The following is a 55092-nucleotide window of genomic DNA, read 5'->3' on the forward strand; positions in this document are numbered from 1 at the left end:
AGCCTATGGCCTGCAACAGCACGCCCGCAGCATCATCGGCCGGATGAAAGGCGCAACGCTCGGGCGCCTGCTCACCGGCTATCTCCTCCTCCGCCAAGCGATGTCGGCGGTCGGCCTGACCTCGGTCGCGGGTCACGCCCAGACCGTCCGCCCGCTCGTCGCCCCGATGGCCGAAGCCGCCGCCGAGGCAAAGAATGACGCCCTCACCGACGACCAGCGCGAAGAGGTCAAGGCCTTCGCCGCCGCCACCGACAACATCGGCCTCTTTTTCGGCGAAGACATCTTCCTCGCCATCGGCTCGATCCTGCTGATGAAGGGCGTCCTCGACGGCTATGGTTATCAGATCGAGCCGCTGCACTTCTCGCTGTGGGCCATCCCGACCGCGCTCGCCGCCTTCCTGATCCACGGCTTCCGCCTCCGTCGTCTCGACCGGCGCATGGCGGCAAAGGTCGAGGCCGCGGCATGATCACCCTCGGCTTCGTCTATGTCCTCGCTGGCCTCACCTTCGCGCTGTTCGCAGTGCTCGGCGCGATGGACCGCAGCAATCCCAAACGCTTCGGCAACGCCGCCTTCTGGGGCCTGCTCGCGCTGTCGATGCTTGCGGGCGACTATCTCGGCGACTTCGGCAACGGCCTGCTAGTCCTCGCGCTCGTCGCCATCGCGGGCACCGGCCAGATCGGCCGCGCCCCCGGCGGCGAGGTTCCCGCCGAGGTGCAAGCCGAGCGCGCCGCGAAACACGGCCCCTTCCTGCTCCTCGTCGCGCTGATCATTCCTGCGGTCGCGATCCTCGGCACATTCTTTTTCAAATGGGTTCCCGGAATTGCCGACCCCAAGCAGGCGACCTTGATCGCGCTCGCCATCGGTATCCTGGTCGCGCTTTCTATAGGCATACTGCACCTCAAGCCGACGCTGTTGCTTCCCGCGCAACAGGGCCGTCGCCTGCTCGACACGGTGGGGTGGGCGGCGATCCTGCCCCAGATGCTCGCCTGTCTCGGCGCGATTTTCGCACTCGCGGGAGTTGGCGAAGTCATAGGTCAGCTCATCAACAGCGTTATTCCCGCGGGCAATATATTCGCAGCCGTCGCCGCTTTCGGGTTCGGCATGGCGTTTTTCACGATATTGACCGGCAACGCCTTCGCCGCCTTCCCGGTGATGCTCGCCGCGGTCGGCATGCCGCTGCTGATCAAGCAATATGGCGGCGACCCCGCGGTCGTCGCGGCGATCGGCATGCTCGCGGGTTTCTGCGGCACGCTGATGACCCCGATGGCGGCGAACTTCAATCTGGTGCCCGCCGCGCTGCTCGAACTCAAGAACCCCTATGGCGTGATCAAGGCGCAGATCGGCACCGCGGTGCCGTTGCTCGCGGTAAACATCGTCTTCATCTGGCTTTTCGCCTTTTAACGCTCAACCAAATTCCGTTCATGTCGAGCGAAGTCGAGATACCGTTAAGGTACGCGCAACCGATGGGTGTCTCGACTTCGCTCGACACGAACGGTTAGAGAGGTTGCATGGAATTGACCCCCGACCACGCCGCCCGCTTCGCGACCGCCACCCTGTCGCACCTCGGCCGCGAATATCCCTACAAGATGGATCTCGTCCTCAACGGCCCCGAGGACGCCAAACCGCCGCGCGAGCATCATCCGATCTTTCACGGCAGCTTCGACTGGCACAGCTGCGTCCACGGTTGGTGGCAGATTCTCCGCCTCGCGCGCCGTTTCCCCGACTTACCAGTCGCCGCCGACATCCGCGGCCGCGCCGACGCCATGCTCGTACCCGACAAGGTCGCGGGCGAGCTGGCCTTCCTCGATCGTCCTTATGCCGCCGCCTTCGAGCGCCCCTACGGCTGGGCCTGGCTGCTCGCGCTCCACGCCGAGGCCGAGCAACACGACGCGCCATGGGCGGCCGCGCTCGAACCGCTCGCCGCCGCCTTCGCCGCACGCTTCCACGCCTTCCTGCCCAAGCTCACCTACCCGCTGCGCGTCGGCACGCATTTCAACATCAGCTTCGCGCTGCTCTTGGCGCGGCACTGGGCCGAAACCCGCGACCCCGCGCTCGTGACCCTCATCGACACCCGCGCCCGCGACTGGTTCGGCAAAGATCGCGACTGTCAGGCGTGGGAGCCCGGCGGTGACGAATTCCTCTCCTCGGCGCTCAGCGAAGCGCATCTCATGACCGCCGTCCTCGGCGCAGATTTCCCCGCCTGGTTCGGCGCCTTCCTGCCCCGCGCAGCACAGGAACAGCCCGCCACCCTCTTCACCCCCGCCACCGTGTCCGACCGCAGCGACGGCAAGATCGCGCATCTCGACGGGCTCAACCTCAGCCGCGCGTGGAACTGGCGCGCCATCGCCGCCACGCTTGGCCCCGCCCACCCCGTCACGCCCGTCGCCGAAGCTGCCGCCCAGCGCCACCTCGCCGCCGCCCTGCCGCACGTCACCGGCGACTATATGGGCGAGCATTGGCTCGCCAGCTTCGCGCTGCTCGCGCTCGACGGCCTTTAGGCCGTCGTTCGGGAAAGAAGCGGGCGGCCTCGCCGATTGACAAGCCCAGCCCTCGCGGCGACAGACGCGGCAGAGGGGAGAAGCTTAGGTGACCGCAAAAATGCTGCGCCCGACATCGTTCGACGTCGCCGAGCGTGCGGGCGTGTCGCAATCGACCGTCTCGCGCGCGCTCCGGGGTAGCCCCGGGGTCAACGCCGAAACCCGCGCCCGCGTCTCGGCCGCCGCGCGTGAGCTTGGCTATGTCGTCGACCGCCACGCCTCGTCGCTTCGCCTGAAAAGCAGCGAGACGATCGCGCTCGTTACCATCTGCCGCCCCGGCGAAGACCGCAGCGCGATCAATCCCTTTTACTTTGCCCTGCTCGGCAGCATCGCCGCCGCGACCTCGGCGCGCGGGTTCAACCTGCTCGTCTCGTTTCAGGAGAGCGAAGCCAATTTCCGCGCCGATTTCGTCGCCAGCGGCCTCGCCGACGCGATGATCGTCATCGGCACCACCAGCAACCGCGCCGCATGGGACTATTTCGCCGCGGCGCAAGCGTCGGGGCTCGACTTCGTGTGCTGGGGCAGTCCGGGCAGCCCGTTCCACTGGATGCGCAGCGAAAATGACGAGGGCGGCCAGCTCGCCGCAGCGCATTTCGTCCAGACCGGCCGCCGCCGCATCGCCTTTGTCGGCCCGCAGCAATCGCCGCAGCGCCAGTTCGACGAACGCCGCGACGGCTTCACCGCGACGCTGGCCGCGCACGGCCTGACCACGATTATCGCCGAGCCCCCCGCCGCCGCCGACCGCCACGCGCAGGGGGTTGCCGCCGTGCACGCACTGCTCGCCGATCACCCCGACACCGATGCGATCTTCGCCGCCAGCGACATGCTCGCGCTCGGTGTGCTGCAAGGACTCAAGGACGCCGGTCGCCGCGTACCGCAGGACGTCGCGCTGATCGGCTTCGACGGCATCCGCGCCGGGACCATGGCCGACCCCGCGCTGACGACACTCGAACCCGATCTCGACGCCGCCGGAGAAGCACTCGTCGCGATGGCGCTCGAGGATGACGAACGCACCCGCAGCGGCACGCGCATCCCGGTGCATCTGGTGGTGCGCGGAACCGCCTGACGGGTCGTGCTGTTTAGGCTATTGTGACCTAACGCACAGAAAAGTAAGAATTCGTTATCCACAGCGCTGCTACCTTCGGGGGCAGAGAGGCGAGCATTTTGTCGGGTCAGTTTTTTATCCAGTTGCTCAATCCGGGCATCGGCCTGTTGTTTGCGGTCGCCTTTTTCCTGCTGTGGCTGAACCGCCGCGACCGCTATGTCGCCTATGCCGTGGGCGCCTATACCGCCTCGGCGATCGCCTTCCTGATCCTCGATGTCGGCCCGGCGCTGCCCTATGAGCTGCATCGCATCCCCGCCAATATCGGTTTTCTAGCCACCGGCGCCCTATTCGCGGCGGCGATTATCCAGCGTTATGGCTTGCCCGTGCCTTGGCGCGCGATGGCGGTGACGAGCACGATTTCGATGGCCTTTTTCCTGTGGTTCCTGCTCGGTCAGCCAAGCATCGGCGGCCGCATATTGTCGATCAGCATCGGCGCCGGCATCATCGCCGCAATGGTTGTCCGCGCGCTATGGCCGCTCAAGAAACGCTATGTGATCGACCGCGTATTGTTCTGGGTTGCGGCGCTGTCTGCGCTCAACCTGATCGTCCGGCCGATCGTCCTGTTGTCGCTTGGCGGCGGTTTCGACAATTATGATGGCTTCCAGCAGTCGGTGTATTGGACCACGGTACAATTCACGCAGGCGATGGTGTCGATCCTCGCCGCGATCAGCCTGATGGTGGCCATCGCCATCGACCAGATCAGCGAACTGCGCCGCCAGGTCGACGACGACAATCTGTCGGGGCTGCTTAACCGCCGCGGGTTCGAGGCAAAGGCCGGATCGGCGCTGCGCCGCTGCCTCGACGATGACCGGCCCGTCGCGCTGGTCATCGCCGACCTCGATCATTTCAAACGCGTCAACGACAGCTATGGCCATGCCGTCGGCGACGCGATCATCGCGGCGTTCGGAGCGCATGTCCGCGCCATCGGTCCCGCCGAAATGGTCGCGGGCCGGATCGGCGGCGAAGAGTTTGCGCTGCTTGTCCCCGGCGCGGGGATCGATGCGGCAAGGCGGCTTGGCGAAGCGATTCGGACCGGGCTGCATGCCGCATGCGGCGACCGCATCCCGGCGGCGCTCGTCCCCACTGCCAGCCTTGGGCTCACCATCGGCGCCCCCGGCACCGGGTTGTCAGCGCTGATGCACGAGGCCGACCAAGCGCTCTACGAAGCCAAACGGACCGGCCGCGACCGCGTCCGCGCCTTCACCCCCAAATCAGTCCGCCTGGTGGCGAACTGACGCAACACCCTTGATCGCGGCTGTGATCACGGCCACTGCAGTAACGGGGCAGGATCGATATTTTGAGCGCGATTTCAACGATAAGGAAAGGACGCCGACCGTGCGGACAATGATTTTGGCGACAATGATGATGACGGTGGCAATGGGTCCGCAGGTCCATGCCAAGGATGCCGCCGCGACTGACCTCAACATCTATGTCGGCAAATATCCGTTCGACGCGGTGAACGGCCACCGCTTCCTCGACCATCCCGCGGTCAAGGCCGCGCTCGTCGCCGCTGTACCCGATGCGAAACAGCGCGCCACGATCGCCTTTGCCGAAAACAGCCTGGGCCTGCCGATCGTCCGCGTCGCGGGCGGGCGGATCCTGATCTGGGGCGGCGAATGGCGCGCCGAAGACCGCTACAACTGGGCGGTGGTGATCGCGCCCGATGGATCAAAGCCCGAGGTCTGCATCTATGATGGGGTCGGATATGGTCAGGATTTCCAGTCGTCGTCGTGGTTCGTCACCCGGCGAGCCGTCGGTGATGAAACAAGGAACTTGCCCGTCCGCGGCCGAGGATTATCCGCCCGCCGAAATCGCCGCGGGGTAAGCGCCGCGTCGGCCTAGCCGCGGATCAGCCGCTCGATAATCGCCTGATGCCGCGGCTTGCCGCTCGCCGCATCGACCGCGGCGACGAAATTGCCGTCGATCCGCATCGCGACATAACCATGGACGACGCTGCTCAGCGCGATGAGCAGCGTCGTCGCATCGTCGCCTTTGCGATCGGGTAGCGCCAGCACATCCTCTTCGACGCTCGCGTACAACCCGTCGACCACCGCGGCGAGGGTGCCGTCGTGCGGATCGAGCATATCCATCCGCCACATCATCCGATACCGGTTCGGGTGCGCCAGCGCATATGCAACATAGGCATTGGCAAAGGCAATGATGCGCGCTGCGGGTGCCGCCGATGCCGCACCCCGCGCCGCTGCGGCGGCGCCGAGCAGATCGCCGAAACATTGAATGGCCAGCGCGGTCAGCAATGCCCGCCGGTCGGCAAAATGATTGGCCGGGGCGGCATGCGATACCCCCGACGCGCGCGCCACGGCGCGGATCGTCACCGCCTCGACGCCATCGCCGTCGAGCAGATCCAGCGCTGTGACGATCAGTAGCTGGCGTAGCGCGCCATGATGTTGGCCTCGTTTCATATGGCATCATTGATAGCGTCAATCGCGCGATGCAAGCCGGATGATGGCGATGGCGGGATGCGCCAGCATCAGCGCAATTGTTACCTCGGGTCATATCATTGATCGCTGTGATCATCGACCACTGTGTGTTGTCGGCATAACACTGTGTCCAGGCAAGCCGAAGCGGGGGTCGCCGCCTGCTTTGATACTTCTGTCACCCCGATTGACCGCAGCATCGCCCGCCACCCGATTTGCGCTCACTGTCAGATTTAATTGACAGTGTCAATTAAGCACCGTTATATTGACATCGTCAATTGGAGTCGCCCTATGCGCCGTATTATTCTTACGCTGGCCCTGATCCCCTTCGGGGTGCTCACCCCGATCCTTGAAATGGGGATGACGCACGTCATCAACCCCGATTGGCCGGGTCACGCCCGGCTGCACGAGGTGTGGCAGCTCCTGACCAACAGTTCGCTGGCAATGCTCTGCCTGTGGCTGATCTGGTGCGGCCGCCAGCTGCGGCTTCCCGCGCTGATCGCCTTCGTCATCTCGCTCGGCTTTCTCGTCGCCTATGCCCTCAGCCCGCTCTACGGCGGCACGATGCGGCACAGCGACGGCAGCGAGATAGCGGTCGGCGGGGTCAATGTGGCGGTGGCCATGATGGTCGTCACCACCATCGCGATCGGCGCCGTGCTCGCCTCGACCTTTCGCACCCCCCGCGCCAGCCAAAATTCATAGACAGCCCGGCGCGGCCGCGCGGTTCACATCGTCAGCACGTTGCCTTTCAAAAGGTGGCCTGGAACTGCCGGGCAATCCGGCGATGCCAAAGTCACTGCGTCGCCGTCGATCGCCGCGAAACCATACAACGATTCTCCGACCCGGTGCCGCGCGACAGCTGATGCCATCCTGGACGGATCGCCGGCCTTGGCGGCACGCCCTGAGCCCGGTTGACGCGCCGCTGCGAAAGGTACAAACCCCCGCCGTCTGACAAAAAAGGGGCGGCTTTTCATGCGCAAACTGGCTATTTTGGGCGCAAGCCTGTTCGTGTTTTCGGTTCAGCCGAGCCTTGCGCAAGACGCCCCCGCGCCCGCCGAAACGCCCGCTGCGGCACCCGCCACCGCATCCGCGCCGACGTCGGCATCGGCGGTCGGCAGCGCGCGCACCGCGCCCGAACGCCGCCTGACCGGCGCCGACCTGTTCGACCTCGCCATCGCATCCGATCCGCAGATCAGCCCCGACGGGCGCCACATCGCTTATGTCCGCCGCGCCAACGACATCATGACCGACAAGGCGGTGAGCAGCATCTGGCTGATCGACACCCAGACCGGCGAAGAAACCCCGGTTGCGGGCCGCGGCGAGCGGCGCCTTTTCGCCGCGCTGGTCGCCCGACGGCAAACGCCTCGCCTTTGCCTCGACCGAAGGCGGCAGCGCGCAGCTCTGGGTGCGCTGGATGAACGGCGGCGAAGCCGTCCGCCTGACCGGCTTGCCGACCAGCCCGTCCAGCCTCGCCTGGTCCCCCGACGGCCGCTCGATCGCTTATACGATGCTGGTCAAGGACGACGGACCGAAATTCGGCAGCGCCCCCGCCAACAAACCCGAAGGCGCGAAATGGGCCGACCCGCTCGAAATCCGCGACCTCCTCACCTACCGTGCCGATGGCGAGGGTTATCTCGAGCCAGGTTTCGAAAAGATCTTCCTTGTGCCCGCAACCGGCGGCTCGCCGCGCCAGCTGACGTTCGGCCCCTATCACGACGGCGGACCGCTCAGCTGGTCGCGCGATGGCCGCACGCTTTATTTCAGCGCCAACCGCAAGCCCGATTGGGAAAGCGATCCGGTCGAGAGCGAGATTTACGCGCTCGACGTGACGGGCGGCGCGGTCACCGCGCTCACCGACCGCAATGGCCCCGATGCCAACCCGATCGTCTCGCCCGACGGCAGCAAGATCGCCTATGTCGGCTTCGACGACGCGCGGCGCGCCTATGAGAATAACCATCTCTATGTGATGAACCGCGACGGCTCGGGTCGCCGCAACCTGACGCAGAATTGGGATTATGGCGTCGACGCGGTCCAGTGGGGCGACGCCGGCCGCGCTCTTTATGTCCAGTACGACGATCATGGCGAAACCCGGATCGCCCGCATCGGCCTCGACGGATCGGTCCGCGACGTCGCCAAGGGACTTTCGGGTGGCGGGCTCGATCGGCCTTACACCGGCGGCAGCTTCACCGTATCCGACGGCGGCGCGATTGCCTTCACCGGCGGCACCGCGACCCGCCCCGCCGAAGTCCAGCTCGCGCGCGGCGGCAGCACTCGCATCCTCACCGACCTCAACCGGTCCTTGCGTGAAGTGAAATCGCTCGGCGAAGTCCGCAAGATCACCGTCGCCTCCAGCCACGACGGCAAGACGATCGAGGGCTGGCTGACCCTGCCCCCCGGCTATGTCGAGGGTCAGCGCGTGCCGCTCATCCTCGAAATCCATGGCGGCCCCTTCACCGCCTATGGTCCCCATTTTTCGACCGACAATCAACTCTATGCCGCGGGAGGCTATGCCGTGCTCTCGGCGAACCCCCGCGGGTCGACCAGCTATGGCGAAGCGTTCGCGAACGAGATCGACAAAGCTTATCCGGGTAATGACTATTTCGACCTGATCAGCATCGTCGACCGTGCGATTGCGCTCGGCGTCGCCGACCCCGACACCTTGTTCGTCACCGGCGGCTCGGGCGGCGGGGTGCTCACTAGCTGGATCGTCGGCAAGACCAACCGCTTCAAGGCCGCGGTCGCGCAAAAGCCGGTGATCAACTGGACGACGCAGGCGCTCACCGCCGACGGCCCCGGCTTTTTCGGCCCCTATTGGCTCGGCGCCGAGCCATGGGAAAAGCCCGAACTTTACTGGTCGCTCTCGCCGCTCTCGCTCGTCGGCAACGTCGAAACCCCCACAATGCTCATCGTCGGCGCCGAGGATTACCGCACCCCGGTCAGCGAATCCGAACAATATTACACCGCGCTTCGCCTGCGCGGCGTCCCCACCGCGCTGATCAAGGTCCCCGGCGCCAGCCACGGCAGCATCGCCGCGCGCCCCTCGCAATCGGCGGCAAAGGCCGCGGCAATCCTCGCCTGGTTCGCCAAATATCGTCAGGGCTGGATCCGCCCCGCCGCGGCGCCGACACCCTGACCGCAGCTGATCGGACCGCGGCTGTGATCGCGATCACCGCCGCGGCGGCGTCAACGCGATAGCGCTATCCCGTTCTGTCTGAACTGGAAAAAACCCATGCGTCGCCCATTCTGTCTTGCCCTGCTCCCGCTGCTCCTGCTCGGCCCCGCCACCGCCGACGCGCGGCTGCTGCCGCTGCATGGCCAGCCGCTCGCTCCTGCCGCGCCGTACCGCGAAACCTGGCGCTACACCTGCAATACCGAACAACAATTGGGGGGCGGCACGATCACCCTCACTCGCCTGTTCACCGACGAAGGCAATCCGGACGGCGGCGATTTCATGCGCTGGAATCCCAAGGGTTATGATCCGCAGAAACCGCAGCGGCCGCTCGACCTTGAGCTGTCCTACATCTGGGAGCCCGCGCGCCAGCCCGCGATCGAGGTGCGCGAGATCGAGGTCAAGCTGCGCGTCGGCACCGACACCGACTTGCCCGAAGTCGCGCTGCTCCAGATCCAGCGCCCGTTTCCGGTCCAGCCGCACGGCATCATCGGCAGCACCGCGCTGTCGACCCAGGTCTTTCCCTATGGGAGCTATGACCTGAAAAACGGCCATGGCGAACTGCCGCTCGGCGACCTGCTCGCCTATGCAGAGGGGTATGACACGCTCGGCTGGAAACTGATCCGGCCGTCGGAGCGGCTGGGCGGTAGCCAGAATCTGGCGCAAGGCACGATCGACATCGCCGCGCTGCGCGAAGCCGTCGCGGCGCTGCCCGCCCTGCGCCGCGCGCTCGCCGCCAAAACCTCGGACCCAAAGGCGCGCTGCACGCGCGTCCTGTGGCCCGACATAACCCGCTATTGATGGCCCGCTTATGACACCCAGCATCATCATCGCCGACGATCACCCGGTGTTCCGCGGCGGGCTGGCGCAGCTCGTCGGCGGCGCCTTCCCCGGCATGGCGCTGCACGAGGCGGGTTCGGTGGCCGAGATGCTCCGCGTCGCCGACCGTCACGAAGCGCCGTGGCTGTTCACCATCGACCTGCTGTTTCCCGGCATGGACCCCGCCGAAACGCTGCCGATGATGCGGCATCGTTTCCCGCGCTCGTCGATTGCGGTCGTCTCGATGCTCGACGACGATGCCACGATCGAGCGGGTGATGGATTGCGGCGCCGATGCCTATATCGCCAAATCGGTGCGTGCCGATCGCATGGTCGCGGGGCTGCGCGCGCTTCACAATGGCGAATTCGTCGTGCTGAAACCCGACCAGCCGTCGATGCAGGCGATGCCGACGCCCCCCGCCGCGCACCCGGCGCTGACCGAACGCCAGGTCGAAGTGCTGACGATGCTCGCGCAAAAGCAGTCGAACAAACAAATCGCGCGCAGCCTGGCGCTGTCGCACTTCACCATCCGCAACCATGTGTCGCAACTGCTGCGCACGATGGGCGCGGCAACGCGGACCGAGCTGGCCGAAAAAGCGCGCCACGCCGGCCTCATCGCCTAGGATCCCGCGCCGTCCGATCTGCCCTATCGCCGCGCCGAACCGCGATATCGGCAACCCAAGGCGGCGGGAACCCTTGTCTCCGGTGAAGCGTAAAAGCGGGGACGACAAGCGATGGAGGCAATATTGATGGATATTCGGCAGGTTACGCTCATGGCTGCGACCGCAATCGCGCTGTCGGGCTGCAACGTCAGCGAAAAGCCCACGATGCCCGATGACAGCGCCGCCTCGCCGGGCGTCACCCGCGAGCCTGTCGCAGCGGCCGAGGACGCGCCGGTCGCAAAAATGCCTGCTCAGGTCGCGATCCAGAGCCAACCCGGACCAGAAGGATCGCAGATCGATCTGTTAAAACTCGCGGTGACAGGCGACATCCTGACTGCAACCTTCCGCTGCTCCAGCTCCGAACAGTTCAACAGCATGTCCTTCCCGATCCCCAAGATCAGCATGATCGACGACGCCACGGCGCAACAGATCAGCATCCTCAAGGACAATGCCGGCGCCTGGCTTGCCTCCAACGTCAGTCCGTCGGGCTATATGGGTTTCGATTGCGGCACCAAGCCCGGGGTTTTCTGGGCCAAATTCCCCGCTCCGCCGGCGACCAGCAAGACGGTGTCGATCAACATCCCCGGCGTCGCCCCGTTCGACGGCGTGCCGATCACGCGATGACGCGGGGGCTGGCCCTGTTGGCGGGCGCCGCGATGCTCACAGCCTGTTCGCCCGGTGATGCCGCGCGGGACCAGGTCGCCGCACAAGACGAAAGCGGCGCAGAGACGGCGACCGCCGCCGCATCCTCGGCCGCCCTGCCCACCGGCACCCGCACCGTCGGCGACGGCATGACCGCACAGGTCAGCGACCTCAAGGGCGACGTCAGCGGTCTCGATGTCCGCATCACCGACCTGGGTACGGTCATCGACCTGCCCGCCGACGCGTTGTTCGAATTCGACAAGGCCGACCTGACCCCCGCCGCAGCGGGCGAGCTGGCCAAGGTCGCCGAACTGATCCGCCCCGCGCCCCCCGGCGCGGTCCAGGTCATCGGCCATACCGACGCCAAGGGCGACGACGCCTATAACCAGCGCCTGTCCGAAGCGCGCGCCAAAACGGTGGCCGACTGGTTCGGACAGCAGGTCGGGGTGCGCCACCGCCAATTCACCATATCGGGCAAAGGCGAAACCGCGCCCGTCGCCCCCAACGAGACCGCCGACGGCAAGGACAATCCCGCCGGCCGCACCAAAAACCGCCGCGTCGAAGTCGTCATCCCGCGCTAGCCGCGGCCCGCGCTGGCGGAAAAAGCGCGCCACGCGGGCCGCATCGCCTGGCGCCAGCCAGCGCCTACCCCGCGCGCCATCAGTCCACCGGCAGATCGTCGCCCGCAAACTCGGCCTCAAGCGCCGCATCCTTCGCGCGGAACGCGGCGAGGCGTTCCAGCGCCGCGCCGCTCGCCCGCGCGCCGCAGCGCATGCATTCGCCGGTCGCCGCCTCCTCCTCGCGCTCCTGGATGCGCGCGGCCGCCCGTACCGCATCCAGCTTGGTGCGCAGCCGTTGCCGCGCGCTGCCCGGATAGAAATATTTGACCGCGTCGATATCGAACCGCCAGCCCTGCCGATATTCTTCGGTCGTAATCGTCGTCTCGGCGTCGATGCGCGCCGTTTCCGCCGCGGCCTCCGCCGCCGCGCCTTCGACCAGCTCGCCGCGCTTGATCAGCAGCGCGAGCAGCGCATCTGACGGCACGATCCGCCGCTCGACCTCACGCCCATCGCGGAACACCACCATCTCGCGCCCCTCGACCGCGCGTTGATACGCCACCGCCTCCAGCCCGCGCAACGCCTTGGCCAGCGCCTCGACGCACGCCCGGTCAAAGGCTGCGAACAATTTGCGCGATCGATTGACCGACGTCCGGCTGACCCCCGCCACCCGCGCCGCATCGCTGACGCACCCGGTCTTTGCCAGCACCGCCAGAAACACCCGCGTTCGCGCCGCGGTAAACCCGTCCTCGCGCACCCGTAGCCCCGGCATGAAGGGATTCACTTTGCTCCGCCCCTCCGCTTTAGGGCAGGGGCGGCGAGCCCCGGACCTGATCCGGGGCGTAGCGGGGTGGGCATCCGCGTCGCGACGCAATACCGCCTTCTCCCCAACCGTCCCGAACGCTTCCTGCTCCACCAAACGCCCCATAACTCCATCTCCCGAATCACTTTGGAATGAATAAAGACGATTTAGAACCTATTTGGTTATGTAGGAAAGCAGAAAATTGCCCCGCGCCGTCCCTGCCGCCGCGTTAACCGCGTCTGCCAATATCCTGTTGCGGTTCAGAGACTTAAGACCGCGGCCGGGACCGACGCGCAAGACACAGGGGGGACAACCATGACCAGAAGCAATCTGCGCACCGACCAGCGCGGCGCCACCGCGATCGAATATGGCCTGATCGCCGCGCTGATCGCGCTCGCCTGCCTCATCGCCTTCCAGACGCTCGGCCTCAACCTCGCCAACATCTTCACGACGATAAACGATGCGCTGAATTAGAGGCGCCGCGCGCACTGCTCCCTCAAAGAAATCGTCATCCCGGACCTGATCCGGGATCCATGCGGCGATGGTGGAGTGGACGCCGGGTCGAGCCCGGCGTGACGAGAGAGAATAAAGCCGCGCTACTTCTTCACCACCCGCGCCACGACCTTGATCTCGACCACCGCCGTCGGCTCGTAAAGCCGAGACACGCCGATCGCGGTCCACGCCGGAAAGGGCGCCTTCACATGGCGGTTCTTGACCGCGGCAAAGCCGTCGATGTGCGCGGCCAGGTCGGTGTGAAAGGTGGTGATGTCAACCACATCGTCCCAGCCCGCGCCCGCGCGCGCCAGCGTCGCGGCGATCTGCGCAAAGGCGCGCTCATATCCCGGCGCCAGATCGCTCTCCCCCTTCGCCGGCCCCGCGACCACCCCCGACAGGTAGATGGTGTCGCCCGCAATCACCGCTGTCGCATAGCCGACCGCCTCCTGAAACGCCCGCGCCTCGGGATTTTCGGGCATCAGGACGTTGGCGGGATCGCGGGCGGTGGCGGTAGAGGGCAAAAGCCCTGCAGCCAAGATGGTGATGACGCGCGCCGCTCGTTTAATCAGCATAACGCCCCCCTCTTCCCGATCACAGGGGAGGAACGTGACAGCTGGCGGAGAGAGTAGCAAGCCTACTCTGTGCGGCAGGAAAATCGGCAGATTAGGGGTTGCTCTACCTGTCAACGTAATTCCTAAATCCAAGAAGGAAAGGCTCGGAAGGTTCGATCCCGATCGCCATTTTTCGAATGAATTGTACCTTTGCACCTTGTCACAACGGCCAGTATCGACGAACGATGAATGCCGACCCGAAATTTGGAACATCCGTGGGCCGCCAAGCTGGGGCCGTTAACGACATGCATTTAGGAAAAGCCATGCACGGCTTGACGCTCGAAAGCCCCCCAAATGAAGCTTTCTCGCTAGTCGCCTCGACTGCAGAGGACGATTACACGCGGGCGGTAGGCATCGCCCATCGCCGAGAGTACGGGCAATTTTTTACGCCACCCAAGCTCGCACAGCTAATGGCCGATTGGGTGATGGGGATCAATCCATTGACGGTGCTGGATCCCGCTTTCGGCACCGGGATACTGACGGCCGCCTGCATGGAAAAAGACACGAACGCCTCATTTCTCGGCTACGAAAAGGATCCAGTAATCCTTCAACATGCGCGACAATGCGGACGACAGCTGTCCTTGAAACAGGAGGATTTTCTATCGGCCGAAATCGAATGCCATTTCGACGCCGTTGTCATGAATCCACCCTATATCCGGCATCGCGAGATAACAGGATATGAAGAGGAGCGCGCGATGATCGGCGCGATGTCGGGCATTTCGATTCCGAAATCAGCCAATCTCTACATTTATTTCGCAGTGAAATCGCTAGCCCTTCTTGAACCCGGAGGGCGAGCTGCGATTCTGATCCCGGGAGAATGGATGAGCGCCAATTTTTCGGGTTCCTTCAAGAGGTTTCTATTGGAAAGTCGCTTGTTGAAGCAGGCAATTTTGTTTTCAAATTGTTCGAACGTTTTCGATGACGCGCTTACAACGGCCAGCGTACTTCTATGCGAAAAGTGATGGAAAGCCACATCGTGACCGGGTGGCATTTGCAGGGTGTAGATTTCGCGACAGCTCCTGCTACCTTGGCCGAGCTCGCGTCACGCTTCATCAGCATGCCTCTTCAGTCCAGCACGCTAATCCGCGCGGGAAAATGGGAGCCCCTTTTTCGCGGCCATGTCGCGCACGAGCGGAACGGGTGGGTGACATTATCGACGCTTGCGAAAACACGGCGCGGAATTGCGACAGGGGCTAATGATTTTTTCTTGATCAATGCCAGCGAAGCCAAGGCGCGAAACATCCGGCCCGTCATGCTGCTTCCCTGCGTCGGCCGCGCCGCCAATGTTTCCGGGCACGTTTTTTCTCGTTCCGACTACGACGCGCTGGTTCAAGCCGACGCCAAATGCCTTTTGCTAAACATAGTCGGCGCGCCGACCGAGGCAGAGGTGGCCTATTTAGCATTGGGCGAACGCCAGGGCCTTCGCGACCGCTATCTTTTGGCCAATCGCCAACCCTGGTATTCGATGGAGCAGCGAAATCCGGCTCCCATCTGGGCGGCCGTTTTCGGTCGTGGGGACTTGGGCTTTGTGTACAACGAGGCCGGGGTGCGCAGCCTGACCAATTTCCACTGCGTTTATCCCGACAGCGAAGACCCGCTCATGGCCCGGGCGTTGACTGCAGCGCTGAACTCCACACCGGTACAAGAAGGCGCGCGCGCGCACATTCGTGGATACGGCGGTGGCTTGATGAAATTCGAGCCGAACGACCTCAAATCCATATCGGTTCCGAACCTTGCCGTTGCACGCCAACAAACCGTCAGAAGGCTAAGCGAACTTTTGAACCAGCTCGATGAGCACAAAAGACTGCCCGCGAATTCGGAGATTCGATGCCAGATCGATGAGCTTGTAATCACTGCTGGTGAGGAAGCGGCGGCGCGTCCGACAAAGCTATTGTAACAGCTGCTCAACCAACTGGATATCGACCTCGACATTCCCACCTGTCGGCCTCGCGAAAATGTCATGGCGTCCGTTCAATGTGACATTGTGGACAACGTCGAATTCGGCGGGAATCGTGACTGAACCGATTTTCTTACCCATGCTGATGGGTATCATGATCGTCGTCTTTGCCGACCGCTTGTGCTTTTCGACGCGAAGCTTTTCACCAGACCCGATATATCGCAATATTTCGATGAAACTTAAACCGTGAATCTCATCAAAAAACACCTGCACATAGGCTTGCGGCTTATTGTTTAGGCGATTCCACAGATATACCTTCACCAAATCTTCCACTTTTACGGTGATATTTGGCTCCAAGCTTGAAGGCTTTTTCCCCGCTTTGAGTCGCTCATTCTGATATTTTCGATATTGATCAGCATTCAATCGGCTTGATCTGATCTCCAGGCCGCCCAAGCTTTTCGCTACCAAGGATTTTGAATTTTCGACAGTCAACTCGGTGGAATCGAGGTCAGCCTTCACATCCGCTGGCAGAATCAGCAAATCTGACCGTTTCCCTTCGATACAGGTTTGCTTGATGCCCGCGATATAGGCGTCCCTAAATCCTTCGTCCTCAGCAAATAATTTGCTGTTTGCGCCATAGTGAACCGCCCTTATCCCGCCGCCTTGGCGATTTATGGCGTCACACACGGAATTTTCGGCCCAATCGCCCAGCGCTTGCTCCGCCTGAAATTTGGAGTCGCTTTGAGATGGCGGATAAAATCGCTCTGGGATTTCCAAGACATCATTGAAGTTCAGATATTTTTGTTCGACTCCCAATTTTTTGAGGACCGGGATAATCGCAGCGGCGGCCTCTTGGAGTTGCCCTAGGTAACTCGTCATGCCGCTACCAAGCTCGCAACCGTTGTTTTTAAACCGATTGCAAGCTTTTCGAGTGAAGATATGGTGAGATTCTTCTCAGCTCTTTCAACGGCGCCGACATAGGTGCGATGGAGACCGGCTCTCTCGGCGAGTTCTTCTTGCGATATGCCGAGTGTGTGTCGGCGTAATCGAACATTACGCGCTATTATTTCCAATGTGGTCTGCGTCATGGCCCATATCGAACGCAGGCAACGCCAAAGCGCTACATCCTAAAGGTAGCAATCCTCTACTTTTGGTAGGCACCGGAGCGGAGAACGCGACCGGGTCGCGAAGTGCAACGCCGCACCAACCACCCACCCCCACCCCCTTGCATTTCCCCACCCCCCGCGTAAGGCGTCCCCAACAAAAACCGCGCGCGCGACTCCTGCTGGCCCCGCTCTCCCGCCACGCCAGCGGACGGTCTTCCCCCGCCGCGCCAACAGGGGACTGCTGCAAGATGACGACCACCGGACACGACACCCTCGGCACCCGCTCGACGCTCGACGTCGGCGGCAAAAGCTACGCCTATTATTCGCTCGACAAGGCCGCAGCAAAGCTGGGCGATGTGTCGCGGCTGCCGTTCAGCATGAAGGTGCTGCTCGAAAACCTGCTGCGCTTCGAAGATGGCGGCTTCACCGTGTCGACCGATGACGTGAAAGCGATCGTCGACTGGCAGAAGGACCCGCATTCGAACCAGGAAATCCAGTATCGCCCCGCGCGCGTGCTGCTCCAGGATTTTACCGGGGTTCCCTGCGTCGTCGACCTCGCCGCGATGCGCGATGCGATCGCCAAGCTCGGCGGTGACACGACCAAGATCAACCCGCTCGTCCCGGTCCACCTCGTCATCGATCACTCGGTCATGGTCGACGAATTCGGCCATCCGAAGGCGTTCGAGCAGAATGTCGAGATCGAATATTATCGCAATGGCGAACGCTATGACTTCCTGAAATGGGGGTCGAAGAGCCTCGACAATTTCAAGGCGGTCCCCCCGGGCACCGGCATCTGTCACCAGGTCAATCTGGAGCATATCGCGCAGGCGGTGTGGTCGAGCCAGGACGCCGACGGCAATCTGGTCGCCTATCCCGACACCTGCGTCGGCACCGACAGCCACACGACGATGATCAACGGGCTCGGCGTGCTCGGCTGGGGCGTCGGCGGGATCGAGGCCGAGGCCGCGATGCTGGGCCAGCCGGTGTCGATGCTGATCCCCGAAGTCGTCGGCTTCAAGCTGACCGGCGCGCTGAAGGAAGGCGTTACCGCGACCGACCTGGTTCTCACCGCGACGCAGATGCTGCGCGCCAAGGGCGTCGTCGGGCGCTTCGTCGAATATTTCGGTCCCGGCCTGTCGTCGCTGTCGCTCGCCGACCGCGCGACGCTGGCCAATATGGCGCCGGAATATGGCGCGACCTGCGGCTTCTTCGGCATCGACGAAAAGACGCTCGATTACATGCGCCTGACCGGCCGCACCGCCGAAAATGTCGCGCTGGTCGAGGCCTATGCCAAGGCGCAGGGGCTGTGGCTGTCCGCCGACATGGCCGACCCGATCTTCACCGACACGCTCGAACTCGACATGGGGACGGTCGTTCCCAGCCTCGCGGGGCCGAAGCGTCCGCAGGACAAGGTCATCCTCACCGAAGTCGACGATGTGTTCAACGCCGACCTCGCCTCGGTGTACAAGCATGACGGCATCAAGCGCGTTCCGGTGGCGGGCGCTGCCCATGACATCGGCGACGGCGACGTCGTGATCGCCGCGATCACCAGCTGCACCAACACCTCGAACCCCGGGGTGATGGTCGCCGCGGGTCTGGTCGCGCGCAAGGCGAATGCGTTGGGCCTCAAGCCCAAGCCGTGGGTCAAGACCTCGCTCGCGCCGGGATCGCAGGTCGTCACCGACTATTTCGACCGCGCCGGGCTGACCGCCGATCTCGACGCGATCGGCTTCAACCTCGTCGGCTATGGCTGCACCACCTGTATCGGCAATTCGGGGCCGCTCGCGGGGCCGATTTCGGAGGCGATCAACAGCAACGACATCGTCGCCGCGTCGGTCATTTCGGGCAACCGCAACTTCGAAGGCCGCGTGTCGCCCGACGTGCGCGCCAACTTCCTCGCCTCGCCGCCGCTGGTTGTTGCCTATGCTTTGAAGGGTACGGTGACCGAAGATTTCACCACCACGCCCATTGGCCAGGACCAGTCGGGCAATGACGTCTTCCTCGCCGACATCTGGCCGACCAACCAGGAAGTCGCCGACACGATGGCGGCGTGCATCGACCGCGATATGTTCGAGGCGCGCTACGAGCATGTCTATCGCGGCGACGAACATTGGCAGAAGATCGAGGTCGAGGGCAGCGACACCTATCAGTGGCGCGCCGGGTCGACCTATGTCGCCAACCCGCCGTACTTCGAGGGCATGAGCATGACCCCGGCGCCAGTGTCCGACATCATCGACGCAAAGCCGCTCGCGATCCTGGGTGACAGCATCACGACCGACCACATCTCTCCGGCTGGCAGCATCAAGGCGGACAGCCCGGCCGGAAAATGGCTTATGGAACATCAGGTTAACAAGGCCGACTTCAACAGCTACGGCGCCCGCCGCGGCCACCACGACGTGATGATGCGCGGCACCTTCGCCAACATCCGCATCAAAAACGAGATGGTCCCCGGCATCGAAGGCGGCATGTCGCGCTATGGCGCCGAAGTCATGCCGATCTACGACGCCGCGATGCGCCACAAGGCCGACGGCACGCCCTTGGTGGTCATCGCGGGCAAGGAATATGGCACCGGCTCGTCGCGCGACTGGGCGGCAAAGGGCACCAACCTGCTCGGGGTTCGCACCGTGATCGTCGAGAGTTTCGAGCGTATCCACCGCTCGAACCTCGTCGGCATGGGCGTCCTGCCGCTCCAGTTCATGGACGGCGACACGCGCGAAACACTCGGCCTGACCGGCGACGACACCTTTACGATCACCGGCGTCGCGGACTTGAAACCGCGGCAGACGGTAACCGTCAACGTCACTCGCCCCGACGGCTCGACCTTCAGCTTCGATACGCTGTGCCGCATCGATACCGCGAACGAGGTCGAATATTATATGAACGGCGGCATCCTGCACTACGTCCTGCGCAAGCTCGCGGCGTAAGCCGACAAGCATGGGCAAGTTGCTGATCCTTGTCATCGGTTTGGTTCTCGGCCTGTTCCTCGCCCGCTATTTGCGTGGGCAAAGGACAGGCCGCGAACGCACCGCGCCGCCGCCGCGGCCAATGGTGCGCGTCGGCGACGAGCGGATCGACGATGAGAAAATCCGCGCCCTGATCCGCCAGGATCGCAAGATCGACGCGATCAAGCTGGTCCGCGACCGCACCGGCTTCAGCCTGGCCGAAGCCAAGGATGCGGTCGAGGCACTCGAACAGACGATGCGCTGAATCACCTGTCCCCCACCGGGGTGCAGGCCACCCTGAGGGACACGCCATGGACGCTTTCCGCATCGCGATCGAGGTTATCGGCTGGCTCGCCGCCGCGCTCATCCTCGCCAGCTACGTCCTCCTCTCGCTCGGCCGGATCGAACCGCGCAACTATCTCTATCAATGGATGAACGTGATCGGCGCCAGCGGCTTTGTGCTCAACTCGGGCTATAATGGCGCACTACCCTCCGCAGGACTGAATGTCGTGTGGGCTTTGATGGGCGTCTTCACCCTGTGGAGCGTGTGGCGCGCACGCAAGGCGGCGGCCGCCACCGTTCCCTAGGGTTTCGTCGCCGCATCCCAGGCCGCAACCTTGGCCTTCGTCTCGGTGAGCATCGTATCGAGCGCCGCGCGATCATGTACGGTCCCCCGCATGATCACCGTGTCGATCGCCCGCGTCGCCGCAATATCGTCCAATGGATTGCGCGTCAGCAGCACGAGATCCGCGGCCATGCCGGGCTTGATCGCGCCATAACGACCCAGCCAGCCGAACCACGCCGGCCCCGCGCGCGTCGCCGATGCCAGCGCCTGCGCCGGGGTCAGCCCCTTTTCCACGAATAGCGCGATTTCGTCGTGCAGGCCAAAGCCCGGATAGTTGAAGCTGTTGAGGAAGCCCGCGTCGGTCCCCGCGATGATCGGCACGCCGGCCTCGGCCAGCATCGGCAGGATGGTGGCGATATCCTCGATCTGCTTGTGCCGCACCGCGATGCCCACCGCATCGGCCTTCGCCGCGCGTTCGACCCGCCATTCGTATGTCTTGCGCAGCTTCGGCCCGATATAGGACAGCCCCGCGTCTTTCGAATGATCATCGCGATCAAGGTAGGCGATGATACGACTGCCGTTCAGCGTCGGGGTGACGAACACCCCCTGCCGCGCAAAGCGGCGATAGGCGGCCATCGCCGTATCACGATCAAAACCCGTATCGAGCCGGCGGTTCGCTTCGGCGCGGTCGATGCGGCCCGCGGCGAAATCGGCGGCGATGGCTGCTTCGTCCTTCGCGCCGGCATTATAGGCATAGTCGAGATGCTCGATCGAACTGATACCCGCGTCGACCGCCTGCTCGGTCGTTAACGCCATGGGGATATGGCCCGACGTACGCAGACCCAACGCCCTGGCTTGGCGCAGCGCATAAAGGAACAGTTCGGGTTTCAGGGTGCTGTCGGTGATTTTCACAAAATCGACCTTGTCGCGTTGTTGCAAGCGCGTGAGCGCCGCGTCGACATCGGCCTCACTGCCGACCTCGATCGTGCCTTTCCACAGCGGCGCGATTCCTTCGATCTTCGCGCCCGAGGTCAGAAGGCGCGGGCCGAACAGCCCGCCGTTCGCAATCTCGCCGCGCCATGCCAGAACCTGGTCGGGCAGATCTCCCGACGCATCGCGGATTGTCGTGATCCCGTTCGCGACATAAAGAGGCAACAGCGCCTTATTCTCTTCGATCAGGTCGGGGCCACCGCCGAAATGAACGTGCATGTCCCATAGGCCGGGAATCAGAAATTTGCCCTTACCGTCGATCTGCCGCGCGGCACGCCAATCGCGCGCGATCGCCGCGTCGGCGCCGACCGCGACAATATCCTCCCCGCCCAGCACCACGGCCTGCTCCGGCGCGGTCGTTGCTGCCTCGACATCGACCAACGTCACGTGGCGAAAGATGATATCGGCCTGTTTCGGCGCGGCCGACACCGGCGGCGAAACAGCGAGCAAGGTTAACGTGATCGCGGCAAGCAGGCGTTTCATGGCGAGGATTCCTTCCAGACAGGGAAGCCCCTTAACGCCGCACAGGCCGACACAACAAGACGGGAGGAAGATGGTGGGCGATGACGGGCTCGAACCGCCGACATTCTCGGTGTAAACGAGACGCTCTACCAACTGAGCTAATCGCCCCCGTTCAGGGAAGCGCGCCCCTGCCACAAGCCGCGCCTTCTGGCAAGCTCATGCCTACTCCTCCAGCGCCTCGAAATAGCGCGCCAGCGCGTCGCACGCGCCTTCGGCCAGCACGATGAAGATGCGGCGACCGTCGTGTGGGTCGGCGTCGCGCACAAATAACCCGGCGTCGGTCATCGTCTTGATCCAGCGCAGTGCGGTCGTTGCCGGAACTGCCGCCGCGATGCACAGGCTCGACACCGACACCGGCTGGCGTTCCAGCCGCGCGGCATACAGGTCGAGCAGCATGTCCCATGCCGGATCGGCGAACAGGTCGGCCGGGAAATATTGTTCGCGCATCCGTCGCTGGCGCAGCATCCGCCGCACCGCTTTGGCGCGTTGCCGGTCGACCATGCGCTCTTCGGGCACGAAGCTGCGGGGGATGGCGGCGTAGTCGCGCGGCGGCGAGCGGACTTGCTCCGGGTAGTCGGCGAAATCATCGCCTCGCCCCGCAAAGCCGGTCGGCGTGCCGCTCAGGCCGCGCTGACCCGCGAGGTCGCCCAGCAAGCGCGAAATACGCGCGACTTCCTCTTGCAGTTGATCGATCCGCTCCATCGCATCGCCCCGCGCGATATCGTGGACCGTCATATGCGGCGTGCGCCGCGCCGCGGCCAGCGCGACAAGCCGGTCAGCCGCATCGGCATCGACCAGATATTCGGTGCGCAGCGCTTCGGGGATCGCCGCTGCAACGCGATCAAGCCCCGCGAGCGTGGTTTCGCAGATCAGCCCGCATTCCCGCTCGGCCGCTGCGGAGCAAAGATCGGCAAGTATCTCGCTTTCGATGGTTTCCGCGTCGGCCAGCCAGATCATGTCGACGCCGATCATCTGCCGCACATGCCCTGCAGCGCGCTTTGCCGGAACGGTCGCGACGAGACGCACGCCCTCTACAAGCGACAAATCGGGAATCGCCGTTGGCGATCCGACGATCAACAGTCGCGCGGGTATCGCGGCGCGGCCCGAAGTCACCGGCCAGCCCGTCGGCAGCGACATTCCCGATACATCCAACCGCGTTTGTGTCCTTTGGTCCATCATGCTGCCATCCCCGTTTCCACCGCTCCACCTTGGCGTGACTATGTCGTCATTTCGGCTATATTCACCTTTTGTTCGTTCCCATTTGCCGCCAGATCGGACCCAAGCTATCGTCATTGCCTGAGTCGGCGTATGCCGGCCCGATTGGAACAAGTCCATTTTGGACATGGTTTGTTCTTTTCGTCAATATTTTTTCAACGCTTGCCAAGGCGGACGACGCGAGTCAGGCGAAGCATCATGGCCCGAAATCCCCCCTCGCTCACCCGGCTCCGCAGGCGTCGCCGCGTCCGGTCGCTCGCGGCGCTGTTGCTGCTGATCGGGCTGGCACTGGCGGCATGGGTGTGGCTGCCAACACCGGCCGTCACCGTACCGCTCGTCCATGTGATTGACGGCGACAGCCTGACGGTGCAACGGGACGGCGCGTCGTTGACGATCCGCTTGACCGGAATCGATGCGGTCGAATATCGGCAGGATTGCGCACGCAGCGATGCGAGCCGCTGGCCGTGCGGCCGCGACGCGCGCACGATGCTCGAAAAAATCGCGGGGCGCGGGCCGCTCCATTGCGAAGTGGCGGCAAAGGATCGGTACGACCGCACGCTCGCCGCCTGCCGCACCCTGCCCTTTCCCGACGGTCTGGACCTTGGCGCCGAAATGGTCCGTCAAGGCGGCGCGGTGGCGACGGACGATTCCTACATGGTCGAGGAAGCCGAGGCGCAGACAAAGCGGCGTGGAATCTGGCAGGGCGACTTTATCCAGCCCGCCGATTGGCGCGCGGCGCACGAGCGCCCGGCAACCGCGCTGGCGCCGCCCGACGGATAGCGAAAACGCACCCGCTATGCCTCGCCGCGATTTCCGGCTAGGGCGAGCGTCATGAACAGCCTGTTTCCCGTCATGATCGGCGGCGCGGTCGGCGCCGGTGCCCGCCATCTGGTGGGTCAAGCGATGCTTGCGCGGCTCGGCCCCGGTTTCCCGTGGTGGACGCTGTCGATCAATGTCGTCGGCGGTCTTTTGATGGGGCTGCTGATCGGATCGCTCGCGCGGAGCAGCGATGGCGGCGAAACGACGCGGCTGTTCGTCGGCGTCGGGGTTCTCGGCGGTTTCACCACTTTCTCCTCTTTCAGTATGGAATTCTGGATGCTTTTCGAACGCGGCCAAAACGCTCAGGCGGCCGCCTATGTCATCGCCTCGGTCACTGGTGCGATCATCGCCTGCGGACTAGGCTTGTTTGTCATGCGACAGGTGTCAGCATGAGCGACACCAGGGCGACTCTTGATGGCGCGACCATCGCCGAGGAAGACGACGGCATCCGGCTCGATCGCTGGTTCAAGCGTCACCGCGAAGGGACTCCGCATGCGCTGCTCGCGCGCTGGGCGCGGTCAGGGGCGCTGACGCTCGACGGGAAAAAGGCCGACGTCTCCGACCGGATCGCGACCGGTCAGATATTGGTCATGCCGACGCCACCGGTCGAGGCCGCGGCACGCCCGGCACGCAAGGGCCGCCCGCTAACCGACGCCGATGTCGAATTGGCGACAGGCATGATGATCCACCGCGACGCGAGCGCCCTGGTGCTAAACAAGCCGCCCGGGCTCGCGACGCAAGGCGGGACCAAGACCGACGCGCATGTCGACGGGCTGCTCGATGCGCTCAAATTCGACGGGCCGACGCGACCCAAACTCGTCCACCGGCTCGATAAGGACACGTCGGGCGCTCTGCTGATTGCACGCACGCCAAAGGCGGCGGCCTTTTTTGCCAAAAGCTTTTCAAACCGCAGCGCACGCAAAACCTATTGGGCGTTGATCGTCGGGGTACCCGACATCCAGCAGGGCGAGATCGACCTGCCGCTGGCAAAGCAGCCGGGGTCGGGCGGCGAGAAGATGCACGTCCATGACGACGGTCTGCCCTCGAAAACCCGCTATCGCGTGATCGAACGCGCCGGAAACAGCGCCGCTTGGGTCGAGTTGCAACCGCTGACCGGACGCACGCATCAGTTGCGCGTCCACATGGCTGCGATCGGCCATCCGATCGTCGGCGACGGCAAATATGGCGGCAAGGGCGCGTTTCTCACCGGAACGATTAGCCGCAAGATGCATCTGCACAGCCGGCGACTGCGCATCGACCACCCCGACGGCGGGACGATCGACGTGCAGGCCGAACTGCCCGACCATTTCGCCGCCAGCATCGACGATCTGGGTTTCGATATGCTGCTCGGCGATGTCGGGATCGATGCAGGCGAAAAGGGGCCGCCGCCGAAATCGGCGCTGAAGGCCCAAGCCAAGGCGCATAGCAAGCAGATCCGCAAAGCACGGCGCGGCGAACGGCGCGGCCGCACCGCCGACAGCAAGCCGACCGACTTTGCCGGAAAATCGGCAAAGGAAAAGGCAAAAGCGGGCAAGCCAGGTAAGCCCGCGCCAAAGAAGCCGGCGGGCAAAAAGCCGAGCGCCAAGAAGCATCCGGCGCGGACCGCCAAGCCCGGCTGATGCATCCCGATCCCGCCTTTCGGCCCAAGACCGTGGACCTTGCGGCGCTGCTGGTGCGTGAGGTCGGCTTTGCCGCGATTTTTGCGAGCACCCCTGACGGACCGCGGGTCGCGCATGCGCCGGTGGTGCTGGGCGCCGACGACCGCACACTGCAATTCCACCTCGCCCGCGGCAACGGACTGACCCGGCACCTCGATGGCGCGACGGCTCTGGCGGTTGTTCAGGGACCCGACGCCTATGTCAGCGCCGGCTGGTACAATGAGGCTGATCAGGTCCCGACCTGGAACTATGTCGCGGTCGAGATGGAGGGCATCGTCCGCAAGCTCGACCGCGAGGCGCTGGTGGCGCAACTCGACAATTTGTCGGCGCATCACGAGGGCCGCATCGGCGCCAATCCACCGTGGACGCGCTACAAGATGAACCCCACGATCTTTGGCCGGATGGCCGACGCGATTATCGGCTTTGAAATGACGATCAGCGCGTGGCGCCCCACAGTGAAACTGTCGCAGAACAAATCGGATGACGAGCGCGGACGGGTGATCGATAGGCTGCAGGCGCAGGGCCATGGCGCGCTTGCCCATTTGATGGACCAGTTGGCTGGCCGAGGAGAGAAACCATGATGAGCCCCGCCGATGAGGCGCTTGCCAAGAAACGCTATTTTGCGATCAATCTGATGCGAATCGTCGGCGCCTTTTTCGTTATGGTTGGCTTTGTGCTCGTCGCGGGCCGCTGGGCGATCATGGGCCAGCCAACCGACCGCTATATCGGCGTCGCCGTGGTGCTGATCGGCGCGTTCGATTTTGCGGTGTTCCCGACGCTGCTCGCGCGGCGTTGGCGGAGCCCAAAGGAGCTGTGAAGCGATTCTGGAAAGCGGCGAGCGTCGTCGAAGCCGACGGCGGCTGGGGCATCGCGCTCGACGGACGGCCGTTGCGCACGCCGTATCGCGCGGTGTTGGCCTTGCCAAACGCCGCGCTGGGTGAGGCGGTCGCCGCCGAGTGGGAGGCGCAAGCGGCTGACGTCGATCCGGTGAGCATGCCGTTGACCGGGCTGGCCAATGCTGCGACCGACCTGGCGACCCCCGATCCCGCATCGTTCATTGAACCCGTCGCCGCCTATGCAGCGACCGACCTTTTCTGTTATCGCGACGACCGCGACGCGCTGTTGCAGGCCGAACAGGTTGCGGCGTGGAACCCGCTGCTCGCCTGGGCCGAAGAACGATTCGCGGTCGAGTTTGCGATTACGCAGGGCATCTTGCCGATCGACCAGCCGCCGGAGACGGTCGCGGCGCTGCGCGCGGCGGTGATGGCGCTCGATCCGTGGCGGATGACCGCCCTGACCCCCCTTGTCACGATCGGCGGGTCGCTCGTCGCGGGCCTTGCATGCATCGAGGAGGTGTTTGACGCAGCGGCCTTATGGCAAGCGGTGAGCCTCGACGAACTATATCAGGAACGCCGCTGGGGCGCCGATGCTTTGGCGCAGGCACAGCGTGCCGCGCATAAGCGCGACTGGGACAATGCCATGCGGTTTCTGGAGTTATTGGATTAACCGTCGCCCCCGCGAATGCGGGGGTAACGGACATCAATCGACGAAATTCGGCTTGCGCTTCTGCATCCCCGCCATCACCGCCTCCATCTGGTTCGGGGTGCGGATGACCTTCACCTGCTCGTCGCTTTCGGCCTGCAATATTTCGGCATCGCTCGCGTCGGCCAGCATGTTGCACAGCCGCTTGGCGCCGCGGATCGCGTGCGGATTCTTGTCGGCGATCACTTCGGCCAGCTCCATCGCCTTTGCCAGCGGATCGTCCGAAATATGGGTCGCGAAACCCAGCAGTTTGGCCTCCGACCCGTTGAACTCGCGGTTCGTGTAGATCATCTCGCGGAGCACATCGTCGGCGACCTGCGTCCGCCACAACGCCATTCCGGCGACGTCCGGCACCAGACCCCAGCGCATCTCCATGATCGCAATGCGCGTGTCTGGATGGACGATGCGGATGTCGGCGGCGGCCATGATCTGGCTGCCCGCGCCAAATGCCACGCCGTGCACCGCGGCGATCACCGGCACCGGAATCTCACGCCAGCCCCATGCGGCATATTGCGGATTGTTCGCGATGCCGTTCGTTCGTTCAGCCAGAGTGCCGCCCGCGCTGCTCGCGCCCGGCGCCCGGTCGTCGCTGAGGCTCGACAGGTCCAGCCCCGCGCAAAAAGCGCGCCCTTCGCCCGACAGGACGACGACGCGCAGGCCGGACATATTCTTGAGCGTATCGATCGCCTCAATCAGCGCCGCCCACATATCGGCGTCGAGCGCGTTCATCTTGTCGGCGCGGATCAGGCGAACGTCGGCGATGCCGCCTTCGAGCATCGTGATCGAAATCCGGTCTTTCATGGGAGAGTCCTTGCAAGCGCCGCCTCGACGAGCGGCAGTTGATCGTTACCAAAATACATATCGTCGCCATCGACGAAAATCGACGGCGATCCGTAACCGCCGCGCGCGATCACCTCTTCGGTGTTGGCGCGCAGCCGCGCTTTCACTGCATCAGTCGTCGACGCAGCGCGGATTGCGGCGCCAGCGAGCCCCGCGCTGTTGGCAACAGCCTCCAGCACGTCGGGGTCGTCAAGATTTTCCTGCGCACCGAAATAGCTTTCGAACGCCGCGTGCGCGAACGCAATCAGCGCCGACTGGTCATCCTCAAGCGCAACCGCAAACCGCATCGCGTTGACGCTCTTCGCCGGGTGCCATCGCGACGGAAAATTCATCTCGACGCCCGCGAGTTGGGCCCAATCCTTCAGCACCTTCCAGCTATGGAGGAGCTTACGATTGTCAGCCTGTTCGCGCGTGACATAGACACTTTGGTTCACCGCATTGAAGATGCCTCCGACCAGGACGGGCCGGAAGATCGCCCTTGCCCCGGTGCGCTCGACGATCGCATGGACGTTGGTGAAGGCGAGGTACGTCCAGGGAGACGACAGGTCGAAAAAGAACGCAAGGGCGCGCGGCATTACCCCTTCGCCTTGTCCCAATATTGATCGCGCAGCAGGCGCTTATAAAGCTTGCCGGTATCGTGACGCGGCAGCGCTTCCATGAAATCGATACGACGCGGAATTTTTACCCCCGACAGTTTTTCGCGGCAATAGGCGATCAGATCGTCGCGCAGCGCGTCGCCCACGTCGGCCATGTTCGCGGGCTGGATCACCGCGATGACTTCTTCGCCAAAATCGTCGTGCGGGCCGCCAACGACCGCGACATCGGCAACCGCGGGGTGGGTAACGAGGTGGTTTTCGATTTCCTGCGGATAGACGTTCACCCCGCCGGTGATGATCATGAAGCTTTTGCGGTCGGTGAGGTAGAGGAAGCCCTCTTCATCGACCTTACCCACATCGCCAAGGGTCGACCAACCCTTGCTATTGCGGCTGGACGCGGTTTTTTCGTTATCTCCATGATATTCGAAGACATTTTCGCTTTCGAAAAAGACGGCGCCTTCTTCATTCGGACCAAGCTCGGTCTCATTGTCCTCGTCCATGACATGCACCGCACCCAGGATCGGGCGACCGACGCTGCCCTTGTGGGTCAGCCAGTCAGGGCTGGAGATAAAGGTCATGCCATTCCCCTCCGATCCCGCATAATATTCGAACAGGACCGGTCCCCACCACTCGATCATCGCCTGCTTGACCGGGATCGGACATGGCGCCGCCGCATGGATCGCGACCTTGAGCGACGTGGTATCGTAACGAGTGCGCGCATCGGCGGGCAGTTTGAGCATGCGAACGAAATGGGTCGGCACCCACTGGCTGGCGTTGACGCGATATTTTTCGATAAATGATAGCGCCGCCTCGGGATCGAATTTCTTCATCAGCACGACGGTGCCACCAAGCCGGTGGATGGTCATCGACCAGCGCAGCGGCGCGGCGTGATAGAGCGGCGCGGGAGACAAATAGATGCTGTCGGCATTGATCTGAAAAACTGCCGAGGCGAGCATGACCAGGCTGTTGCCCGCGTCGATGGCAGTATCCTCGGGCAAAGGCACGCGCACGCCCTTGGGACGTCCCGTGGTTCCGGACGAATAGAGCATGTCCACCCCGGCGCGCTCGTCGGCGACCGGCGTCGCGGGCATCGATGCAACGGCATCTTCCCAGCTTGCATAGCCAGCGATGTCGCCGCCCATCGCGAAGCGTTTGATCCGGGTCGTGAGCTGCTGCGCGGCGCCAGCGAGGCTCGCCGAAACAACGAGAATCTGCGCACCCGAATTTTCGAGGATATAGTCGGTTTCGTCCTGCGTCAGCCGTGACGAAATGCAGACGTAGCGCAGGCCGGCGCGCTGGGCGCCCCATGTCAGCCCATAATAATGCGGGGTGTTCTCGAGCATAAAGGCGACGACATCCTCATGCCCTAGCCCGTGCGCGCGAAACAGCTGCGCGGCGCGATTCGATGCGGCGTCGAGCTCGCCATAGCTGATCGCCTCGCCGGTTTCGGCGACGATGATCGCCGGTTTTGCGGGATTGCTGCGGGCGTGAACGGAAGGGTGCATCGGGCCATCATCTCCGGGAATCGTTGGTTTGTTATGTCGAAGATCAGTAGCAAGCTGAAACTTTTGGTCAAGCAAGGGGAGGGAAACGCGCCCCTTCGGGCGTCAAACACACACGATCGGGCCGCGACCGCAGCGCATAGCCCTGCCCCTTCACCGTTCGCAGCATCGGCCAGTCAAAGCCGTGGTCAACTTTCGCACGCAGCCGCGACATATGCACTTCGACCCGATTGGTGCCAGGATCGAAATCGATCCGCCAAACCGCCCGGAGCAGCGCCGCGCGCGAGATGGGCCGGTCAGGAACGCGAGCGAGGTTGGTAAGCAGATCGAATTCGCGCAGTGGCAGTCGGATCAGCCGCCCCGCGCGCTCGACCCGCCGGTCGATCAGGTCGATGCGCAGCTCACCCTCGCCCAATTGCCCGACAGCAATGCGGCTGCGCCGGAGCAGGCTGGCGACGCGCGCGGTTACCTCGGGCAAATTCCCGGTCCACCCGACGGCGTCGTCGGCGCCGGCGCCCAGCGCCATCAACCGGTCATCCAGCGATTCGCGGTCTGACACGATGAGCAGCGGCCGCCTGCCGGCGATCGATCGCGACAGCCGCACGAACTCGCACGGCTCCTGCCAATCGAGAAACGGGTTGATGAGCAGCAGGTCGAAACAGGAATCGATCCAGGGCCGCAGGTCGCTAGCCTGCGGCAGCAGGATATGTGCTGCACAGCCGGTGGCCTCGATCGCCTCGCGCAGTTCCGCCGCCCGCGCCGCGAGCGGATGGTAAATGGCAACAAGCAATTTCCTGTCGTCTATCCCGGCCAGGCCCGATGATGCCATCCGCACACCCCCGTTGTCGTCGCAGCATGCTGTCGCGCCACCGCGCCACCGGCATTGCACCACCTTTTAGCTGTGCTAACCGATAGCCATGACCAGTATCGAAATGCTTGACGGCGACTTCGCCACCCTGCCCGACCTTGTCCGTGCGCATGCCGCGGAACGTCCTGAAGCCGTAGCGGCTGCCGATGCATTGCGGCGGCTGAGCTGGTCCGAACTGGACCAATTGACCGATCGAATCGCGGCGCGGCTGCAACAGGACGGATTCGCCAAGGGCGACCGCACCGCCATCGCCGGGCTGAACAGCGTCGAGCAGATGGCGGTGATCCTGGGCACGCTGCGTGCCGGCGGGGTTGCCGGCCTGATCACCAACAGCGCGACCGGCGAACAGATGCGGGCAATGATCGCCGACACCGGCGCGCGCCACCTGTTCCTCGACAGCGCTGCGAAAACAAGCCTGGCGGGGCAGGTCATTACCGCGAGCGATCTGATCGCGATGGATGGCAGCGACGCCGGCACCCCGCTTGATGCCTGGCTGTCGCTGGCGGGCGCGAAACCGGCGCGCGTCGATATCCAGCCCGAAGATGGCTTCAACATCATCTACTCATCGGGAACCACCGGCACACCCAAGGGCATCGTCCACAGCCATAAGATGCGGTGGCAGCATATCATCCGCGGCGCGCCCGCTTATGGCGCCGCGGCGGTGACGATCCTGTCGACGCCGCTTTATTCGAACACGACAATGGCCAGTTTCCTGCCCACCCTGGGATCGGGCGGGCAGGTCGTGCTGATGAAGAAATTCGACGCGCGCGGGTTTCTGGAGCTCGCGGCGCGTGAGCGCGCGACCAACTGTATGCTAGTGCCGGTGCAATATCGCCGTATCATGGCGCTGGAGGATTTCGACGCGTTCGACCTCAGGAGCTTCATCATGAAATATTGCACCTCGGCGCCGTTTGCCGCGCCGCTCAAGGCCGATGTGGTGGCACGCTGGCCGGGCGGGCTGGTCGAGATTTACGGGCTGACCGAGGGCGGCGCGACCTTCCTGCTCGAAGCGCATAAATATCCTGACAAGCTGCACACGGTCGGGCTGTGCGCGCCGGGACATGTCGCGAAGGTGATCGACGAGGACGGCCAGGAATTGCCGCAGGGATCGGTCGGCGAAATCGTCGGCCGCAGCCCGGCGATGATGACCGGATACAACAACCGTCCCGATGCAACCAAGGCGATGCATTGGTATGATGCAGAGGGGAACCTCTTCTATCGCCACGGCGACATCGGCCGGATCGACGACGACGGGTTCCTGACCTTGATGGACCGCGCCAAGGACATGATCATTTCGGGCGGATTCAATATCTATCCGAGCGATCTGGAAGGCATTTTACTGGCTGACGGCCGCGTCGTCGAGGCGGCGGTGGTCGGCATGCCGAGCGAGGAATGGGGCGAGACGCCGGTGGCGTTCGTGGTGCTGAAAGATGGTGCCGATCCGGAAAGCGTGCGGACCGATTGCAATGCAAAGGTCGGCAAAACGCAGCGGCTGAGCGCGGTTAATGTCGTGGCTGAACTGCCGCGCAGCCCGATCGGCAAGGTGTTGAAGCGCGAATTACGGGACGCTTATGCGGGGAAATAGCAGGGCCGTCAGCTAACGACCAGTTGCGGCCCGACACGTTCGTCATCCCGGACTTGCGCCAGGATCCATCTGCCCTCGCAGCTTAGCGCGGTACAAGGGGTCATGGACCCCGGATCAAGTCCGGGGTGACGAAGACATGAGGGCAGTTTTCCAGCCCAAAGCGGACGTTCCAACCGCTTTTTGCAATTAAGTCAGCCCAACCCCGCGGCATCCACCACCGCCAATGCGCTTTGCAACCGCACATCGCCCTCGCCCTCGACCCAAGCCCATTTCAGCTTTCGCCGGTCGAGCTCGCCGAGCGCGACGTCCATGAATTGGCGGCGCGCGAGATCGCTGCCGAACAGGCGGGTGCCGTCCTCCTGCCACGGCAAGTCCATCGCAGGGACGAGATAGAGGTCGGCGACATCGTCCCATAGGTCGATTTCGGGCAGGCGGCGGCCGAGCAGCATGATCGCCCACGCCTGCGTCATCAACGGATCGGTGTCGGAGATCAGCCAGTCGGGGTGCTGGTCCAGCGCCAGCTTCGTCGCGGCGACATGGCCGTCGAAGATCGCGAGCAGGTCGACCTCGTCGAGATCGGTGCCGTTCGCCTCGGCATAAGTGCGGCCATATTCAGGAACGACCAGTGCCCCAAGCCGCAGCGCAAGCCGCGCCGCGAGGGTCGATTTGCCGGTGCTTTCGGCGCCGTGCAGGCAGATATGGCGTGTCATGCCGGGACCTTGCCCATCGCAGCGGCGCGGCGCCACTGGAGCAGCCCATCGATCGACAGGCCGAGCAGTACGACATAGACCGCGCTGGTCGCATAGAGGCCGCGCCACGCGAACAGCGGCACCGCAATCAGGTCGACGACGATCCACAGATACCAGCTTTCGACCCGCCGTCGCGCGAGTAGCCATTGCGCGGTGATGCTGAGCATCGCGATCGCGCCGTCGATCCATGGCGCCACCGCGTCGGTGTAGCGGTCCATCGCAAAGCTCCACGCGATCCACGCGACGATCGTCGCTGCGGCCCAGCCCTGACGCGCCGGCGCCGTCATCCAGCCAACCGGTATCCCGCTATCGTCCTTTGCGCGCATCCAGCTGGCCCAGCCATAAAGATTGAGCGCAAAGAAAAAGCCCTGCAGGACCATGTCGCTGTAAAGCCGCGCGTCGTAGAAAACGACGGCGTAGAGACTGACCGCGACGAGCGCGAAGGGATAGTTCCACACGCTGCGCAGCGCGACGAGCGCGACGTTGATGAGGACCAGCGCCGCGGCCAGCCACTCGATCTGGCTCATGGGGCGATGTCCAGCCGCGCCACATCCACGCGCGGGCGCGTCCACAGGCCGTCGCGGCTGATCCGGTGCTGCGGCGGGCGGCGCAGCACCGACCAGCCGGCGCGCGCGATCCAGCCGAGTTTGGCGAGCCGCGTCGTGCGGGCGCGGTGGTCCCAGGCGTGGTCACCGCGAGCGCGCACCTCGCGCGCGATGTCGCCATAGATGCCGGCGGCGGCGAGCACCGCCCAGCGGCTCCGTGGGCTCAGTTTGCGGGCACCCCAGCGCGCCGACGCTTCATATTCTGCCGCCATTTCGGCGAGCCATTTGGCCATCACGGTTAATCGCCCGCGAAAGGCGGGGTGCATGTGCTGGCCCGGCGGGATGTCGAGTTCGACCATCCACGCCATCGGCAGGTAACAGCGGTCGGCGGCGGCATCCTCCGCCACATCGCGCGCGATATTCGCGAGCTGGAACGCGATGCCGAGGTCGCAGGCGCGGTCGAGCGTCGCTTCATCGTCGGGGTCGACCCCCATCACTAGCGCCATCGCGACCCCGACCGCGCCGGCGACATGATAGCAATAGCGCAGCAGGTCGGCCTCGCTGCGCGGGCGCCAGTCGTCGGCGTCGAGCGCGAAGCCGGCGATAATGTCGTCGATGACGGCGCGCGGGATCGCGACGTCGGTGAGCAGATAACCGAGCGCATCGAACGCCATGTCGCCGGTCGGCTGCCGTGCAAAAGCGGCGTCGGTGAGCGTGCGGATGCGGGCGAGCGCGGCCTGCGCATCATGATCCTGCGACATCGCGCCGCCATGATCCTGACCGTCGGTCAGATCGTCGGCGGCGCGGCACCAGGCATAGAGCAGCCACACCCGCTCGCGCGTTTCACGATCGAACAGCTGGCTGGCGAGCGCGAAGCTTTTCGATCCGCGAGCGATGCTGTCGTGCGCGAAACCGTGGAGGGCGTTCGCATCATAGACCCCCGCCGCATTCATTAAAGATCGTCGGCCTTCATCGCGAAGATCGGGGCATGGGGTTCATAGGCCGCCATTTTGTCGAGCAACGGTTCGAGGCTGGCATCGACGACCATGATCCCGGCGTGCGCCGGACGGATGAAACCGACGTCGATCATGTGCGCGTTGAACGCGATCAGATCGTTATAGAAGCCCGCGGCGTTGAGCAGCCCGACCGGCTTGGCATGATAGCCAAGCTGCGCCCAGCTGATCGCTTCCCACAATTCGTCCATCGTGCCGACGCCGCCGGGGATGGTGAGGAAGCCGTCGGACAGGTCGGTGAACATCTTTTTGCGTTCGTGCATGCCCGCGACGACATGCAATTCGGTACAGCCCTGATGCGCGACCTCGCTACCGACCAGCGCGTCAGGGATGACCCCGATCACCTCGCCACCCGCAGCAAGCGCACTGTCGGCGACCGCGCCCATCAGGCCGAGGCGGCCACCGCCATAAACGACGCCGATGCCGCGCTGGGCGAGCGTGTGCCCAACGTGACGCGCGGTTTCGATATAGATCGGATCGGCGGGGGTCGCGGACCCGCAATAGACGGCAAGGCGTTTCATCATGCTTCCAACATCAGTTTCGCGGTCGCCTTCGCGCTGCCGACGACCCCCGGGATACCCGCGCCCGGATGCGTCCCGGCGCCGACGAAGTAAAGATTGGAAATCACATCGTCGCGGTTATGGGCGCGGAACCACGCCGATTGCCACAGCACGGGTTCCAGGCTGAACGCGCTGCCCAGATGCGCCGACAGGTCGCGGCCGAAATCGGCGGGGGTGTAATGGAAGCTGGTCGCAAGATTGGCTTTGAGCCCCGGCAGCACCCGCGCCTCGACCTCGTCCAGGATCGCGTCAGCGAATTGCTGACCGAACGCGCCGTCCCAATCGACCTTCGCCTTGCCCAAATGCGCGACCGGGGCGAGGACGTAGAAGGTCGAATAGCCATCTGGCGCCATCGCCTTATCGGTCGCGGTCGGGTGGTGGAGGTACAACGAGAAATCGTCAGGCACGACGCCATTCTTGTAGATGTCGTCGAGCAGCCCCTTGTAGCGCGGCCCAAACAAGATGCTGTGATGCGCGATGTCGGGATAGTCGCCCTTCACCCCGAAATGGACGACGAACAGCGACGGCGACCAGCGTTTACGCTTCAACGATTTCGCCGCCTTGCGACCGCGCGGATGATCGCTCAGCAGCGCGGCATAATTGTGCATCATGTCGCCGTTCGACGCGATCATGTCGGCGGCGCCGCGCCAGCCGCTTACGGTCTGCACCGCGGTCGCGCGGTCGCCCTGCGTCTCGATCTTCGTCACCGGATCAGCGAGGCGGATCGTCCCGCCCAGCCGTTCGAATAGCGCCACCATCCCCGCGACCAGCCGGTTGGTGCCGCCGCGCGCGAACCACACCCCGCCCTCTTTTTCGATCGTGTGGATCAACGCATAGATCGAACTGGTGTTCATCGGATTGCCGCCGACGAGCAGCGTGTGGAACGACAGCGCCTGCCGCAGCCGCTCGTCCTGCACATAGGAGGACACGATCGAATAGACGCTGCGCCACGCCTGATATTTCATCAGCGCCGGCGCCGCCTTGATCATCGAGGCGAAGTCGAGGAAGGCCGCCGAGCCAAGCTTGATATAGCCCTCCTCGTAAACCCCCTTCGAATAGGTCAGGAATTTCTCGTATCCCGCGACATCGGCGGGGTTGAGCTTGGCGATCTCGGCATTCAGCGCCGCTTCGTCGTTCGAATAATCGAAATTGGTGCCGTCGGGCCAGTTGAGCCGGTAAAAGGGCATCACCGGGTCGAGCGTCACGTCGGCGGCCATATCCTGCCCGCTGAGCGCCCATAATTCCTGAAGGCAAGGCGGATCGGTGATCACCGTCGGTCCGGCGTCGAAGGTGAACCCCTGCCGCTGCCAGTGATAGCCGCGCCCGCCCGCCTTGTCGCGCGCCTCGACAATCGTCGTCGCGACCCCCGCCGATTGCAGCCGGATGGCGAGCGCGAGGCCGCCGAAGCCGGCGCCGATAACGATAGCGGTACGGGTCATTTCCAGTCCAGTTTCGAAAGCGCCGCAATCGCGCGGCGTACAGATACGGGCGGTTTGCCCGACAGGATGCGCAGTTTGTCGGCGGTGTTCGACCGACCGGCATAGAAACGCGCGATCAGGCCGGACGGCAGGCCATAGAAACGCTGAAAGATACGATATCGTTCGCCCGGATCGGCGGCGCGGAACAGCATCGCGCCGAGCATGCGGTAGAAACGCTGGCGGCGCCACGACGCCGCGGCGCGCGCGCGCAGCCGCACGCCAAGCTCGCCGCGGTCGATCAGCGCAGGAAGCGCCGCCGCCGTCCGCACTGCGTCGGGCAGTGAATAGCCGGTCATGGCGTGAAACACCCCGGCGCGCACCCCGATCCGGGCCACCCGGTCGGCCGGCGGCCACAGACGGTCGAAATCGCCCGCGACAACGACCGGCAGCACGCCAGTTTCCTCGCGCGTCACTGCGGTGATGTTCCATTGGCGGCGCGCGGCAAAAGTGGCGATCCGGTCGCGCACCACCGCAACGTCGAGTTCGGCGCTGTCGCTGTAATAGGTGTCCTCCACAAAGACGGTCTGGGCATCGAGCGGCAGCAGATAGACAAAACGATAGCCGTCCAATTGCTCGACCGTCGCATCCATTACTACCGGCCGGTCGACCCCATGGCCGCCCTCAACGGTCAGCGCCTGGCCGACGAATTTCTGCCACCCGCAATCGAGCATCGTCAGCTTGCCGGCCCCGCGCGCGTCGATGACATGCTTCGCCGACAATCGCCCGCCACGGCCCAGCAGGACATGGTCGGGTGCGACATGTTTGGCCTTGTCGGCGATGATCCGTCCCGGCGGCAGCGCCGCGGCCACCGTTTCGGCGAGCGCCTCGCCGGTGATGCTTTTATACCCCATCCGCACCCGCCGTTCGCGCGCCGGGAAAGCGACGTCATAGCTGTCCCAATGGTGGCGAACGAGCGGCGCGACCAGCCAGCGGTCGCCGCGCGCGATGTCGCTGTCGAAAAAGGACCAGATATGATTGCCGCCGATCGCGTCGGGCTCAATCAGCCGCACATCGAGCGCGGGCCGCTTTGCCGCGAGCGCCAATACCGCGAGCCCGCCAGCCAGCCCGCCACCGACGATGGCGATGTCGCAAGTATCGGGTTCGGGCGCGGTCATGCGTCCGCCCTAGCCGCAGCGCGCGCGGGCGGCTAGGGCGGACGCATGACCGCGATCATTTTCTCTGCGCTGGCCATGACGCTGATCGTCGGGGTCCGTTACCTGATCAGCAGCGGCGGCTTTGCGCTGGCAACGCGGATCAAGCATCCCGGGCTCTATCGCGGGCTGGAGCCTCAAATGCGGCGCGAAATCGGCTGGAGCTTGGCGAGCGCCGCCATTTACGGGATTCCGGCGGGCGTGGTGGCGTGGGGATGGCAGGCCCATGGGTGGACGCGCATCTATACGGATCTCGACGCCTTGCCGCTGTGGTACCTGCCGATCAGCCTTTTCGTCTATCTGCTCGCCCACGACACATGGTTTTACTGGACCCACCGCTGGATGCACCGGCCGCGCCTGTTCCGCATCGCGCACGCGGTGCACCATGAAAGCCGACCGCCGACTGCTTGGGCGGCGATGAGTTTCCACCCCGTGGAGGCGATCACCGGCGCTATCGTCATCCCGGCGCTGGTGTTTCTGGTCCCGATTCATGTCGCGGTGTTGGGCCTGGTGCTGACGATCATGACGGTCATGGGGGTCGGCAATCACATGGGCTGGGAAATGTTCCCGCGCGCTCTTGTTCATGGACCAGTCGGGCGGTGGCTGATAACCGCGACGCATCACGAGCAGCATCACGCCGCGTATCGGGGGAATTATGGGCTTTATTTCCGTTTCTGGGACAAGGCATGCGGCACCGATCTGGGGCTTGGCAGCTTTGATACTGCTCACCGCCGCCGCCGCGAGCATACCACCGACGGTTGAGGTCAGCGTCACCGGGCTGCGCAATACAAAGGGGCAAATACTCGTCTGCCTGACCACCAATCCCAAGGCGTTTCCCGATTGCAGCAAGGACAAGGCGTCGGTGCGGATGGCGGTGAAGGCCGCGAACGCCAGCGCATTCACGATCGTTGCGCCCGCCAATGGCACCTATGCGATCGCAGTCGTCCACGACGAAAACAGCAACCACAAGATGGATATGGCGCTGTTCATGCCCAAAGAAGGCTTCGGCTTTTCGCGCAATCCGACGATCACCGTCGGCGCGCCGAGTTTCAAATCGGCGAGCTTTGCCGTTAGCGGCGACACGCGGCAGGCAATCAAGATGAAATATATGCTGTAAGGCGGCTCGCTGCCTTTCGGTCGGCGCCCTATTCGCCCGCCATAGTCACGCAGGCGGCAATCCGGGATTTCGCCACAGGTTCCGGCAGCGCATTGAATACCTCGGGGCGGAAACCATTAAAGGCCTCGCCGAGTTGGGCGTCGGCCGCAGCTCCGTTCTCATTTTCGGTCTTGAACCGTTGCTCAACCCGGGTCGCCATGGCCTCGAAATCCCCGCTGTCCGGCGCCGGCTTCAGCGTCGCGGTCGCCAGCTGGATCAGAATTGCATAGCATGTCCCCGCATCGGGCGGCGATATAGGGGCCAGCCCGGCAACCGTCCGCTCGCCGCTGGGGTCGATGCTGTCGTATAGCGGCTGGCATGCGGCGATCCCGTCGTCGAATGCGGCCTTCCATTCAGCATCGCTGCTGGACTGATGATCCCAGAGGAAGCCGTTGGAATCCGCCTGATAGACCGCGCTCACTTCGGCATTGGTATAGACGCGCTCGGCCATGATCGCCTGCGTCAGGCGGACGCCAAGCGTTTCGGCCTTTCGCGGGGTCAGGCCATAGGTTTCGCCGCCGGTGCCGTCGTCAGCCTGTTTCATCACCATGGCGGCAAGCGCGACGCAGCGTATTTCGCGTTGGCGCACCGCAGGCATGGCGCTGAGCCACGAGGGCGCCTGCATCGACAGGCTGTCGGCCCCTGCCTGCGCCGCGTCATAAGTTTCCATCTCGGGAGTTTGCGCGATCGCTGCGGACAAAAGCCCGAACGCCGCCCATAAGGTCCATCCCATGCCGATCCTCCCCGCGCTGTCGCCCGGCCGCGATGCTGGGCAATTGCCGGGCGCAAGGCAAGCGCCATTGTGGGCGCGCGAGCGCGGCGCTAAAGCAACGCGCGTGACCGCGCTATCCCCCCGCATCGCCGCTTTCGCCGACCGCTGGCCAAAGCTTGTCGCCCTGTTTCTGGGTGCCGTTTCGGCGACGGGCTTTGCGCCGCTGCATATCTGGCCGCTGACACTTCTTGCGCTCGCGGGATGGATGGCGCTCGTAGCGCGCAGTCCCAAAGGCTGGCGCGCGCTCGGGGTCGGCTGGGCGTTCGGGGTCGGGCATTTTGTCGTCGGGCTGAACTGGATTGCGACCGCCTTTACCTATCAGGCGGCGATGCCCGCGTGGCTGGGGTGGGTCGCGGTGCTGCTGCTGGCGCTGTATCTGTCGGTGTATCCAGCGTTGGCGGCTTGGGGGGCGTGGGCAATTGGCAAATTCGTCGTCCCCGCCAAAACATCCGTCGTCCCCGCGACGGCAGGGACCGCTGGCGGTTTACACAGCGACGACGGCGCCATTCCGACAACGGCCTCTGCCTTCGCAGGGGTGACGCTGTCCTTCATCCTCGCCTTTGCCGCGCTGTGGACGCTCACCGAATGGCTGCGCAGCTGGGTCTTCACCGGCTTTGCGTGGAATCCGCTGAGCGCCTTCCTTGTCCCGATACATCTGGCCGGTCCCACCGCGTTGATCGGCACCTACGGCGTTTCTGCGCTTGCCCTGTTGTGGATTGGCTGGGGATTGCTGCTCGTGCCGAAATGGGCCGCGATGTTCCGCGGCGGGGTTCGCGACGGCACGATCCTGTCCGCGATCATGCTGGGTCCGGTTTTGCTGTTCGGATTTCCCGTCCTGTTCATGAGCATGCAAAGCTGGGGCGAAGCCGATTATCTGGCGTCGAGAGACCCCGCCATTCCCATCACCGTCGTCCAGCCCAATGTCGGGCAGGCGGACAAATGGGTGGGCGCCAAGGCCGATGCGAATTTCGCCAAGCTCGCGCGGCTGACCGCGGCGAAGGACGATACCCCGCGCCTGATCCTGTGGCCCGAGGCAGCGGTCCCCGACTATCTCGAGGCCGGTTACCCCCCGCCCTACTATGACCGATCGCCCGCCGCGGCGCGCGCGCGGCTGATCGCTTTGATGAACCCCGACGATTTGATGTTGCTCGGCGCGTTGAAGCTGGAGCTCGACAAGACGGGCGAGGTCACTGGCGCGCGAAACGCGGTGATGACCATCCATGCCGACGGCACGCTGGGCCCACGTTACGACAAGGCGCATCTGGTCCCTTATGGCGAATATTTGCCACTGCGCCCCGTTCTGTCGGCGATCGGCCTGTCGCGGCTGGCGCCCGGCGACATCGATTTCTGGCCCGGTCCCGGACCGCATACGCTCGACCTCGGTGCGTTCGGCAAGGCAGGGCTGCAAATCTGTTACGAGGTTATCTTTTCAGGGCAGGTCGTCGACCGCGCCCACCGTCCCGATTTCATCTTCAACCCGTCGAACGACGCCTGGTTCGGCGGCTGGGGTCCGCCGCAGCATCTGGCGCAGGCGCGCCTGCGCGCGATCGAGGAGGGATTGCCGGTCGTGCGTGCAACCCCGACCGGGATCAGCGCGGTGATCGACGCCGACGGCCGGGTGCTCGAATCGTTGCCGATGCACGGCGCGGGGCGGATCGACACGGTCCTTCCCCCGGCGCATGCGCCGACGCTGTTCGCCCGCTATGGCAACATGCTGCCTGTCGGATTTGCGCTGCTGTTACTCGCGCTGGGCATTGCCTTTCGCCGCCGTGGCCGTTAACAGCGCGGTCACATAAAGCATTCTTTATATCCGATTCCCCTCTTAATTCGTTCCAAGAAGGTCTCCCATGCGCAACAGCTTCCTTTTCACTTCCGAAAGCGTGTCCGAAGGACATCCCGACAAGGTGGCCGACCAGATCAGCGATTCGATCGTCGATCTGTTCCTGTCGAAGGATCCCGAGGCGCGGGTCGCGTGCGAAACGCTGACCACGACGCAGCTGGTCGTGCTGGCCGGCGAAATCCGCGGGCTTGGCATCATGGACGAGAATGGCAATTGGGCGCCGGGCGTGCGCGAGGAAGTCGAAGCCGCGGTGCGCAACACCGTGCGCGAAATCGGCTATGAACAGACCGGTTTTCACTGGAAGACCTTCCGCTTTGAAAACAATTTGCATCCGCAGTCAGCGCACATCGCGCAGGGCGTCGATGCCGGCGAGAACAAGGACGAAGGTGCCGGCGACCAAGGGATCATGTTCGGTTACGCGTCCGACGAGACCCCCGATTTGATGCCCGCGACGCTCGATTACAGCCACAAGATTCTCGAGCGAATGGCCGCCGACCGCAAGGCCGGCACCGCGCCCTTCCTAGAGCCCGATGCCAAGAGCCAGGTTACCCTGCGTTATGCCAACGAACGCCCGGTCGAAGCAACCGCGATCGTCGTGTCGACCCAGCATGCGCCGGGCTATTTCTGGCATAATGGCGACGGCGACGAAGCGAAGTACCAGGAGCTGCGCAAATATGTGCTCGGCGTGATCGCCGACGTGCTGCCCGCCGAGCTGCTGACCGCCAACACCGTCTATCACATCAACCCGACCGGCTGTTTCGAGATCGGCGGCCCCGACGGCGACGCCGGGCTGACCGGACGCAAGATCATCGTTGACACCTATGGCGGCGCGGCGCCGCACGGCGGCGGCGCGTTCAGCGGCAAGGATCCGACCAAGGTCGACCGTTCGGCCGCCTATATCACCCGCTATCTGGCCAAGAATATCGTCGCATCGGGCCTCGCGCGCCGTTGCACAATCCAGCTCTCCTATGCGATCGGCGTGGCCGAGCCGCTGTCGATCTATGTCGACCTGCACGGCACCGGCGCCGAAGGCGTGAACGAAGCGGCGATCGAAGCCGCGATCCCGCAGCTAGTGCGCCTGACGCCAAAGGGTATTCGTACCCACCTCGGCCTCAACAAGCCGATCTATAAGCAGACCGCGGCCTATGGCCATTTCGGTCGCACGTCCGAGGGCGACAGCTTCCCGTGGGAACGCACCGACCTCTCCGACAAGCTGAAGGCGGCGCTCGCGGTCTGACGGACATCGCGGGCGCTTGCCGCCTCGGCCTGGCGTCGCTAGGGGCCGCGGCATGACTGCGAACAAACCCGGCGATCCGACGACGATCAACCGCCTCTATGGCCGTTCGAAGGGCAAGCCTCTGCGCGCGGGGCAGCAGGATTTGATCGATACATTATTGCCGCAGATTGCGGTGCCCGAAGTTGGCGAAGTTTCCGCGCAGCGTGTGTTCGGATCCGAATGTCCGTTGCATTTTGAAATCGGTTTTGGCGGTGGCGAGCATATGGCGGGGCGCGCCGACATGCTGCCCGACCATGGCTTCATCGGCGCCGAACCGTTTATCAATGGTGTCGCGCAGGCGCTGGTTCATGTCGCCGGCGATCACGGCACGCGCCTGCCGATTGGCAATGTCCGCATCCATCACGGCGACGCGCTGGAAGTGTTGCAGCGCATTCCCGACGGCGCACTGAGCTTTGCCTATCTGCTCCACCCCGATCCGTGGCCCAAGGCGCGCCATGCGAAGCGGCGGATGATGAACGATGGGCCGCTCGACCTGATCGCGGCGAAGCTGAAGCCCGGCGGCGAATTTCGTTTCGGCACCGACCACCCAATCTATCTGGCGCACGCGCTGATGGTGATGCGGCGCCACCGCCACCAGTTCGAATGGCTGGCGCAGGACGCGCAGGATTTCCAGGTCCGACCCGGCGGCTGGCCCGAAACGCGCTATGAAGCCAAGGCGCGCAGGCTGGGACATGAGGTCTGGTATTTCCGCTGGCGACGGACAAGCACAAAATGCGGCTGAGGCCTCAGGTTCCCCATAATATATTTAGATGCAAATTCAGAATTTTAAGGCTGAACGTGCATCTTTGTGATTACATGGTGATCACGAATTCTGGGCTCCGAGACATAAAACCATAAACCTCGTGCCTCACCAAAATGGAATATATGTGGGTGCGAAAAAGCACGATTTTACGCCGCTTTTTATCATCGACTGTTTTCGAATTCGCACTCGATTGTAGATTCGGTGCTTACCATCTGCAGCCACCCCTAACCATCTACTGCGACAATTTCCACGCCAAGACCACAGGCTGGCCAAAGCTCGTCAGGCGCTAGACGAACCACCACGCAGTGCATGACACACACAGGCCTTGCAGTTCCTTCGCAACAATCTTGACGGTAGCTTCCAACCCATTTTGGTCGCCTGATTACAATCAGGCGACCAAAATGGCTGAAAATGACCGGTCCGCTTTTGGAATGATTACGTTCGGAGCGGACGCGACGCGCCGCCAAGGCCAACATATTAAGATGCAGACATCCGACGCCATCATCAAACCGGATGCTGTGGTCTGTCAATTTTGCGAATAGCTCGGCTCCGACTCTTCGCCCTATGATGGGTTCTTCGCCTTGGGTCCAAAGCATTGGTAAGGCGATTGCAATGTCGAAGTATAGCGGGAGAAGATGGTGGCCAAATTATTCGAGCCGATCGCGATCGGCGGTTTGTCGCTGTCCAACCGCATCGTCATCGCGCCGATGTGCCAATATTCGGCCGAAGACGGGCAGATGACCGACTGGCACCTGATGCACCTCGGCCAGCTTGCAATCTCGGGTGCCGGTGTCCTGACAATCGAGGCAGCAGCGGTCTTGCCCGAGGGACGCATCACCTATGCCGACGTCGGACTTTACGACGATGCCACCGAGGCCGCGATCGCGCGCGTGCTTTCGGCGGTGCGGCAGTGGTCGGATATCCCAGTTGCGATCCAACTCGCCCACGCCGGACGCAAGGCGAGCACGACCCGGCCATGGGACGGCGGCGGACAAATCGCGGCGAACTCGCCCAATGGATGGCGGACGGTCGCTCCCTCCGCATTACCGTTTCTCGACGCCGACGAAGCGCCCGTAGCGCTGGACATTGACGGCTTGGACAGGATCCGCACGGCCTTCGCCGATGCCGCAGTTCGCGCCGCGCGGCTCGGGATCGATGCGGTCCAGCTGCACGCCGCGCATGGTTATCTGTTGCACCAGTTTCTGTCGCCGCTGTCGAACCGGCGCAACGACCAATATGGCGGCAGCCTCGAAAACCGGATGCGTTTTCCGCTCGAGGTTTTCGACATCGTGCAGGGTGCATTTGGCAAGCAAGGCCCGGTGACGGTGCGTGTGTCGGGTACCGACTGGGTCGATGGCGGGTGGTCGATCGAAGAGACCGCTATCTTTGCACAGGCCCTCGAAGCGCGCGGGTGCTCCGCAATCAACGTGTCGAGCGGCGGATTGCATCCGGCGCAGAAAATAGCGCTGGCACCGGGTTACCAGGTGCCCCTGTCGCGCCAGGTCAAAGATGCCGTCACCATCCCGGTGATTGCCGTCGGCCTGATTACCGAACCTGCGCAGGCCGAAGCAATTATCGCGGGCGGTGATGCCGATGCGGTCGCTATCGCGCGGGCGGTGCTCTATGATCCGCGCTGGCCCTGGCACGCTGCGGCGGCGCTTGGCGCGACCATCGCTGTCCCGCCGCAATATGAGCGCAGCGAGCCGCGCGAGCATCGCGGGCTTTACACCTTGCGGCCGGCTTAAGCGGGGTCAGACCCCCATCATTCCGGCGGTCGTCGCACCGTCGATCACATAGTCGCTGCCTGAGATAAAGCCGGCCTCGTCGGACGCGAGAAAGGCAACCAGCGCGGCCACCTCGTCCAGCTGGGCCATCCTTTTCATCGGCGCCATACCCTCGAATGCGGCGCGCGCGGCGACCGGGTCTGGCGCACGATCGATCACGCCGCGGATCATATCGGTTTCGACGACGCCCGGCAGGATCGCATTGACGCGGATCGCGTAACCTTTGCCTGCGCAGTGGATCGCTGCCGATTTGACGAGCGCCACAACCGCCGCCTTGGTCACCGAATAGGCGGCATAATTGCCCATCGCGCGATGGGCGTTCATCGACGAATTGACGATGATCGAGCCTTTCGGTCCTTGCGGATTCTTCGCCATCGCGCGGATCGCATGCTGCACGGTCAGCATAACGCCGGTCTGGTTCACACCGACGATATGATTCCAGGCGTCGATATCGATATCCTCGACACTCGCGTCGCCCGCCTCGGTTCCGGCATTGGCGAACACGATGTCGAGTCGGCCATATTCGGCCTCGATCTCAGCCATCAGCGCATCCCACGCCGACGTCTCCTCGACGCGATGGGCGCGAAAAATCGCGCCGGTTTCTCCTTCGACCGTCGCCGCCGCATCGGCGTTGGAGCCGGTGAAAACGACCTTTGCGCCTTCGCGCACCAGCCGGCCGGTCGTGGCAGCGCCAATCCCGCTCGTCCCGCCGGTCACCAAAGCGACCTTGCCGTTCAGCCTTCGCTGCATCGCGCCTCTCCTCTCTCCGTCTTCTTGCCAGTTTCGCACGCGACAGGAACCTATCAATACAGCAAGGTGACGGGCAGCCGCGAAGCCAGCAGGATACGAACATAAACAGGAGAGGACCGGCGATGAGCGAGAGCGAACACCCACCCCGCATCGATTGCGTGCTGATCTGTGGCGGTGTCTGGCACGATATGGATTTCGCGCGGCTCGAATTATTGAAGCTGCTCGCCGACGATCAACGCGTGCGCACGCGGGTGTTCGAGAATTATGACAATATCGAAGCGATCGAGGCCGCCGATATCCTCATCACCTATACGTGCGACGTGACGCCGTCGCTGCCTGCTCAGGAGGCGCTGAAACGCTGGCTGACAAAGGGCGGGCGCTGGTATGCGCTCCACGGCACCAATTCGATCCTGCGTTTGCTCGATACCGGGGTATGGGACGCACCGCGCTGGGCGCCGTTGATGGCGGACCTGCTCGGATCGCAGTTCATCAGTCATCCCGCGATCGAACCCTATACCGTTCGCGTCGTCGACCGCGACCATCCGCTGACCCACGGTGTTGCGCCGTTCGAGACGACCGACGAGCTTTATCACCTCGAAACGCATGGCCCCCTGCACGTCCTGCTCGACACCGAATGTACCGGCCCCGGAACAGGCTTCGTCGAGGCCGATGATGCGCCCGGCACCTATCCCGTCTTCTACATCAAACAGCACGGCGCCGGCGCGGTGCTCTACCTGACGCTCGGTCATTGCCGGGGGCATTACGACCTGCAGCCGATGATGGACTGGTGGCCGACGGTCGACCGTTGCGCATGGGATCTGCCGGTCTTTTACGACCTGCTGCGTCGCGGGATCGGCTGGCTCAAGGAGCGCGAAAGCGCCTAGGCAACAGCGCGCAGCTTTCGCCGGTCTTCGCGGATCAAACCGGCTGCTCGCAGTGCCAGCGCCATCGCCGGGGCATTGGTATTCCCCGTCACCGGCGACGGCATCACCGAACAATCAACGACACGCAAGCCATCGACACCATTGACCCGCAGCCGCGCATCGGTGACTGCACGATTGTCGCTGCCCATCCGGCAGGTGCCGACGCCGTGGAGGCCGCAGGTTGCGAGGCGGCGAAACGCCGCGAGGATTTCGGCGTCGCTCTGCACCGCCGCACCGGGAAGCAGTTCACGCTCGACAAGCCCGACAAGCGCCGGCTGCGCCATGTACCGGCGCATCGCGTGCACCGCGGCAATCGCCGTGCGCTCATCCTCGAGGGTTGATAGCCAATTGGGCTTGATCGTCGGCGGCGCCTCGCTGCCGCGGCCCGATATCAGGATACTCCCTTCGCTCGTCAGGCGGAGAAGCTGGCCATAGATCGTCATTCCCGGTTTGCGGTCGATGCTGTTCAGCGGCACCGGATGCTTATCGTCGCCTAGCGCGAAGGTGTAGCCGCCGAGATAGAGTTGCAGGTCGGGCCGCGCATCGCGGCTCGTCAGGTTGAGGAAAGCGCCGACCTCGAACGGTCCGGTTGCCATGACGCCCCCGCGCGTCAGCAGATATTGCGCCATCGCGCGCGCCAGCCCGAGACCATACAAGCTGCGGTTGCTGCCGATATCGCGCGACAGGCGGTGCGGCATCGAAAAGCCCAAATGCTCGCGCATTCGGCCACCGACGTCGGGAGCATCCATGAGCAGCTCGACCCCGGCGGTGCGGAGAACGTCGGCGGCGCCAATCCCCGAACGCTGAAGTAGCAAAGGGCTTTCCAGCGTGCCGCCCGAGACGACCACTTCGCCGACGCAATCGAAGCGCCTGAACCGCCCCGCAACCTTCGCTTCGACGCCGACAACGCGGCCGCCTTCGAACACGAGCCGCTCGGCCATGGCATTGGTTACGATATGCAGGTTCGGCCGTTTCTTCGCCCGCGCGAGAAAAGTCGTCGCGGCGCTCTCGCGCCGGCCGCGGCGGACATTGTGCGAGTAGAAGCCGACGCGATCCGATGTCGCGGCATTGAGGTCGTCGACGGGCCGAAGCCCCATCTCGACCCCCGCCTGCACCATCGTTTCGGCAAGCGGATAGCTGTGGATTTTCGGCGCGATGCCAACCGGCCCGCCCGCGCCGCGCATCGCACTCGCCCCCAGCTCATGATCTTCGATACTGCGGAACGCCTCGGTCATCGTTTCGCCGTTCCAGCCGGTGCAGCCAAGCTTTTCCCATTCGTCATAGTCGGCGGGTTCGCCGCGGCTCCAGATCATGCCGTTCACCGCTGACGATCCGCCGAGCCCCTTGCCGCGGATCCACACCTCACCCGGCGCGCCGCCGTCGCCGCGCGGCTGCGACACGCCATAAGCCCAGATATGGTCTGGATTGGTGACAAGTTTTGCGACCCCCTTAGGAATCGCGACCCAGCGACTGTCGTTGCTGCCTCCCGCCTCCAGCAGTAGCACCCGGATATCGGCATCGGCGCTGAGTTGTTCTGCAACCACGCAGCCCGCAGACCCCGCGCCAATGACGATATAATCCCAGCTGTCGGTCATGCCGCTTCTCCTGCCTCGGCGCGGCTACGCTTTCGTAGCCCAACCAAGCCATGACCTTGGAACCGGCGGCGCGATCCCCGCACCTAGCGCAATAAATAGTCCCCTCGGTTCCCGCCCGGCGTGATAGTGCGGCCAGAAAACAGGGAGGATGCGATGGCAAAGGTTCGCGGGCGAATTGCCGGCAAGACAGCATTTGTCACCGGCGGCGCGTCGGGGCTGGGCCTCGATATCGTCCGCCGCTTTGTGGCCGAGGGCGCCAGCGTTGTGATCGCCGATGTCGACGTCGCCGCCGGGGAAGCCCTCGCCGCCGAACTCGGCCAGCGTTTCGTCCAGCTCGACGTATCGAAAGAAGCGGAGTGGCTCACTGCGCTTGGCACTTGCGAGCGTATCAACATCCTCGTCAACAATGCCGGCATCACCACCCACGGATCGATCGAGGATTTGACGCTGGAAGCCTTCCGTCACGAATTCTCGGTTGACGTCGACGGCGTCTTTCTTGGCTGCAAACATGTCATCCCGAAGATGAAGGATCATGGCGGGTCGGTGATCAACATGTCGTCGATGTGCGGCGTGCGCGCGCAGGGCGACCTTGCCGCCTATAACGCCGCAAAGGCCGCGGTGACGCACCTCACTAAATCGGTCGCGCTCCACTATGCGCGCAAGGGTTATGGCATCCGTTGCAATTCCGTGCATCCGGGCGCAATCCATACCCCGATTTTAGAAAAGGTGATGGCGCAGGTTGAGGACGGTCAGGCCCTCTATGACAGCTGGGTCGCGACGCACCCCGTTGGCCGCCTGGGCAAGCCCGAGGAAATCTCGGCAATCGTCCTCTATCTTGCTTCGGATGAATCAGCCTTCGCGACCGGCGCCGAATTTCGCGTCGACGGCGGCAGTTCGCTGTGACAACCGCCCGCCTTCACGGTCGCACTGCGCTCGTCACCGGCGCCGGGTCGGGGATCGGGCTCGCCACCGCGCAGCGCTTGGCTGCCGATGGTGCGCGCGTGCTGACCATCGACCGCGCGGGTGAAGTCGACGTGATCGCGGACGTTACCGAGCCGGGCATCAATGCACGCTTGGCCGCGCAAGCCGAAACGCGCTTCGGCGGGCTCGACATTGTCGTGGCGTGCGCGGGTATCACCGGGATGCAGCCGCTCGACGGGCATAGCGACGAATTTTTCGATACAATGATGGCGGTGAATGTCACGGCGGTCTTCCGCCTGATGCGCGACGCGCTCCCCCTCCTCGAACGCTCGCCGCACGGCCGGATCATCCTGATCGGGTCGGTGATGTCGAGCTTCGGCGAAGCGGGAATGGCCGCTTACAGCGCCTCGAAACATGCCGTGCTCGGCATGGCCAAATCGGTCGCGGCGGAGGTTGGGGCATTCGGGATCACCGTCAACTGCATCCAGCCCGGCGCAATCAACACGCCAATGACCGCGCCCGCCTTCACCGCAATGCCCGAGTTCAGGCAACGCTGGATCGACAAGGCCGCGCTCGGCCGCCTCGGCCAGCCCGAAGACATCGCCGATGTCGCCGCGTTTCTGGCGTCCGACGACGCCCGATTCATGTCGGGTCACGGCCTTTTCGTCGATGGCGGAGCGACACAACGCCAGTAGATTCAAGCGCCTGGCGACCGTTACGGCATGCCTGATATTTTTGATGATTGTTCATTCGGGGCATTAAGCGGACTTAACCATCCAACGTGACTGGCGAACCTATGCGCCGGCGCGAGAGGGAGGAAATCCAATGTCCACGCACGCCCGAATGCTGCCCGCCGCCTATGTCACGGTATCGCTTGTCGCGCTGGCCATCGCCACGCCTGCGCTGGCGCAAGAGGCGCCCGCCGACGACGGTCAAGGCGCCCTTCGCGAAATCGTCGTCACCGCGCAAAAGCGCGAAGAAAGCGCCCAGTCGGTGCCGGTGGCGATTACCGCGTTGGATGCCAAGGCTTTGGACACCGGCATGGTGCAGGACATTCGCGATGTCGCAGGACGTGTTCCCAGCCTGGTGATCGACAGTGTGTCGGCCGGCCCGAGCGCGGCAGCGATTTCCATTCGCGGCATTTCGTTCGAGGACATCGAAAAAAGCTTTGATCCGACCGTCGGCGTCGTCGTCGATGGCGTATTCATCGGCACCAATACCGGCCAGTTGCTCGACAGCTTTGACCTGCAAAGCCTGCAGGTGCTGCGCGGACCGCAAGGGACATTGTTCGGCCGCAACACGATCGGCGGGGTGATCGAAGTGAAGCGCAGCACCCCGACCGACGAATTTGGCGCGAAAGGCCGGTTTTCCTACGCGCGGTTCGATACCAAAAGCGCGCGTCTGGTTGTGAACAGCGGCAAGCTGGGTGATTTCATCGCGCTCAAGGCGTTCGGCTATTATGACAAGACCGATGGGTTTGTCCGCAACATCAGCACCGGCGGCCGCGACGGGAAATATGAAACGCTGACCGGGGGCATCACTGCGCTGATCGAGCCCAGCGACGCTTTTTCGCTTGAACTAACCTATGAACACAGCCGCGAGCGCGGCGAGACGGTATCGATCCCAACCTCGTCGAGCCTCGACCTGATCTGCCTGGCCGCGGGCGTGCCCGGATTTTCGCCCGTCGCCGAGTGCAACCGGTTCTCGCTTCCCGATCGCGGCATGAACGCGACATATCAATTGGCACCGCACGATGTCAGCAACGACACCGATGCGCTGACCGGCAACATCACCTGGTCGCTGGGTGATAATCTGACGCTCTATTCGGTCACCGGCTATCGCACCAATGACGAAAATGTGGCGCAGGATTTCGACGGCAGCTCGGCTGACTTCTTTGCCACCCGGCGTCTCCAGAAATTCGAACAATTCAGCCAGGAACTGCGTGCCGTTGCGGAAATCAGCGATGCGGTCAATCTGCTGGTTGGCGGATATTATTACACCAGCAATTACCAGCTCGACCAATTTACCCGGCTGGGTCCCGTGCCCTCGCAATCGGCTACGGGCGCAACGCTGCGCGCCTATACCGATAACAAGGCGACCTCCTATGCCGGGTTTGCCGATGCCCAATTCACGTTGAGCGACAAATTCAAACTGTCGGTCGGCGGCCGTTACACGCGCGACAAAAAGGAAGCCTTCAACAATTATGGTCAGGTCGTCGGGCTCGTCGAACTGAGCCTGCCGACGTTCGACGGGAAGTCATGCGTTGCCGCGACGGGAGTGTTCGGACCCGGACCACTGGCCGGACTACCTATATTCGGTGCGGCGAATAATTGTTCGGGTGAGAAGTCGTTCGGAAAATTCACCTGGCGCGCCAACGCCACCTATGAAATTGGCGACAACAAGATCGTTTACGGGTCCTATTCGACCGGTTTCCGGTCGGGCGGTTTCAACGGACGCGCGGCATCGCCGACGTCGCTTGGCCCCTATTTTCCGGAAACCGTCGATGCGTTCGAGGTCGGCTTGAAGGCCGACTGGCTCGATCGCTCGTTGCGCACCAACATTGCGCTGTTCCACACAAAATATGACAACAAGCAGGAAGAGGTCGTCCAGCCATCGCCCCCGGGATCGGCCCAGCCACAGGAAACGGTCGTCGGCAACGCCGCCTCGGCGACGATCACCGGCGCCGAACTGGAACTGATTATCCAGCCTACCGACGCGCTGAACTTCACGGCATCGGCAAGCTATCTTGACGCCAAATATGGCACGTTCCTGAAAGATTTGAACGGCGACAACATCGGCGACGACGTGTCGACGCTAACCTTGCGCCGCGCGCCGAAGTTCCAGATTTCGACGGGGGTCAATTATTCGAAGGAGATCGGTTCGGGGCGTTTCGATGCGAACCTGCTGCTTCGTTTCCAAAGCAAGACCGCCACCTGCATCACCGCCAACCGGCCGATTGTGCTGGGTGCCGTCACCAATGATATCCGCTGCATCACCAAGGACCGTGAAAATCTGTCGGGACAGATTTCCTATACCTTCTTGACGGGCAGCGGCGAGGTCAGCCTCGCCCTCTTCGGCCGCAATTTGACCAATGTGCGCGACATTGGCAGCACCTTGCCGGTGGCTGGCCTGTTCACCTTCTCCGGCGCAATCGAGCCCCGCACCTATGGTGTGGAACTCGGCTTCAAATTCTAGAATTCTGGGGTGATCGTTCGATGGCTCAAGCGTTTTTCGATCACCCCTATTTGTCGGGGCATCATCAGCCGGTGCGGTTCGAGGCGACCGCGCCCGACCTGATCGTCGAGGGTGAAATTCCCGATGATCTGGTCGGGGTTTTCTATCGCAACGGTCCCGAGCCGCTCTATCCGACGCGCGAGGGCGAATATCACTGGTTCGACGGCGACGGCATGGTCTATGCCTTTCATATCGAGGGCGGCCGCGCCTCGATGATCAACCGCTGGGTGCGGACCGAGAAGTTCGAGCTGGAGAAGGCCGCCGGCCATCGCCTGTTCGGCATGTTCGGCAACCCGATGACCGCCGACCCGTCGGTGGCGGGCAAGCGCTACAACACCGCCAACACCAACATCATCGTCCATGGCGGCAAATTGCTCGCGCTGATGGAGGGTGCGCCCGCGGTCGAACTCGACCCGCATACCCTCGAAACGCTGGGCGAGGAACATTATGGCGGGATCATCACGACGACCTTTTCGGCGCACCCAAAAGTCGATCATAAGACCGGCGAACTGATCAATCTGGGCGCCGGGATCAACGGCCCGATGGGGGCGCCGCAGATCCGCTACGATGTCATCGATGCCGCGGGCAAGGTGCGCAAGACCGAGCTGATCGACATGCCGCACAACGCGCTGATGCACACCTTCTTCCTGACCGAAAACTGGGTGGTGTTTCCGGTCATCCCGATCGATGCCGACCTGGGCCGATTCATGAAGGGCGGGCCGATGACCGCTTGGGTCAACAAGCGCCCGACCAAATTCGCGGTCATGCCGCGCGAGGGATTGGCGAGCGACGTGCGCTGGTTCGACTATGAACCCCGCCACATGTTTCATGAATTGAACGTATGGGAACAGGACGGCAAGATCATCGCCGACGTCGCTGCGGCGAACGGCACCGCCTTGTTTCCCGACGAAACCGGGGTCAAGCAGACCCATGGCGACACACAGCAGAGCCTGCGCCGCTGGACGATCGACCCGTCGGGCGAAGGCACATGGTTCAAGGAAGAGACGCTCAACGACCGCGACATCCAGTTTCCGCGCCCCGACGACCGCTTCGTCACCCGCGCCTCGCGCCACAGCTTTGCCAACATCAATTTGAACAGCCGCGACGGCCGCGCCGAGGGAATGGACGCGGTGCTGCGTTTCGACACGGTGAGCGGCAAGGAAGACTATTATCATTTCGGCAAGGGTACGTCGTGCGGCGAGCTGATCTTCGCCCCCCGCATCGGGGCAACGGACGAAGGCGATGGGTACGCCATGACGCTGGTCCACCGCGCCGGCGCGGCGACAAGCGAGCTCGCGATCTTTGCCGCGCTAGACATCGCCGCGGGGCCGCTCGCCACCATCCATGTCCCGTTCCGCGTGCCGTCGGGGTTCCATTGCAATTTCTACGCCGCTGACTCCATGCTTTACCGTCAAGCGCTCGGTGAAGGGCGCGCATAGGGAGGCGTAGGACGTGAAAGTGCCGCCATTTGAACGGGTCGCCGATGTCGCGCGGCAAGGCGCGCGCGAGCGGCCCGACAAAATCCTGTTCCATTTCGAAGGCCGCGCGACGCGCTACGACGAATTCGACGCGAACAGCAATCGCGCCGCGGCCGGTTTGATCGCACTCGGTCTGAACCCCGACGACCGGGTCGCCTATCTCGGCAAGAATTCGGACCTCTACTTTGAGCTGCTGATGGCGGTCGCCAAAGCGGGCGGCGTGATGACGCCGGTCAACTGGCGCCTCGCGGTCCCCGAAATCGCGTGGATCACCGCCGATTGCGGCGCGCGCTTCCTGTGCGTCGGTCCCGAATTTACCGATCTGGTCGCCGCGAACCGCGACGCCTTTCCCGGTATCGAGCATGTCATCGCTGTCGAGGGCGCGGCCAATAATTTCCCCGACTATCGGACGTGGCGCGATAGCTTTCCCGATATCGACCCCGACATCGCGCGCGGCGAAACCGATGCGGTGATCCAGATGTACACGTCGGGCACCACCGGCAAGCCCAAGGGCGCGGTGCTGACCAACGGATCGGTGCTGCGCTCGCAGCTCGACCGCGACCCCGCGCTGCAGGCCGATTGGGAACGTTGGGATGAAGGCGATGTCGGGCTGGTCGCCATGCC

58 protein-coding genes and 1 tRNA gene (2 of these 59 running past the window's edge) are annotated in these 55092 nt (G+C 63.7%); 37 read left to right on the top strand and 22 right to left on the bottom strand.

The genetic code is table 11. The features are described from left to right. From ACQY6T_RS11570 to ACQY6T_RS11595, 6 genes are all read left to right on the top strand, one after another. Positions 1–466, top strand: partial view of a DUF969 domain-containing protein gene (locus ACQY6T_RS11570; protein WP_428630936.1) — the 3' portion only. 209 nt of this gene lie to the left of the window's left edge; only the last 466 of its 675 coding nucleotides appear in the window; its start codon lies off the left edge, out of view; the stop codon is at positions 464–466. Next, entirely contained in the window at positions 463–1401 is a 939-nt protein-coding gene (locus ACQY6T_RS11575; protein WP_428630937.1) for a DUF979 domain-containing protein, read from the top strand. Before ACQY6T_RS11570 ends, ACQY6T_RS11575 begins: the two co-directional genes overlap by 4 nt. Positions 1402–1508: 107 nt before the next feature. Further along, a complete protein-coding gene (locus ACQY6T_RS11580) occupies positions 1509–2498 on the top strand; it encodes a DUF2891 domain-containing protein (RefSeq protein ID WP_428630938.1) in 990 nt (329 codons plus the stop codon). A gap of 88 nt (positions 2499–2586) precedes the next feature. Further along, entirely contained in the window at positions 2587–3603 is a 1017-nt protein-coding gene (locus ACQY6T_RS11585) for a LacI family DNA-binding transcriptional regulator (RefSeq protein WP_428630939.1), read from the top strand. A 98-nt stretch (positions 3604–3701) separates the two neighbouring features. Next, complete coding sequence (locus ACQY6T_RS11590) at positions 3702–4877, top strand: GGDEF domain-containing protein (RefSeq protein WP_428630940.1); 1176 nt, start codon at positions 3702–3704, stop codon at positions 4875–4877. Between the two features lie 109 nt (positions 4878–4986). Next, positions 4987–5484, top strand: coding sequence for a hypothetical protein (locus ACQY6T_RS11595; RefSeq protein ID WP_428630941.1), 498 nt, complete (start codon positions 4987–4989; stop codon positions 5482–5484). On the opposite strand, the gene ACQY6T_RS11600 is transcribed toward ACQY6T_RS11595, so the two are convergent. Beyond that, positions 5481–6062 (bottom strand): TetR/AcrR family transcriptional regulator, encoded by a 582-nt coding sequence (locus ACQY6T_RS11600; protein ID WP_428630942.1) that lies wholly within the window; start codon positions 6060–6062, stop codon positions 5481–5483. The two genes, ACQY6T_RS11595 and ACQY6T_RS11600, sit on opposite strands and share 4 nt — an antisense overlap. Before the next feature lie 306 nt (positions 6063–6368). On the opposite strand from ACQY6T_RS11600, the gene ACQY6T_RS11605 reads away from it, so the two are divergent. Further along, positions 6369–6779 (top strand): hypothetical protein, encoded by a 411-nt coding sequence (locus ACQY6T_RS11605; protein WP_428630943.1) that lies wholly within the window; start codon positions 6369–6371, stop codon positions 6777–6779. A gap of 317 nt (positions 6780–7096) precedes the next feature. Here the strand turns inward: ACQY6T_RS11605 and ACQY6T_RS11610 are convergent, their stop codons facing one another. Next, positions 7097–7291 (bottom strand): hypothetical protein, encoded by a 195-nt coding sequence (locus tag ACQY6T_RS11610; RefSeq protein ID WP_428630944.1) that lies wholly within the window; start codon positions 7289–7291, stop codon positions 7097–7099. 92 nt (positions 7292–7383) lie between these two features. Here ACQY6T_RS11610 and ACQY6T_RS11615 point away from each other — a divergent pair, with 92 nt between their 5' ends. From ACQY6T_RS11615 to ACQY6T_RS11635, 5 genes are all read left to right on the top strand, one after another. Continuing rightward, on the top strand, positions 7384–9210 hold the full coding sequence (locus ACQY6T_RS11615; protein ID WP_428630945.1) for a S9 family peptidase: 1827 nt from the start codon (positions 7384–7386) through the stop codon (positions 9208–9210). 96 nt (positions 9211–9306) lie between these two features. Next, positions 9307–10047, top strand: coding sequence for a hypothetical protein (locus ACQY6T_RS11620; protein ID WP_428630946.1), 741 nt, complete (start codon positions 9307–9309; stop codon positions 10045–10047). A 10-nt stretch (positions 10048–10057) separates the two neighbouring features. Continuing rightward, a complete protein-coding gene (locus ACQY6T_RS11625) occupies positions 10058–10687 on the top strand; it encodes a LuxR C-terminal-related transcriptional regulator (protein WP_428630947.1) in 630 nt (209 codons plus the stop codon). A gap of 150 nt (positions 10688–10837) precedes the next feature. Next, on the top strand, positions 10838–11350 hold the full coding sequence (locus ACQY6T_RS11630; RefSeq protein ID WP_428630948.1) for a hypothetical protein: 513 nt from the start codon (positions 10838–10840) through the stop codon (positions 11348–11350). Next, on the top strand, positions 11347–11949 hold the full coding sequence (locus ACQY6T_RS11635; protein ID WP_428630949.1) for an OmpA family protein: 603 nt from the start codon (positions 11347–11349) through the stop codon (positions 11947–11949). The genes ACQY6T_RS11630 and ACQY6T_RS11635 overlap by 4 nt, the downstream gene beginning before the upstream one ends. A 79-nt stretch (positions 11950–12028) precedes the next feature. On the opposite strand, the gene ACQY6T_RS11640 is transcribed toward ACQY6T_RS11635, so the two are convergent. Beyond that, positions 12029–12709: a hypothetical protein gene (locus tag ACQY6T_RS11640; protein WP_428630950.1), complete on the bottom strand. Its 681-nt coding sequence runs from the start codon at positions 12707–12709 to the stop codon at positions 12029–12031. Between the two features lie 333 nt (positions 12710–13042). Here ACQY6T_RS11640 and ACQY6T_RS11645 point away from each other — a divergent pair, with 333 nt between their 5' ends. Continuing rightward, positions 13043–13201, top strand: coding sequence for a Flp family type IVb pilin (locus ACQY6T_RS11645; protein WP_428630951.1), 159 nt, complete (start codon positions 13043–13045; stop codon positions 13199–13201). A 122-nt stretch (positions 13202–13323) separates the two neighbouring features. On the opposite strand, the gene ACQY6T_RS11650 is transcribed toward ACQY6T_RS11645, so the two are convergent. Continuing rightward, positions 13324–13794, bottom strand: coding sequence for a RidA family protein (locus tag ACQY6T_RS11650; protein ID WP_428630952.1), 471 nt, complete (start codon positions 13792–13794; stop codon positions 13324–13326). Between the two features lie 224 nt (positions 13795–14018). Here ACQY6T_RS11650 and ACQY6T_RS11655 point away from each other — a divergent pair, with 224 nt between their 5' ends. Both ACQY6T_RS11655 and ACQY6T_RS11660 read left to right on the top strand, forming a co-directional pair. After that, positions 14019–14795 (top strand): HsdM family class I SAM-dependent methyltransferase, encoded by a 777-nt coding sequence (locus tag ACQY6T_RS11655; RefSeq protein WP_428630953.1) that lies wholly within the window; start codon positions 14019–14021, stop codon positions 14793–14795. Next, positions 14783–15730, top strand: coding sequence for a hypothetical protein (locus tag ACQY6T_RS11660; RefSeq protein WP_428630954.1), 948 nt, complete (start codon positions 14783–14785; stop codon positions 15728–15730). The genes ACQY6T_RS11655 and ACQY6T_RS11660 overlap by 13 nt, the downstream gene beginning before the upstream one ends. Here ACQY6T_RS11660 and ACQY6T_RS11665 read toward each other — a convergent pair. Both ACQY6T_RS11665 and ACQY6T_RS11670 read right to left on the bottom strand, forming a co-directional pair. Continuing rightward, on the bottom strand, positions 15722–16609 hold the full coding sequence (locus tag ACQY6T_RS11665; RefSeq protein WP_428630955.1) for an AccI family restriction endonuclease: 888 nt from the start codon (positions 16607–16609) through the stop codon (positions 15722–15724). The two genes, ACQY6T_RS11660 and ACQY6T_RS11665, sit on opposite strands and share 9 nt — an antisense overlap. Then, positions 16606–16818: a helix-turn-helix domain-containing protein gene (locus tag ACQY6T_RS11670; protein WP_428630956.1), complete on the bottom strand. Its 213-nt coding sequence runs from the start codon at positions 16816–16818 to the stop codon at positions 16606–16608. The genes ACQY6T_RS11665 and ACQY6T_RS11670 overlap by 4 nt, the downstream gene beginning before the upstream one ends. Positions 16819–17084: 266 nt before the next feature. Here ACQY6T_RS11670 and acnA point away from each other — a divergent pair, with 266 nt between their 5' ends. From acnA to ACQY6T_RS11685, 3 genes are read left to right on the top strand one after another with little or no spacing between them, the layout of a single operon-like run. Then, a complete protein-coding gene (gene acnA, locus ACQY6T_RS11675) occupies positions 17085–19760 on the top strand; it encodes an aconitate hydratase AcnA (protein ID WP_428630957.1) in 2676 nt (891 codons plus the stop codon). A gap of 10 nt (positions 19761–19770) precedes the next feature. Beyond that, positions 19771–20043, top strand: a complete 273-nt coding sequence (locus ACQY6T_RS11680) for a ribosomal protein L7/L12 (protein ID WP_428630958.1) — start codon at positions 19771–19773, stop codon at positions 20041–20043. 46 nt (positions 20044–20089) lie between these two features. Next, positions 20090–20365, top strand: a complete 276-nt coding sequence (locus tag ACQY6T_RS11685; RefSeq protein ID WP_428630959.1) for a CBU_0592 family membrane protein — start codon at positions 20090–20092, stop codon at positions 20363–20365. On the opposite strand, the gene ACQY6T_RS11690 is transcribed toward ACQY6T_RS11685, so the two are convergent. From ACQY6T_RS11690 to ACQY6T_RS11700, 3 genes are all read right to left on the bottom strand, one after another. Further along, on the bottom strand, positions 20362–21816 hold the full coding sequence (locus tag ACQY6T_RS11690) for an amidohydrolase family protein (protein ID WP_428630960.1): 1455 nt from the start codon (positions 21814–21816) through the stop codon (positions 20362–20364). The two genes, ACQY6T_RS11685 and ACQY6T_RS11690, sit on opposite strands and share 4 nt — an antisense overlap. Before the next feature lie 71 nt (positions 21817–21887). Beyond that, positions 21888–21963 (bottom strand) — tRNA-Val (locus tag ACQY6T_RS11695). A gap of 54 nt (positions 21964–22017) precedes the next feature. Then, entirely contained in the window at positions 22018–23034 is a 1017-nt protein-coding gene (locus ACQY6T_RS11700) for a MarR family transcriptional regulator (protein ID WP_428630961.1), read from the bottom strand. A 234-nt stretch (positions 23035–23268) separates the two neighbouring features. Here ACQY6T_RS11700 and ACQY6T_RS11705 point away from each other — a divergent pair, with 234 nt between their 5' ends. From ACQY6T_RS11705 to ACQY6T_RS11730, 6 genes are read left to right on the top strand one after another with little or no spacing between them, the layout of a single operon-like run. After that, the gene (locus ACQY6T_RS11705) at positions 23269–23850 is read left to right on the top strand and encodes a thermonuclease family protein (protein WP_428630962.1); all 582 of its coding nucleotides are present in this window, start codon (positions 23269–23271) and stop codon (positions 23848–23850) included. A gap of 51 nt (positions 23851–23901) precedes the next feature. Then, positions 23902–24282: a fluoride efflux transporter CrcB gene (gene crcB, locus ACQY6T_RS11710; protein ID WP_428630963.1), complete on the top strand. Its 381-nt coding sequence runs from the start codon at positions 23902–23904 to the stop codon at positions 24280–24282. Then, positions 24279–25508, top strand: a complete 1230-nt coding sequence (locus ACQY6T_RS11715) for an RluA family pseudouridine synthase (RefSeq protein WP_428630964.1) — start codon at positions 24279–24281, stop codon at positions 25506–25508. The genes crcB and ACQY6T_RS11715 overlap by 4 nt, the downstream gene beginning before the upstream one ends. After that, positions 25508–26128 carry an FMN-binding negative transcriptional regulator gene (locus ACQY6T_RS11720; RefSeq protein WP_428630965.1) on the top strand — a complete coding sequence of 207 codons (621 nt, stop codon included), beginning with the start codon at positions 25508–25510 and terminating at the stop codon, positions 26126–26128. Before ACQY6T_RS11715 ends, ACQY6T_RS11720 begins: the two co-directional genes overlap by 1 nt. After that, the gene (locus ACQY6T_RS11725; protein WP_428630966.1) at positions 26125–26364 is read left to right on the top strand and encodes a hypothetical protein; all 240 of its coding nucleotides are present in this window, start codon (positions 26125–26127) and stop codon (positions 26362–26364) included. The genes ACQY6T_RS11720 and ACQY6T_RS11725 overlap by 4 nt, the downstream gene beginning before the upstream one ends. After that, a complete protein-coding gene (locus ACQY6T_RS11730; protein WP_428630967.1) occupies positions 26361–27053 on the top strand; it encodes an ATP12 family chaperone protein in 693 nt (230 codons plus the stop codon). The genes ACQY6T_RS11725 and ACQY6T_RS11730 overlap by 4 nt, the downstream gene beginning before the upstream one ends. A gap of 33 nt (positions 27054–27086) precedes the next feature. On the opposite strand, the gene ACQY6T_RS11735 is transcribed toward ACQY6T_RS11730, so the two are convergent. From ACQY6T_RS11735 to ACQY6T_RS11750, 4 genes are all read right to left on the bottom strand, one after another. Beyond that, positions 27087–27890, bottom strand: coding sequence for a crotonase/enoyl-CoA hydratase family protein (locus ACQY6T_RS11735; protein ID WP_428630968.1), 804 nt, complete (start codon positions 27888–27890; stop codon positions 27087–27089). Next, on the bottom strand, positions 27887–28504 hold the full coding sequence (locus ACQY6T_RS11740) for a 2-hydroxychromene-2-carboxylate isomerase (protein ID WP_428630969.1): 618 nt from the start codon (positions 28502–28504) through the stop codon (positions 27887–27889). The genes ACQY6T_RS11735 and ACQY6T_RS11740 overlap by 4 nt, the downstream gene beginning before the upstream one ends. After that, positions 28504–30030 (bottom strand): acyl-CoA synthetase, encoded by a 1527-nt coding sequence (locus ACQY6T_RS11745; RefSeq protein WP_428630970.1) that lies wholly within the window; start codon positions 30028–30030, stop codon positions 28504–28506. The genes ACQY6T_RS11740 and ACQY6T_RS11745 overlap by 1 nt, the downstream gene beginning before the upstream one ends. Before the next feature lie 67 nt (positions 30031–30097). Further along, positions 30098–30856, bottom strand: coding sequence for a response regulator transcription factor (locus ACQY6T_RS11750; protein ID WP_428630971.1), 759 nt, complete (start codon positions 30854–30856; stop codon positions 30098–30100). A gap of 88 nt (positions 30857–30944) precedes the next feature. Between ACQY6T_RS11750 and ACQY6T_RS11755 the strand changes: the two genes are divergently transcribed. Beyond that, on the top strand, positions 30945–32480 hold the full coding sequence (locus ACQY6T_RS11755) for a class I adenylate-forming enzyme family protein (protein WP_428630972.1): 1536 nt from the start codon (positions 30945–30947) through the stop codon (positions 32478–32480). Between the two features lie 191 nt (positions 32481–32671). Here ACQY6T_RS11755 and ACQY6T_RS11760 read toward each other — a convergent pair whose 3' ends face one another. From ACQY6T_RS11760 to crtY, 6 genes are read right to left on the bottom strand one after another with little or no spacing between them, the layout of a single operon-like run. Continuing rightward, positions 32672–33190 (bottom strand): AAA family ATPase, encoded by a 519-nt coding sequence (locus ACQY6T_RS11760; RefSeq protein WP_428630973.1) that lies wholly within the window; start codon positions 33188–33190, stop codon positions 32672–32674. After that, a complete protein-coding gene (pnuC, locus tag ACQY6T_RS11765) occupies positions 33187–33756 on the bottom strand; it encodes a nicotinamide riboside transporter PnuC (protein ID WP_428630974.1) in 570 nt (189 codons plus the stop codon). Before pnuC ends, ACQY6T_RS11760 begins: the two co-directional genes overlap by 4 nt. Continuing rightward, entirely contained in the window at positions 33753–34727 is a 975-nt protein-coding gene (locus ACQY6T_RS11770) for a phytoene/squalene synthase family protein (RefSeq protein WP_428630975.1), read from the bottom strand. Before ACQY6T_RS11770 ends, pnuC begins: the two co-directional genes overlap by 4 nt. Next, a complete protein-coding gene (locus tag ACQY6T_RS11775; protein ID WP_428630976.1) occupies positions 34727–35308 on the bottom strand; it encodes a TIGR00730 family Rossman fold protein in 582 nt (193 codons plus the stop codon). The genes ACQY6T_RS11770 and ACQY6T_RS11775 overlap by 1 nt, the downstream gene beginning before the upstream one ends. After that, positions 35308–36786 (bottom strand): phytoene desaturase, encoded by a 1479-nt coding sequence (locus tag ACQY6T_RS11780; RefSeq protein WP_428630977.1) that lies wholly within the window; start codon positions 36784–36786, stop codon positions 35308–35310. Before ACQY6T_RS11780 ends, ACQY6T_RS11775 begins: the two co-directional genes overlap by 1 nt. After that, the gene (gene crtY / locus ACQY6T_RS11785) at positions 36783–37940 is read right to left on the bottom strand and encodes a lycopene beta-cyclase CrtY (protein WP_428630978.1); all 1158 of its coding nucleotides are present in this window, start codon (positions 37938–37940) and stop codon (positions 36783–36785) included. The genes ACQY6T_RS11780 and crtY overlap by 4 nt, the downstream gene beginning before the upstream one ends. Positions 37941–37985: 45 nt before the next feature. Between crtY and ACQY6T_RS11790 the strand changes: the two genes are divergently transcribed. Together ACQY6T_RS11790 and ACQY6T_RS11795 are read left to right on the top strand one after the other, a co-directional pair. Continuing rightward, on the top strand, positions 37986–38738 hold the full coding sequence (locus tag ACQY6T_RS11790) for a sterol desaturase family protein (RefSeq protein ID WP_428630979.1): 753 nt from the start codon (positions 37986–37988) through the stop codon (positions 38736–38738). Next, a complete protein-coding gene (locus ACQY6T_RS11795; protein WP_428630980.1) occupies positions 38683–39093 on the top strand; it encodes a DUF2141 domain-containing protein in 411 nt (136 codons plus the stop codon). Before ACQY6T_RS11790 ends, ACQY6T_RS11795 begins: the two co-directional genes overlap by 56 nt. A 28-nt stretch (positions 39094–39121) precedes the next feature. On the opposite strand, the gene ACQY6T_RS11800 is transcribed toward ACQY6T_RS11795, so the two are convergent. Then, positions 39122–39865 (bottom strand): hypothetical protein, encoded by a 744-nt coding sequence (locus ACQY6T_RS11800; RefSeq protein WP_428630981.1) that lies wholly within the window; start codon positions 39863–39865, stop codon positions 39122–39124. On the opposite strand from ACQY6T_RS11800, the gene lnt reads away from it, so the two are divergent. The 4 genes from lnt (at position 39864) to ACQY6T_RS11820 (ending at position 45528) form a co-directional block, all read left to right on the top strand. Then, positions 39864–41684 (top strand): apolipoprotein N-acyltransferase, encoded by a 1821-nt coding sequence (lnt, locus tag ACQY6T_RS11805; RefSeq protein WP_428630982.1) that lies wholly within the window; start codon positions 39864–39866, stop codon positions 41682–41684. The two genes, ACQY6T_RS11800 and lnt, sit on opposite strands and share 2 nt — an antisense overlap. A gap of 67 nt (positions 41685–41751) precedes the next feature. Then, positions 41752–42981 (top strand): methionine adenosyltransferase, encoded by a 1230-nt coding sequence (gene metK / locus ACQY6T_RS11810; RefSeq protein ID WP_428630983.1) that lies wholly within the window; start codon positions 41752–41754, stop codon positions 42979–42981. A 52-nt stretch (positions 42982–43033) separates the two neighbouring features. After that, positions 43034–43762, top strand: coding sequence for a tRNA (guanine(46)-N(7))-methyltransferase TrmB (gene trmB, locus ACQY6T_RS11815; RefSeq protein WP_428630984.1), 729 nt, complete (start codon positions 43034–43036; stop codon positions 43760–43762). A 656-nt stretch (positions 43763–44418) separates the two neighbouring features. Then, positions 44419–45528, top strand: coding sequence for an NADH:flavin oxidoreductase/NADH oxidase (locus tag ACQY6T_RS11820; RefSeq protein WP_428630985.1), 1110 nt, complete (start codon positions 44419–44421; stop codon positions 45526–45528). 6 nt (positions 45529–45534) lie between these two features. Here ACQY6T_RS11820 and ACQY6T_RS11825 read toward each other — a convergent pair whose 3' ends face one another. Then, positions 45535–46317 carry an SDR family NAD(P)-dependent oxidoreductase gene (locus tag ACQY6T_RS11825; protein ID WP_428630986.1) on the bottom strand — a complete coding sequence of 261 codons (783 nt, stop codon included), beginning with the start codon at positions 46315–46317 and terminating at the stop codon, positions 45535–45537. A gap of 122 nt (positions 46318–46439) precedes the next feature. Here ACQY6T_RS11825 and ACQY6T_RS11830 point away from each other — a divergent pair, with 122 nt between their 5' ends. Beyond that, on the top strand, positions 46440–47201 hold the full coding sequence (locus ACQY6T_RS11830) for a ThuA domain-containing protein (RefSeq protein WP_428630987.1): 762 nt from the start codon (positions 46440–46442) through the stop codon (positions 47199–47201). Here the strand turns inward: ACQY6T_RS11830 and ACQY6T_RS11835 are convergent. After that, on the bottom strand, positions 47198–48835 hold the full coding sequence (locus tag ACQY6T_RS11835; RefSeq protein ID WP_428630988.1) for a GMC family oxidoreductase: 1638 nt from the start codon (positions 48833–48835) through the stop codon (positions 47198–47200). The two genes, ACQY6T_RS11830 and ACQY6T_RS11835, sit on opposite strands and share 4 nt — an antisense overlap. A gap of 153 nt (positions 48836–48988) precedes the next feature. Between ACQY6T_RS11835 and ACQY6T_RS11840 the strand changes: the two genes are divergently transcribed. The 5 genes from ACQY6T_RS11840 to ACQY6T_RS11860 form a co-directional block, all read left to right on the top strand. Next, on the top strand, positions 48989–49738 hold the full coding sequence (locus tag ACQY6T_RS11840) for a glucose 1-dehydrogenase (RefSeq protein WP_428630989.1): 750 nt from the start codon (positions 48989–48991) through the stop codon (positions 49736–49738). Next, complete coding sequence (locus tag ACQY6T_RS11845; RefSeq protein ID WP_428630990.1) at positions 49735–50451, top strand: SDR family NAD(P)-dependent oxidoreductase; 717 nt, start codon at positions 49735–49737, stop codon at positions 50449–50451. The genes ACQY6T_RS11840 and ACQY6T_RS11845 overlap by 4 nt, the downstream gene beginning before the upstream one ends. Before the next feature lie 130 nt (positions 50452–50581). Next, a complete protein-coding gene (locus tag ACQY6T_RS11850) occupies positions 50582–52951 on the top strand; it encodes a TonB-dependent receptor (RefSeq protein WP_428630991.1) in 2370 nt (789 codons plus the stop codon). A 20-nt stretch (positions 52952–52971) separates the two neighbouring features. Next, positions 52972–54429 (top strand): carotenoid oxygenase family protein, encoded by a 1458-nt coding sequence (locus ACQY6T_RS11855; protein WP_428630993.1) that lies wholly within the window; start codon positions 52972–52974, stop codon positions 54427–54429. A gap of 13 nt (positions 54430–54442) precedes the next feature. Then, positions 54443–55092: the start of a fatty acid--CoA ligase gene (locus ACQY6T_RS11860; RefSeq protein ID WP_428630995.1), read on the top strand. Its footprint extends 931 nt past the window's final position; the window shows 650 of its 1581 coding nt (coding positions 1–650); it begins with the start codon at positions 54443–54445; the stop codon falls past the right edge of the window.

This window comes from Sphingopyxis sp. (assembly GCF_965279725.1).
Classification (GTDB): domain Bacteria; phylum Pseudomonadota; class Alphaproteobacteria; order Sphingomonadales; family Sphingomonadaceae; genus Sphingopyxis.

Excerpts from the sequence above, each read along its gene's own strand:
- ACQY6T_RS11575 (WP_428630937.1), top strand. The coding sequence starts at position 463 with ATGATCACCCTCGGCTTCGTCTATGTCCTCGCTGGCCTCACCTTCGCG.
- ACQY6T_RS11580 (WP_428630938.1), top strand. The coding sequence starts at position 1,509 with ATGGAATTGACCCCCGACCACGCCGCCCGCTTCGCGACCGCCACCCTG.
- ACQY6T_RS11595 (WP_428630941.1), top strand. The coding sequence starts at position 4,987 with ATGATTTTGGCGACAATGATGATGACGGTGGCAATGGGTCCGCAGGTC.
- ACQY6T_RS11600 (WP_428630942.1), bottom strand. The coding sequence starts at position 6,062 with ATGAAACGAGGCCAACATCATGGCGCGCTACGCCAGCTACTGATCGTC.
- ACQY6T_RS11605 (WP_428630943.1), top strand. The coding sequence starts at position 6,369 with ATGCGCCGTATTATTCTTACGCTGGCCCTGATCCCCTTCGGGGTGCTC.
- ACQY6T_RS11610 (WP_428630944.1), bottom strand. The coding sequence starts at position 7,291 with ATGTGGCGCCCGTCGGGGCTGATCTGCGGATCGGATGCGATGGCGAGG.
- ACQY6T_RS11620 (WP_428630946.1), top strand. The coding sequence starts at position 9,307 with ATGCGTCGCCCATTCTGTCTTGCCCTGCTCCCGCTGCTCCTGCTCGGC.
- ACQY6T_RS11625 (WP_428630947.1), top strand. The coding sequence starts at position 10,058 with ATGACACCCAGCATCATCATCGCCGACGATCACCCGGTGTTCCGCGGC.
- ACQY6T_RS11630 (WP_428630948.1), top strand. The coding sequence starts at position 10,838 with ATGGCTGCGACCGCAATCGCGCTGTCGGGCTGCAACGTCAGCGAAAAG.
- ACQY6T_RS11635 (WP_428630949.1), top strand. The coding sequence starts at position 11,347 with ATGACGCGGGGGCTGGCCCTGTTGGCGGGCGCCGCGATGCTCACAGCC.
- ACQY6T_RS11645 (WP_428630951.1), top strand. The coding sequence starts at position 13,043 with ATGACCAGAAGCAATCTGCGCACCGACCAGCGCGGCGCCACCGCGATC.
- ACQY6T_RS11650 (WP_428630952.1), bottom strand. The coding sequence starts at position 13,794 with ATGCTGATTAAACGAGCGGCGCGCGTCATCACCATCTTGGCTGCAGGG.
- ACQY6T_RS11655 (WP_428630953.1), top strand. The coding sequence starts at position 14,019 with ATGAATGCCGACCCGAAATTTGGAACATCCGTGGGCCGCCAAGCTGGG.
- ACQY6T_RS11660 (WP_428630954.1), top strand. The coding sequence starts at position 14,783 with ATGCGAAAAGTGATGGAAAGCCACATCGTGACCGGGTGGCATTTGCAG.
- ACQY6T_RS11665 (WP_428630955.1), bottom strand. The coding sequence starts at position 16,609 with ATGACGAGTTACCTAGGGCAACTCCAAGAGGCCGCCGCTGCGATTATC.
- ACQY6T_RS11670 (WP_428630956.1), bottom strand. The coding sequence starts at position 16,818 with ATGACGCAGACCACATTGGAAATAATAGCGCGTAATGTTCGATTACGC.
- acnA (WP_428630957.1), top strand. The coding sequence starts at position 17,085 with ATGACGACCACCGGACACGACACCCTCGGCACCCGCTCGACGCTCGAC.
- ACQY6T_RS11680 (WP_428630958.1), top strand. The coding sequence starts at position 19,771 with ATGGGCAAGTTGCTGATCCTTGTCATCGGTTTGGTTCTCGGCCTGTTC.
- ACQY6T_RS11685 (WP_428630959.1), top strand. The coding sequence starts at position 20,090 with ATGGACGCTTTCCGCATCGCGATCGAGGTTATCGGCTGGCTCGCCGCC.
- ACQY6T_RS11690 (WP_428630960.1), bottom strand. The coding sequence starts at position 21,816 with ATGAAACGCCTGCTTGCCGCGATCACGTTAACCTTGCTCGCTGTTTCG.
- ACQY6T_RS11700 (WP_428630961.1), bottom strand. The coding sequence starts at position 23,034 with ATGATGGACCAAAGGACACAAACGCGGTTGGATGTATCGGGAATGTCG.
- ACQY6T_RS11705 (WP_428630962.1), top strand. The coding sequence starts at position 23,269 with ATGGCCCGAAATCCCCCCTCGCTCACCCGGCTCCGCAGGCGTCGCCGC.
- crcB (WP_428630963.1), top strand. The coding sequence starts at position 23,902 with ATGAACAGCCTGTTTCCCGTCATGATCGGCGGCGCGGTCGGCGCCGGT.
- ACQY6T_RS11715 (WP_428630964.1), top strand. The coding sequence starts at position 24,279 with ATGAGCGACACCAGGGCGACTCTTGATGGCGCGACCATCGCCGAGGAA.
- ACQY6T_RS11720 (WP_428630965.1), top strand. The coding sequence starts at position 25,508 with ATGCATCCCGATCCCGCCTTTCGGCCCAAGACCGTGGACCTTGCGGCG.
- ACQY6T_RS11725 (WP_428630966.1), top strand. The coding sequence starts at position 26,125 with ATGATGAGCCCCGCCGATGAGGCGCTTGCCAAGAAACGCTATTTTGCG.
- ACQY6T_RS11735 (WP_428630968.1), bottom strand. The coding sequence starts at position 27,890 with ATGAAAGACCGGATTTCGATCACGATGCTCGAAGGCGGCATCGCCGAC.
- ACQY6T_RS11740 (WP_428630969.1), bottom strand. The coding sequence starts at position 28,504 with ATGCCGCGCGCCCTTGCGTTCTTTTTCGACCTGTCGTCTCCCTGGACG.
- ACQY6T_RS11745 (WP_428630970.1), bottom strand. The coding sequence starts at position 30,030 with ATGCACCCTTCCGTTCACGCCCGCAGCAATCCCGCAAAACCGGCGATC.
- ACQY6T_RS11750 (WP_428630971.1), bottom strand. The coding sequence starts at position 30,856 with ATGGCATCATCGGGCCTGGCCGGGATAGACGACAGGAAATTGCTTGTT.
- ACQY6T_RS11755 (WP_428630972.1), top strand. The coding sequence starts at position 30,945 with ATGACCAGTATCGAAATGCTTGACGGCGACTTCGCCACCCTGCCCGAC.
- ACQY6T_RS11760 (WP_428630973.1), bottom strand. The coding sequence starts at position 33,190 with ATGACACGCCATATCTGCCTGCACGGCGCCGAAAGCACCGGCAAATCG.
- pnuC (WP_428630974.1), bottom strand. The coding sequence starts at position 33,756 with ATGAGCCAGATCGAGTGGCTGGCCGCGGCGCTGGTCCTCATCAACGTC.
- ACQY6T_RS11770 (WP_428630975.1), bottom strand. The coding sequence starts at position 34,727 with ATGAATGCGGCGGGGGTCTATGATGCGAACGCCCTCCACGGTTTCGCG.
- ACQY6T_RS11775 (WP_428630976.1), bottom strand. The coding sequence starts at position 35,308 with ATGAAACGCCTTGCCGTCTATTGCGGGTCCGCGACCCCCGCCGATCCG.
- ACQY6T_RS11780 (WP_428630977.1), bottom strand. The coding sequence starts at position 36,786 with ATGACCCGTACCGCTATCGTTATCGGCGCCGGCTTCGGCGGCCTCGCG.
- crtY (WP_428630978.1), bottom strand. The coding sequence starts at position 37,940 with ATGACCGCGCCCGAACCCGATACTTGCGACATCGCCATCGTCGGTGGC.
- ACQY6T_RS11790 (WP_428630979.1), top strand. The coding sequence starts at position 37,986 with ATGACCGCGATCATTTTCTCTGCGCTGGCCATGACGCTGATCGTCGGG.
- lnt (WP_428630982.1), top strand. The coding sequence starts at position 39,864 with ATGCCGATCCTCCCCGCGCTGTCGCCCGGCCGCGATGCTGGGCAATTG.
- ACQY6T_RS11800 (WP_428630981.1), bottom strand. The coding sequence starts at position 39,865 with ATGGGATGGACCTTATGGGCGGCGTTCGGGCTTTTGTCCGCAGCGATC.
- metK (WP_428630983.1), top strand. The coding sequence starts at position 41,752 with ATGCGCAACAGCTTCCTTTTCACTTCCGAAAGCGTGTCCGAAGGACAT.
- trmB (WP_428630984.1), top strand. The coding sequence starts at position 43,034 with ATGACTGCGAACAAACCCGGCGATCCGACGACGATCAACCGCCTCTAT.
- ACQY6T_RS11820 (WP_428630985.1), top strand. The coding sequence starts at position 44,419 with ATGGTGGCCAAATTATTCGAGCCGATCGCGATCGGCGGTTTGTCGCTG.
- ACQY6T_RS11825 (WP_428630986.1), bottom strand. The coding sequence starts at position 46,317 with ATGCAGCGAAGGCTGAACGGCAAGGTCGCTTTGGTGACCGGCGGGACG.
- ACQY6T_RS11830 (WP_428630987.1), top strand. The coding sequence starts at position 46,440 with ATGAGCGAGAGCGAACACCCACCCCGCATCGATTGCGTGCTGATCTGT.
- ACQY6T_RS11835 (WP_428630988.1), bottom strand. The coding sequence starts at position 48,835 with ATGACCGACAGCTGGGATTATATCGTCATTGGCGCGGGGTCTGCGGGC.
- ACQY6T_RS11840 (WP_428630989.1), top strand. The coding sequence starts at position 48,989 with ATGGCAAAGGTTCGCGGGCGAATTGCCGGCAAGACAGCATTTGTCACC.
- ACQY6T_RS11850 (WP_428630991.1), top strand. The coding sequence starts at position 50,582 with ATGTCCACGCACGCCCGAATGCTGCCCGCCGCCTATGTCACGGTATCG.
- ACQY6T_RS11855 (WP_428630993.1), top strand. The coding sequence starts at position 52,972 with ATGGCTCAAGCGTTTTTCGATCACCCCTATTTGTCGGGGCATCATCAG.